General features: G+C 40.4%; 45 protein-coding genes (2 of these 45 running past the window's edge). 35 read left to right on the forward strand and 10 right to left on the reverse strand.

The features are described from left to right. The 5 genes from MKY77_RS09140 to MKY77_RS09160 form a co-directional block, all read left to right on the forward strand. Nucleotides 1–1,084 carry the 3' portion of an amidohydrolase gene (locus MKY77_RS09140; RefSeq protein WP_339145532.1) on the forward strand. Its footprint begins 257 nt before the window's first position, so the window shows 1,084 of its 1,341 coding nt (coding positions 258–1,341); the start codon falls outside the window, past its left edge; the stop codon is at nt 1,082–1,084. Further along, entirely contained in the window at nt 1,081–2,391 is a 1,311-nt protein-coding gene (locus MKY77_RS09145) for a hypothetical protein (RefSeq protein ID WP_339145533.1), read from the forward strand. The genes MKY77_RS09140 and MKY77_RS09145 overlap by 4 nt, the downstream gene beginning before the upstream one ends. Nucleotides 2,392–2,532: 141 nt before the next feature. Next, nucleotides 2,533–4,026: an AbgT family transporter gene (locus MKY77_RS09150; RefSeq protein WP_339149773.1), complete on the forward strand. Its 1,494-nt coding sequence runs from the start codon at nt 2,533–2,535 to the stop codon at nt 4,024–4,026. A gap of 93 nt (nt 4,027–4,119) precedes the next feature. Then, nucleotides 4,120–4,383: an HPr family phosphocarrier protein gene (locus MKY77_RS09155; protein ID WP_339145534.1), complete on the forward strand. Its 264-nt coding sequence runs from the start codon at nt 4,120–4,122 to the stop codon at nt 4,381–4,383. A 231-nt stretch (nt 4,384–4,614) separates the two neighbouring features. Then, complete coding sequence (locus MKY77_RS09160) at nt 4,615–5,604, forward strand: acyltransferase family protein (protein ID WP_339145535.1); 990 nt, start codon at nt 4,615–4,617, stop codon at nt 5,602–5,604. Between the two features lie 145 nt (nt 5,605–5,749). Here the strand turns inward: MKY77_RS09160 and MKY77_RS09165 are convergent, their stop codons facing one another. Both MKY77_RS09165 and MKY77_RS09170 read right to left on the reverse strand, forming a co-directional pair. Next, complete coding sequence (locus MKY77_RS09165) at nt 5,750–6,205, reverse strand: VOC family protein (RefSeq protein ID WP_339145536.1); 456 nt, start codon at nt 6,203–6,205, stop codon at nt 5,750–5,752. Between the two features lie 149 nt (nt 6,206–6,354). Further along, entirely contained in the window at nt 6,355–6,657 is a 303-nt protein-coding gene (locus MKY77_RS09170) for a hypothetical protein (RefSeq protein WP_342515702.1), read from the reverse strand. 75 nt (nt 6,658–6,732) lie between these two features. On the opposite strand from MKY77_RS09170, the gene MKY77_RS09175 reads away from it, so the two are divergent. Beyond that, nucleotides 6,733–7,179 (forward strand): NUDIX hydrolase, encoded by a 447-nt coding sequence (locus MKY77_RS09175; protein ID WP_339145538.1) that lies wholly within the window; start codon nt 6,733–6,735, stop codon nt 7,177–7,179. A 375-nt stretch (nt 7,180–7,554) separates the two neighbouring features. Beyond that, nucleotides 7,555–9,279: an ABC-F type ribosomal protection protein gene (abc-f, locus tag MKY77_RS09180; protein ID WP_339145539.1), complete on the forward strand. Its 1,725-nt coding sequence runs from the start codon at nt 7,555–7,557 to the stop codon at nt 9,277–9,279. 62 nt (nt 9,280–9,341) lie between these two features. Here the strand turns inward: abc-f and MKY77_RS09185 are convergent, their stop codons facing one another. The 4 genes from MKY77_RS09185 to MKY77_RS09200 all read right to left on the reverse strand — a co-directional run bounded on the left by MKY77_RS09185 (nt 9,342) and on the right by MKY77_RS09200 (nt 13,110). Continuing rightward, entirely contained in the window at nt 9,342–9,857 is a 516-nt protein-coding gene (locus tag MKY77_RS09185) for a hypothetical protein (protein ID WP_339145540.1), read from the reverse strand. A 65-nt stretch (nt 9,858–9,922) separates the two neighbouring features. Then, nucleotides 9,923–10,597 carry a LysM peptidoglycan-binding domain-containing protein gene (locus MKY77_RS09190; protein WP_339145541.1) on the reverse strand — a complete coding sequence of 225 codons (675 nt, stop codon included), beginning with the start codon at nt 10,595–10,597 and terminating at the stop codon, nt 9,923–9,925. A gap of 339 nt (nt 10,598–10,936) precedes the next feature. Further along, a complete protein-coding gene (locus MKY77_RS09195) occupies nt 10,937–11,968 on the reverse strand; it encodes an SDR family oxidoreductase (protein WP_339145542.1) in 1,032 nt (343 codons plus the stop codon). Between the two features lie 77 nt (nt 11,969–12,045). Beyond that, on the reverse strand, nt 12,046–13,110 hold the full coding sequence (locus MKY77_RS09200) for an AbrB family transcriptional regulator (protein ID WP_339145543.1): 1,065 nt from the start codon (nt 13,108–13,110) through the stop codon (nt 12,046–12,048). Nucleotides 13,111–13,369: 259 nt separating this feature from the next. Here MKY77_RS09200 and MKY77_RS09205 point away from each other — a divergent pair, with 259 nt between their 5' ends. The 4 genes from MKY77_RS09205 to rsgA all read left to right on the forward strand — a co-directional run bounded on the left by MKY77_RS09205 (nt 13,370) and on the right by rsgA (nt 25,757). Beyond that, nucleotides 13,370–16,885: a S8 family serine peptidase gene (locus MKY77_RS09205; RefSeq protein ID WP_342515703.1), complete on the forward strand. Its 3,516-nt coding sequence runs from the start codon at nt 13,370–13,372 to the stop codon at nt 16,883–16,885. Next, a complete protein-coding gene (locus tag MKY77_RS09210; RefSeq protein WP_342515704.1) occupies nt 16,825–22,581 on the forward strand; it encodes a carboxypeptidase regulatory-like domain-containing protein in 5,757 nt (1,918 codons plus the stop codon). The genes MKY77_RS09205 and MKY77_RS09210 overlap by 61 nt, the downstream gene beginning before the upstream one ends. Before the next feature lie 378 nt (nt 22,582–22,959). Next, nucleotides 22,960–24,156 (forward strand): MFS transporter, encoded by a 1,197-nt coding sequence (locus MKY77_RS09215; protein WP_339145545.1) that lies wholly within the window; start codon nt 22,960–22,962, stop codon nt 24,154–24,156. Nucleotides 24,157–24,695: 539 nt separating this feature from the next. Continuing rightward, entirely contained in the window at nt 24,696–25,757 is a 1,062-nt protein-coding gene (rsgA, locus tag MKY77_RS09220) for a ribosome small subunit-dependent GTPase A (RefSeq protein WP_339145546.1), read from the forward strand. Between the two features lie 135 nt (nt 25,758–25,892). Here rsgA and MKY77_RS09225 read toward each other — a convergent pair whose 3' ends face one another. After that, complete coding sequence (locus MKY77_RS09225) at nt 25,893–26,681, reverse strand: alpha/beta hydrolase (RefSeq protein ID WP_339145547.1); 789 nt, start codon at nt 26,679–26,681, stop codon at nt 25,893–25,895. Between the two features lie 299 nt (nt 26,682–26,980). Here MKY77_RS09225 and MKY77_RS09230 point away from each other — a divergent pair, with 299 nt between their 5' ends. The 5 genes from MKY77_RS09230 to MKY77_RS09250 all read left to right on the forward strand — a co-directional run bounded on the left by MKY77_RS09230 (nt 26,981) and on the right by MKY77_RS09250 (nt 30,748). Further along, nucleotides 26,981–27,955, forward strand: a complete 975-nt coding sequence (locus MKY77_RS09230) for a S66 peptidase family protein (RefSeq protein ID WP_339149774.1) — start codon at nt 26,981–26,983, stop codon at nt 27,953–27,955. Between the two features lie 47 nt (nt 27,956–28,002). Continuing rightward, a complete protein-coding gene (locus tag MKY77_RS09235) occupies nt 28,003–28,716 on the forward strand; it encodes a TIGR02206 family membrane protein (RefSeq protein ID WP_339145548.1) in 714 nt (237 codons plus the stop codon). A 361-nt stretch (nt 28,717–29,077) separates the two neighbouring features. Continuing rightward, nucleotides 29,078–29,329 (forward strand): hypothetical protein, encoded by a 252-nt coding sequence (locus MKY77_RS09240; RefSeq protein WP_342515705.1) that lies wholly within the window; start codon nt 29,078–29,080, stop codon nt 29,327–29,329. Between the two features lie 307 nt (nt 29,330–29,636). Further along, a complete protein-coding gene (locus tag MKY77_RS09245; protein ID WP_339145550.1) occupies nt 29,637–29,963 on the forward strand; it encodes a cyclic-phosphate processing receiver domain-containing protein in 327 nt (108 codons plus the stop codon). 257 nt (nt 29,964–30,220) lie between these two features. Beyond that, the gene (locus MKY77_RS09250) at nt 30,221–30,748 is read left to right on the forward strand and encodes a mismatch-specific DNA-glycosylase (protein WP_339145551.1); all 528 of its coding nucleotides are present in this window, start codon (nt 30,221–30,223) and stop codon (nt 30,746–30,748) included. A gap of 49 nt (nt 30,749–30,797) precedes the next feature. Here the strand turns inward: MKY77_RS09250 and MKY77_RS09255 are convergent, their stop codons facing one another. From MKY77_RS09255 to MKY77_RS09265, 3 genes are all read right to left on the reverse strand, one after another. Continuing rightward, complete coding sequence (locus MKY77_RS09255) at nt 30,798–31,058, reverse strand: hypothetical protein (RefSeq protein WP_339145552.1); 261 nt, start codon at nt 31,056–31,058, stop codon at nt 30,798–30,800. A 185-nt stretch (nt 31,059–31,243) separates the two neighbouring features. Continuing rightward, on the reverse strand, nt 31,244–32,077 hold the full coding sequence (locus MKY77_RS09260; protein ID WP_339145553.1) for an STAS domain-containing protein: 834 nt from the start codon (nt 32,075–32,077) through the stop codon (nt 31,244–31,246). Between the two features lie 59 nt (nt 32,078–32,136). Beyond that, a complete protein-coding gene (locus MKY77_RS09265; RefSeq protein ID WP_342515706.1) occupies nt 32,137–33,099 on the reverse strand; it encodes a D-2-hydroxyacid dehydrogenase in 963 nt (320 codons plus the stop codon). A gap of 121 nt (nt 33,100–33,220) precedes the next feature. Here MKY77_RS09265 and MKY77_RS09270 point away from each other — a divergent pair, with 121 nt between their 5' ends. The 19 genes from MKY77_RS09270 to MKY77_RS09360 form a co-directional block, all read left to right on the forward strand. Beyond that, nucleotides 33,221–34,003, forward strand: coding sequence for a hypothetical protein (locus MKY77_RS09270; protein ID WP_342515707.1), 783 nt, complete (start codon nt 33,221–33,223; stop codon nt 34,001–34,003). 43 nt (nt 34,004–34,046) lie between these two features. Further along, nucleotides 34,047–34,361 (forward strand): hypothetical protein, encoded by a 315-nt coding sequence (locus MKY77_RS09275; protein ID WP_339145556.1) that lies wholly within the window; start codon nt 34,047–34,049, stop codon nt 34,359–34,361. A 119-nt stretch (nt 34,362–34,480) separates the two neighbouring features. Then, nucleotides 34,481–34,627: a hypothetical protein gene (locus tag MKY77_RS09280; RefSeq protein WP_339145557.1), complete on the forward strand. Its 147-nt coding sequence runs from the start codon at nt 34,481–34,483 to the stop codon at nt 34,625–34,627. 272 nt (nt 34,628–34,899) lie between these two features. Next, the gene (locus tag MKY77_RS09285; RefSeq protein WP_339145558.1) at nt 34,900–35,667 is read left to right on the forward strand and encodes a 3-hydroxyacyl-CoA dehydrogenase; all 768 of its coding nucleotides are present in this window, start codon (nt 34,900–34,902) and stop codon (nt 35,665–35,667) included. A 505-nt stretch (nt 35,668–36,172) separates the two neighbouring features. Continuing rightward, entirely contained in the window at nt 36,173–36,832 is a 660-nt protein-coding gene (locus MKY77_RS09290; protein ID WP_339145559.1) for a hypothetical protein, read from the forward strand. A gap of 5 nt (nt 36,833–36,837) precedes the next feature. Then, nucleotides 36,838–38,871 carry a DUF6792 domain-containing protein gene (locus MKY77_RS09295; RefSeq protein WP_339145560.1) on the forward strand — a complete coding sequence of 678 codons (2,034 nt, stop codon included), beginning with the start codon at nt 36,838–36,840 and terminating at the stop codon, nt 38,869–38,871. Between the two features lie 5 nt (nt 38,872–38,876). Next, a complete protein-coding gene (locus tag MKY77_RS09300) occupies nt 38,877–39,215 on the forward strand; it encodes a hypothetical protein (RefSeq protein WP_339145561.1) in 339 nt (112 codons plus the stop codon). Nucleotides 39,216–39,406: 191 nt separating this feature from the next. Beyond that, on the forward strand, nt 39,407–39,700 hold the full coding sequence (locus tag MKY77_RS09305) for a WXG100 family type VII secretion target (protein WP_010192515.1): 294 nt from the start codon (nt 39,407–39,409) through the stop codon (nt 39,698–39,700). 122 nt (nt 39,701–39,822) lie between these two features. Then, a complete protein-coding gene (locus tag MKY77_RS09310) occupies nt 39,823–40,062 on the forward strand; it encodes an EsaB/YukD family protein (protein WP_339145562.1) in 240 nt (79 codons plus the stop codon). 14 nt (nt 40,063–40,076) lie between these two features. Further along, the gene (essB, locus tag MKY77_RS09315) at nt 40,077–41,273 is read left to right on the forward strand and encodes a type VII secretion protein EssB (protein ID WP_339145563.1); all 1,197 of its coding nucleotides are present in this window, start codon (nt 40,077–40,079) and stop codon (nt 41,271–41,273) included. A 39-nt stretch (nt 41,274–41,312) separates the two neighbouring features. Beyond that, a complete protein-coding gene (gene essC / locus MKY77_RS09320; RefSeq protein ID WP_339145564.1) occupies nt 41,313–45,734 on the forward strand; it encodes a type VII secretion protein EssC in 4,422 nt (1,473 codons plus the stop codon). Beyond that, on the forward strand, nt 45,731–48,589 hold the full coding sequence (gene esaA / locus MKY77_RS09325) for a type VII secretion protein EsaA (RefSeq protein ID WP_339145565.1): 2,859 nt from the start codon (nt 45,731–45,733) through the stop codon (nt 48,587–48,589). Before essC ends, esaA begins: the two co-directional genes overlap by 4 nt. Next, a complete protein-coding gene (gene essA / locus MKY77_RS09330) occupies nt 48,579–49,061 on the forward strand; it encodes a type VII secretion protein EssA (protein WP_339145566.1) in 483 nt (160 codons plus the stop codon). Before esaA ends, essA begins: the two co-directional genes overlap by 11 nt. A 320-nt stretch (nt 49,062–49,381) precedes the next feature. Further along, a complete protein-coding gene (locus MKY77_RS09335; RefSeq protein WP_339145567.1) occupies nt 49,382–51,454 on the forward strand; it encodes a sigma 54-interacting transcriptional regulator in 2,073 nt (690 codons plus the stop codon). A 368-nt stretch (nt 51,455–51,822) separates the two neighbouring features. After that, nucleotides 51,823–53,346, forward strand: coding sequence for a long-chain-fatty-acid--CoA ligase (locus MKY77_RS09340; protein ID WP_339145568.1), 1,524 nt, complete (start codon nt 51,823–51,825; stop codon nt 53,344–53,346). A gap of 12 nt (nt 53,347–53,358) precedes the next feature. Beyond that, complete coding sequence (locus MKY77_RS09345; RefSeq protein WP_339145569.1) at nt 53,359–54,534, forward strand: acyl-CoA dehydrogenase family protein; 1,176 nt, start codon at nt 53,359–53,361, stop codon at nt 54,532–54,534. An 18-nt stretch (nt 54,535–54,552) separates the two neighbouring features. Then, the gene (locus MKY77_RS09350; RefSeq protein ID WP_339145570.1) at nt 54,553–55,704 is read left to right on the forward strand and encodes a thiolase family protein; all 1,152 of its coding nucleotides are present in this window, start codon (nt 54,553–54,555) and stop codon (nt 55,702–55,704) included. Between the two features lie 28 nt (nt 55,705–55,732). Then, nucleotides 55,733–57,304 (forward strand): fatty acid--CoA ligase, encoded by a 1,572-nt coding sequence (locus MKY77_RS09355; protein ID WP_339145571.1) that lies wholly within the window; start codon nt 55,733–55,735, stop codon nt 57,302–57,304. Further along, nucleotides 57,304–57,671 carry the start of a CoA transferase gene (locus tag MKY77_RS09360; RefSeq protein ID WP_339145572.1) on the forward strand. 730 nt of this gene lie beyond the right edge of the window, so the window shows 368 of its 1,098 coding nt (coding positions 1–368); it begins with the start codon at nt 57,304–57,306; the stop codon falls past the right edge of the window. The genes MKY77_RS09355 and MKY77_RS09360 overlap by 1 nt, the downstream gene beginning before the upstream one ends.

Genomic DNA, 57,671 nt, shown 5'->3' on the forward strand with positions numbered 1-57,671 from the left:
GCTTTCCAAAATGAAAGATGGTCATACAGGTCTTGTGGCGAAACTAGATACGGGAAAACCCGGAAAGCAGATTACATTAAGATTTGATATTGACGCTCTTCCCATAGCAGAAAATAAAGAGGGGATCGCTGATCATTTTCCAGCGCTCCATGGATTTCAATCCCATTATCCAAATATAATGCATGCATGCGGACATGACGGACATGCAGCGATAGGTCTGGGAGTGGCAACCTTTCTATCTGCACATCAAGAAGAACTTACAGGTTCGTTTACTCTGCTTTTTCAACCTGCCGAGGAAGGTAGCAGGGGAGCAAGATCGATGGTGGAAAAAGGGTGGCTTGATGACACTGATGTTTTCCTGAGCGGCCACATCGGAATATCACCGATGCAAGTGGGAGAGGTGGTGGCATCAGCTGGAGGTTTTCTTGCCACATCAAAGCTTGATGTGATGTTTACCGGCAAATCGGCACATGCGGGGGTCGAACCGCAAGAGGGAAGGAATGCCTTGCTTGCAGCTGCTACTGCTTCCTTGCACCTCCATGCCATACCTAGACACTCTGGAGGAGAAACAAGAATAAATGTGGGTACCCTTCATGCTGGTAGTGGCAGAAATGTGATACCTGATCATGCAACAATGTCACTTGAAACGCGTGGAGAGACGTCCAATCTAAATCAGTACATGGAGGATGAAGCCATTCGTATCATTCAGCATGCAGCAACCCTTCATGGAGTTGAAGCAGATATTCAAGTAGTGGGAAAAGGTGTGGAAGCAGCTAGTGAAACTGGTTGGAAAGAGTTCCTCGAAGCAGCAATTTCCCGTAGTGACAGAGTGATAAAAGTGAGGGAAACCCTCCCACTGAAAGCCTCAGAGGATGTTACTTATATGCTGAATCATGTAAGGGAACGTGGAGGGAAAGCAACCTACTTTATATTTGGAACCCCTCTTGCAGCCGGACATCATCATCCATTATTTGATTATGAGGAAAAAGTGTTGGAAGTTGCGGTAGACGTTTATGTCTCCTCCATTCTATCTTTGCTTTTAGAGGAAGATGAATCCAATATACTTTATGAGGTGAAAAAGTGAAAGTTAAAATAGGAATTGTCGGACCAACGGATTCGATAGAACGAATCATGCATGTAGGGAAAGAGTTTGAAGGTGTGGACATGCTATCCTTTTCCTATACTGCTTTGGAAGAGATCGATCAGATCATCCTCTCGAACAAAGGGGCAGTCGATCAATGGATGTTCTCTGGACAAGTGCCATTTTCCTATGCAATGTCCAAAGAGCTTATCGAGAAAAATGAAGGAGGGTATGCTGAGCTGTATGGCTCCAGTTTTCTTGGCACTCTCCTTGAAGCCCAAATAAAAGAAAAGAAGATATTTGAAACCATTAGCCTTGATACCATCAAACAAAGCAGGATTGAAATGAACAGGGAATTTTTCTCTCTTCAATCCATTACCTTCCATTCCTATGCTTATGAGGGCTTTGTACCGCCAGGGGACCTGGTTAAATTTCACCAAGACTTGTATGAAGAAGGAAAAATAGAGATCGCTTTTACTTGTATTCAATCGGTCTCTGTCAAGTTGAAGGAAATGGGCATACCGTGTTACCGTGTCATTCCTTCGGATCTTGCCATATTATCAACATTGGAAGTGCTTATAGAACGGGCGCATTCCCTGCGTTACAGAAAATCACAAATTGCCATACTGGGGGTGGAAGTCATCCATACTCAAGCTTCCTTGGAGGAGATGCATTATTCCCATAAAATGAAGATCAAGGAGCTAGAATTGAAACGATTGATGCTTCGATTTGCAGAAGTAGTAAACGGTTCTTTTGTACAATTCGGGGATGGTCTATTCCTTCTTTTTACAACAAGGGGGGAGCTTGAATTGCATATTGAAGGGGATTCGCTATTACAGTTGATGGAAGATATCAAGATGCAAAGTGATCTGAAGGTAAGGCTTGGGCTCGGCTTTGGTGAAACCGTACTTGCAGCGGAAGAAAATGTAAGACAGGCCTTTCATCATGCAAGGGAGCAAAAGTCTTCTACGCTCGTTTGTGTGAACGAGGACAGGGATGTAACCGAGTTCTATAATGCAACAGATAAACTTTCCTTTCAGTCACGTTCCTTAGGCCAGGAGTGGGAAGAGAAATTGAAGGATATCAATATCAGTCCGACTATCGTTTCTAAGATAAAATCCCTTGCGCAATACTATCAAAAAGAAGTGATCACCTCACAGGACTTGGCAGGCTGGTTAAAAAGTACAGAAAGAAATGCCCGTCGCATACTTTCCGAGCTTGAACGATCTGGACTTGTTAAGGTATCCGGCGAGGAACAGTCTGGACACCGAGGAAGACCAAGAAAAATCTATACACTATCGTTTTTGTGAACTTGTGGGAAATTCTAGTGAGATTTCCCAATTCTCATAAACGATTAAATAACTGAAAATATTGAACAAAAAAGGAACTAAGCCTAAAAGGAGTGAGTAAAATTGAGCCAACTACAAACACAACAGCAAAAGTCAACCTCCATGCTTGATAGATTCTTGGGAGGCGTCGAAAGAATAGGTAATAAACTGCCTGACCCATTCATGCTATTTGTCTATTTATCTCTTTTTATTATCGGAGTATCATGGGCAGTCCATCAATTTGGAGTGACGGTAGAGCATCCGGGTACAGGAGAAGAACTGGCGATTAAAAGTTTACTGTCTGGTGAAGGAATAGAATTTATCCTGACTTCCATGCTAACTAATTTTACAGGTTTTGCTCCTTTGGGTCTCGTACTTGCAATGATGCTAGGTATCGGTTTGGCGGATAAGGTGGGGCTGATTGAAGCGGGAATCAAAAAGACAATTCTTAATGCCCCAAAAGCATTGATTACCTATGCAGTAGTAGTAACAGGTATTCTAGGTAACTTGGCTTCTGATGCGGCCTTTGTTATTGTGCCTCCCCTTGCTGCCATGATTTTCTACACGATCGGCAGACATCCGCTTGCCGGACTTGCAGCAGGATTTGCCGGAGTAGGGGCAGGTTTTACGGCAAATGTCATCGTCGCTGGAACAGACGCGCTTTTATCGGGTATCGCGACAGAGGCAATTAAACCTTTTGATGAAACGCTTATTGTAACACCGGTTGATAATTACTATTTCATGATCGTTTCCGTATTTATCCTTTCAGTTGTTGGTGCGTTGATTACAGATAAGATTGTCGAGCCTAGGCTTGGCCCATATAGAGGCAAGGTGGATAAGGAATTGGAAGAGCCTGATCCTTTAGAGAGTAAGGGGTTGAGGAATGCGGTTATTGCAGGAATTGTGTATCTGGTTTTACTGGTTGTCGCGGTGTTTTGGCCTGATTCCATCCTTAGAAATGAAGAAGGTGGACTCGTTCCGTCGTTATTCTTGACAGCCATTGTACCGATAACGCTTTTCTTTTTCATTGTTGTTGGAGTAGCATATGGGGTAACAGTCGGTAAAATCAAAAACACTGCAGATGTACCGAAGTTTATGGCAGAATCCATGAGGGATATGTCGGGCTACATTGTTCTGATTTTTGCAGCTGCCCAGTTTATCGCATACTTTAACTGGTCCAACCTTGGCATATGGATAGCCGTGAATGGTGCAGGTTTATTGGAAAGCATGAACTTGACAGGTATACCGGGTATCATCGGGTTTGTCCTCCTTGCAGCCATGTTGAATTTGATTATCTTCAGCGGATCTGCACAATGGGCATTGATGGCTCCGATTTTCATCCCGATGTTCTGGATGCTTGATTACCATCCTGCTTTCATTCAAGCGGCATTCCGTATTGCAGATTCATCCACCAATATCATTACACCATTGAACCCTTATATTATAGTCGTGCTGGCTTTTATGAAAGACTATGATAAAAAAGCGGGGCTTGGGACACTGATAGCGTTGATGCTGCCTTATAGTCTCCTCTTCCTTGGGGTATGGATCATTCTCTTGGTGATTTTCGCTTTAGCAGGAATTCCGTTCGGGCCAGGCGTAGAAATGATGATCAAATAGGTAGGCAAAAGAACTATTTTAAGAAAATTATTCATTAAGCATAATTCCCTCACATACCATATATAAATTTGTGGTAATGTGGGGGGATTTTTAATGGTATCCAAACAAATAACTGTTGCACTCGAATATGGGCTCCACTCCAAAGCAGCTCAATATTTTGTTGGTAAAGCAAATAGCTATACAGCGGATATTCAAGTGGTCAGGCATAACAGGATCATTGATGCCAAAAGCATTCTGGGACTCCTGTCGCTTGGGATTGGTAAAGGAAACGTTGTAACAGTAAAAGCGGAAGGGACAGATGAAAAAGAAGCCGTGGAAGGACTCACCCGTTTTCTAAAAGGCGAAGAAAGGTATTAAAGAAAGCAGGTGGATGTGTGAGTCCATCTGTTTTTTAGTTGTTGATAGGACATTTGAGATTATAGAGAATGAACAAGGCGTTCTGCATCCGATATTATTCGAAAGGAAATTTTTACATTCCTTGAACGGACAGGTTCGTGTTATACTCTTCGAATGAATATATGTCCATGTTTATGAAGCTAATAAACTTGGGTAAATACCTTCGTATAAGTAGAAATGGAGGAGAACATCATGAAAACTCGCGATTCCTTCTTTGATAATGCGAAGTTTATCTTAATTTTTTTAGTTGTATTCGGGCACATCATTTCCCCTTATCGGGCAAATGATGAGTGGCTTGTATCCATTTATCATTTTATCTTTATTTTTCATATGCCAGCCTTTATTCTATTGGCAGGGCATTTCAGTACCAACTTTCATAAAAAAGGCTATTATGTAAAAATTATAACGAGATTGCTAGTACCGTATCTCATTTTACAGACGATTTATACGCTGTATTACAGTCAGCTTTATGCAGATCCATCTATGACATTAGAATACTTCACCCCAAGATGGGCGATGTGGTTCTTATTGAGTATGATTGCCTGGAAGCTTATGTTGCCCCTGTTTGGGAAATTCCAGGCGAGATATAGTATACCGCTGGCAATACTATTGGGTATCGTAATTGGTTTTGTTGATATACCTGAAAGATTCTTAAGCTTGGACAGAACGTTTTATTTCTTTCCATTCTTTTTGATAGGATACTATTTAACTATGACAGACTTATTTGAAAAGCTGAAAAATGGTGCATATCGTATTTATGCTTCGGCATTCCTAGTTGTGTTATTTGCTGGAATTTACATTTGGCTAGGTGGAATTGATGGAGCGAGTATCCTTTATGGAACTTACACCTTCTCTTCTGTAACGGATATGTTGATCCGCATTGGAATTTATGCTGGTAGTATGCTTGTAACCATTGCATTTTTTGCATTGGTACCTAAAGAGAAATATATCTTCACAGGCATTGGAAGAAGATCATTTTATGTGTATATCTTGCATGGCTTTATCATCAAATGGTTCTTTGAGACGAGCTTTGGCCAAGCAGTCAACTCTCCTGCGGGATACATGTTGCTACTGTTATTGAGTATCCTTGTGACGGTGTTAACAGGGAATAAATACGTGGTGAAAGCCATTCAGACGCCATTTGGCTATCTGAAGGAAAGTTTGTCGTTAAAGAATGGCTAAATATAAAAGCCGCTCCGTAACTTTAGGTTACAGGAGCGGCTTTTTAAAGTCTAATTACGGAGTGTGATGGATGAAAAAATACTGCTTTTTAAAGGGATATGCTTGTTTGTTCACCAACATCTCCTAGCAGGACAAAATCTGAAAGTTAGATTCTTGTTTTTTCCCACTCGCTCAAGTGTAGGACTCCGAGTTCAGGTTTAGGCTCCTCGTCGAGAACGGCAAGATACTCCAAGTTATTTCCATCAGGGTCTGAGAAGTAATAGCAGGCAGCAGGCATCCATGCGTGGACAACGGGTTCGCTTGCGTCCAATCCAAAGCTCGGAGAAAGCGCAATACCTTTTTCATCTAGAAACTGAGGCACGTTTCGTAATTGTTCGAGTGTCACCTTAAAAGCAAAATGTGAACGGACAAATTCATGCTCCTTGACCTCCCACACTCCCAGCATCTGCTGTTTTTTTTCTGAATCACCTAAAAAGAAAAATGCCACTCTTCGCTCCTCTAAAAAGTAAGCAAGCTCTAACCCCAGATTTTTATAAAATGCTACCGCCGACTCCAAATTTACCGTTTTCACATGCGTTTCATATAATTCCGCGTTTTTCATGGAAAGTTACCTCCTGATATTTATTAACTACTTTTATTGTAATAGGAATTTTTACACTTAACCTCCTGAATAAGTGGGAAGATTAGATACAACTTTAGACGGAAAAAAACACATAACCTGTTAGGGTTATGTGCTATTGTTACAATATATTATGGGGTTTGTTTATCCAGTTTTTTTGAATCCATTTTGACAGAACGATAGTTGTTAACAACCCATATTCCTAACAGGGAGAGTACGGTGGACATAGTAATAACGGTGGGCAATAGGTCGGTGATTTTTGCAATTAAACTATATAAGATACCAAAACTGACCATTGTCAGAATTACACTGACAAAATGAACTTTTTTGTTCAGGTATGCCATTAAACCGCCACCTGAAAAAACAAGCATACCAAGCAAGAATAGCGCAATCACTGGAAAAAGATATTCCATGTCTTGCATAACCTCCGTCATGATGGTTTCTGTTTCTATATGTATAGTATATCATAAAACGGAGAAAAGATTCAGAAATCGGACAGGGGGTCGCTTATGAAAGTCAGGAAAGCCGTTGGTGCAATCGTAACGATTGATGAGGATTATGTGTTAATACTGAAAACAAAAATACATACTACAGAAGGTAAAAAAGAAATTGATGGTGAATGGGATTTTATAAAAGGGGGGGTGGAGGAAGAGGATCCTTCACTTGAGAAAGCTATCATAAGGGAACTTGAGGAAGAGACGGGAATGAAGTCGTTTTTTGTGAAAAAGGAATTGGAAGAAAGAATAAGCTTTAAATTTCCACAACATGTTGCAGAAAGGGTGGGATTTCATTCCCAAGAGACAACCATGTTTCTTGTTGAATATATAGGTGAGAACAAAGACTGGAGACCGCAGGATGACGAGATTAGTGAGATCGGTTATTTCAAAAAAGAAGAGGTTCTAAGAAAGCTTGCTCACGAGGAAACAAGGAAATACTTCCAAAAGCATTGTTTATAATTAGGATTGACAATATGTAAAAGGGAAAATATACTAATAGTGCAAGACTATACGAGAAAAGGAAGGTACAAGGTGCGATGTGGAATTAATCTATTTTTTAGGAGTGAACTCATGTGATTGATAAAATGAGGAACCTGGAGAATTGGATTAGTCTGCCCATTTTTACCTGCCATAAGTATCGGAAGAAAGTCGCTTCGCTATCCTTTTTGGAATAGTTTTATTTTGTGATACTTACTTGTAGAATAGGCCTTGTTTGCATATGCAATCGACTTTTCGTTCAAACCTCTCCAGGATTCTGGGGAGGTTTTTTGTGATGATTGATACTATGGCTGCTCATATATAAACAATAAAACATTAATGATGAGGTGCATATGTATGACAATGATATTACAAGTGAAACAAGTGAATAAGAGTTTCGGAGAACGGGATATTTTGAAGGAGATATCTTTTGATATAAGAAATGGGGAAAAGATAGGGTTGGTCGGTTGGAACGGTGCAGGGAAAACGACCTTGATGAAGTTATTGATGGGGGCGATCGAACCAGATTCTGGAAGTATTAAGAAACTCCCTACTACATTAAGAATTGGCTATCTCCCACAGAGTACTGATTACACGATAAGGACAGAAGAAGAAATGATCGAGGAAGGTAAAAGCCTACTGCGAACGGCCAGTGAGTTGGGGGTGAACCGTTTCATCACAGGAGGTGAAGACTTCTTTGACACCTTAAGCGGAGGCGAGAGGCTTAAGGTGGCTTTGGCGAAAATTTGGACACAATCTCCGCAACTTCTTTGTCTGGATGAGCCGACCAATCATATGGATATGAAAGGTGTTAACTGGTTGGTGTCAGAATTACAGAAGTTTAACGGTGCAGCCATCATCATTTCCCATGACAGATATTTCTTAGATAAAACGGTTTCTAAGATTTATGAAATAGAGGACTGCAAGCTAATGGAGTATGAAGGTAATTATACAGCGTATCGCCAAGAGAAACAGCGCCGTCTCGATCAACAAACGCGTGATTATGGGAAGCAACAAAGAAAGATAAAAATGATTGAAGATCAAGTTGCCAACTTGAAGCAGTGGTCAGAAAAAGCGCATAGGGAAGCAGGAAAGAGGGATAACCCAGGTGAGCGTAAACAGATGGGCTTAAAGGAATTCGAGCGGGTAAAAGCGAAGAAAAAGGATAATCAAATTAAATCAAAGACAAAAAGGCTGGAGCTTGAACTCTCCAAACATAAAGTGGAAAAGCCGAAGGAAGAAGTCCAGGTCAAATTTGAGTTTGAAACGGATGGAAAAAGAGGAAAAAGAATACTGGAAGCGAAAGGGCTAACAAAGCAATTTGCGGAACGACTGCTGTTTGAAAAAAGCCATTTTTACGTGAAGCATGGAGAGAGAATTGGGTTAATTGGTGAAAATGGAGCAGGGAAAACCACTTTTATTAAAATGCTATTGGAACAGGAATCAATTACAAAAGGCTCCCTGTGGAAAAGTGCTTCCCTGAAAATTGCCTATTTGAGTCAGGAAGTCAGTGACATGCCTTTGGATCAAAATGCAATGGAATATATAGATCTTATTGGGTGGGAACGTGTTTCCAAAGCCCGCACGATTTTTGCGAATATGGGGATGCATGAGGAAAAGCTCACAAAGCCACTTAATACCTTAAGCCTTGGTGAAAAAACTAGAGTCAAATTGGTTCACATGATCATGCAGGAATATGATGTCTTAATACTGGACGAACCGACGAATCATCTGGACTTACCGAGCAGAGAACAGATGGAGGCTACCTTGTCTACGTTCACTGGAACGGTCATGGTCATCTCCCATGACCGGTATTTCATTGAAAAACTTTGCGACAAGTTGCTGGTGATTGAAAATAAAAGAATCAAACGAGTGGAAACAGGTCTACAGGAGTACGAAGAGAGTAAAAAGAAGCAGGTGTCATCTTCTGAAAAAGAAACAAGGGAACAGATTGCGATATTGGAGGCAAAGATTACCGAATTATTGGGGAAAATCACTATGGTAAATAAGGACAGTAAGGAATATTCTGACATGGATGATGAGTTACTCAAGTTAATGCAATTAAAAAGAGAATTAGCCTGAATAAATGAAGAGGCTGCCATTAGGTTCGAAATTTCCTAATGACAGCCTCTTTTCTTATTTCATCATGTTGCTGCAGAACCAGAACTGTTTTGTGAGCGTCTTCTTTTCTGAATGGCGTTCATTCCCATCACAACTGCTACCAACTCTTCCGTCTCTAAATCCGCGGTGTAATCGGATAATTCAAAGGCCGCTGCCTCAAAGAAGCTCTCGGTTCTTTTGAATTCTGCAGCCAGTTCATCGTTCTCATCAAATAGTGTATATTCCCTTGAAAAGGCAGGGCTTTCCAAGCGATAAATTCCTCGGCCGTGTGCTTTGTATTCATAGATGGATTTGAGGAAGGCGAACCGTTCGCGCAGCTCTCCTATCTCTTTTTCCTCATGATCTTTTACGTACCATTTGTTCGAGAAAAAACCGAAACTTCCACTTATAATGATTTTTCCGTCCGGAGTTTTGATATCCACAGCAGCAGAAAAAGCACTCCTTAAATCTAATTTTCCAATAATCTTTTGATCCTCATTAAATATCTCCGTTTCTCCAGACGAGAAGAAATTATCTGAAAAATAGACAGTCTTGTTCATTTGCTGTCCCTCCTTTATCTTTATCTATTCATACGATTAATAATGAGGATGGTTTCAAAAATAAATTAGTTGAGCCTCAATTTCTGTCCTGAATAAATAGTGTCCGAGCTAAGTTTATTAAGTTCTTTTAATGCACCAACTGTTGTGCCGTATTTTTTAGATAAGGAATACAAGGTATCCCCTTTTTTTACTGTGATGGAGAAGCTTTCCGGTGAAGGGGAGAGGTAGAGTTGTTGACCGATTTTTATGGTGTCTGTTGTAAGGTTGTTCCAGTCCTTCAGTTGCTCTACGGAAGTGTCAGCTTTTCTGGCTAAAGAGTAAAGAGTATCTCCTTTCTTGACCTCGATAATCACAGGTGCCTTTACTAAAAGTTTTTGCCCAGTATAAATATTGTCATATGTTAACAGATTCCATTCTTTTAACTCCTTTACAGTGGTTCCGTGAGTTTTTGCAAGGGAATAAAGGGTATCCCCTTTTTTCACAAAGATATCTGTTATTTCTCTTATAATGAGTTTTTCTCCTGCAATGATTTTGGAGCTTGTCAGATTATTCATCTTCTTCAGCTCGCTAATAGATACATCATGTTTCTTTGAAAGACTGTATAGCGTATCCCCTTTCTTGATGGTGATAACCTCATTTGTACTTGCAGCAAAAGCAGGTTCATAGGAGGAGAAACCAAGTGCACCCGAAAGTCCAAGTGTAATAGCCAATGCAAGTACGGCTCTTTGATGTTTTTTCATGTTGAACACTCCAATGTAGAAAATTTGATTACACTTACTTTGACGTAGTTGGAGGGAATTTGTCGCTTGTACATGAAAAATAAGTAAGCCCATTTTTTTAGCAAGGCTCTGTTAAACCCCGCTGTTGATTTCCGCACTAGGCTTCGCTTATCCAGGGGGCGACCTTGAGCCTCCTCGCGCTACGCCCTGCGGGGTCTCAAGAATGTCTCTATCCCCCCGCAGGAGTCTTCGCCTAATGCTCCAATCAACAGCTAGGTTACTGCAAAAATCAACAGCATTAACAGAGCTTTTAGAAAAAAAGAATCTGTGATTTTTTCTCACAGATTCTTACCAAATAATCTATTTTCTCGTTTTCCAAGCATCCAATACCTGTTGTTCTTTTTCTCGGTGAATGCCGGCCTTCCGTTCTTCCTCTTTCCTTGAGGTCTCCCAATGGAGTACATCTTTCACCGTCTCTTCTACGGAACGTACTTCCAGGCGGTGCTGAACAGCCTTTTCAATACTTATGGAACCTGCACCTCGCCATGGTTCATTGCCTTCCACGAGTGGATGTTCTTCTGGAATCCATAGGGGCATTTCTGTCCAAGGTGCAACATGTTGTTCCAATAAAAAGCCTTCCTCCGCCCATACAAAATCCACTTCCGAACCAGTCACCTTTTTGCAGGTAGTCAGAAAATCCTCCATCGTGAGCGGTGTTGTCGGTCCGGTCACATTAAAGGTGCCGGTCACCTTCTCATCCGCCATTTTAAGAATCCAAAGAGCCATGTCCCTTGCATCTATAAATTGTATTGTTCTTTCTTTCCGGCCAGGTGCGAGTATCTCACCGCCATCAGCAATACGATTAACCCAGTAGGAAAAACGATCTGAATAATCGTATGGACCAACTAGAAGGCCAGAACGGACATGCAAAACCTTGTCAGGCATGTTTTCCTCCGCGGCACATTCACTCTCTGCCTTCAATGCACCATAATGGGCATTGATTTGTTCCTGCGTACCATAACCGATTTCATCTATTTCCTTGGCTGTCAGGGACTGTACGGGATAGTCCTCTGTGAGGTTAGATGGAATCCAGTCTTTGTAAACAGAAATGCTTGAAATGAAGGTATAATGGTCGACTTTATCCGCCAACACTCTTGTTGATTCCCTTAAGGCTTTTGGGGTAAAACCGCAAGTATCAATTGCTACATCCCATTTACCTGTTTCGAGAAGAGAAAGATCTTTGTTGCGGTCTCCTACAATACATTCCACTTGTGGGAACAAATCTGGATGATTGCCACGATTGAACAAGGTCACTTCATGTCCTTGAACTAACGCCTCTTCTACAATGAACCTGCCTAAAAACCGTGTACCACCAATCACTAATATTTTCATATGTAGGCCTCCAAGATTTAATAAACTATAATAGATATTCTATCTCACCAACCAATAATCCTTTTTCTGAAATCGGCTCAAGCATTTCTGGATTCTAGATTTCTCCCAAAATACCATTTCAGTAAGGGTGGAACAACAATAATGATAAATAAAAGCCTCACTAATTGGAGTGAGCTCACGACTGCTGGATCCCCTCCAACCGAAGTTGCTGTAAGCACCATTTCAATCAGTCCCCCTGGTGCGACACTCAAGATGGCAGTCGGCAAATTTAAGCTGGTCATAGCTGCCAAAATCATCCCAAGTCCAAAGGAAACCAGGATTAACGTGATGGTCAAGCCAAAATAAACAAAGCAATATTTGCCTCCAAGTTTCAAATCCCCAAATGATATCCCTTTTCCCATCCCTATGCCAACTGTTATTTGTGCTGCTATCAATAATAAGGGAGGAAGAGTCGCCATCTCTACTAGACTAATATTAAAGAATGCAGTTAGCGCCAGTGGTACGATGACAATGCCTGCTGGGATTTTATTTCTTAGGAAGATTCCTGCAACTGCTGCAGGAATGAACCATACATACTGCCAGCCACCAAATTCGTAGGCACTGCCGATGGAAGTAGCAGAAGCAGGGCCAGATCCACTCACTGAAAAAATATGAAGTACTACAAATGGAACCATGAACAGAACGGTCAACAAACGAACAGTCTGGAAAATTACCACTAAGGAACTCTTCGCGTTTAACGATTCACTTGCAATCACCATCTCCGACAATCCACCTGGTATGGAACCGAACACACTTGTAATCTTGTCAACAGATATCCATTTTGTAACAAGCACGCTATTAATGATGCTTACAGCAATCAATGCGATGGTTGATAGCACATAAGGAAATATGTATGGTGCCACCGTCAATAATGTATCTTTTGTGAAATAAAGTCCAAAAAATAAGCCAAGAATTAAAAATCCACTCTGTTTCAAGGGGTCTGGACAATAAACCTGACGCTTGAAAATACCTTGATACAGCAGGATGGAAGTTAATGCCCCTAGAACCCATGGCAGAGGTAGGTTACCGAGGTAAAATACATATCCACCTAGACCGCCGATGACATAAGCTTCCATTAATCCGAATATAGGTTTATTTCGCATATCTAAAGACTCCTTTATTTGAATAAAGCAATTGTAACATATTTCAAGGAGAAGGGTAGGAGGTTTCTAATTAACTACTAACTACCTAGCGGGGGGATTTCGACATTTTACTTTGAGTAGATTGATAGATTGATTCGACAGCAACTTTGGGGCTAATTAATCAAATTAGTCGAAAATGTAAAAAAAGTAAAATGATTAACAGGTATAAGTCGATTTTTCGTGTATTTAGTATAACGAATCATACGATGGGGGTGTAGGGATGAAAAGGGGGAAAAAAGGGAAGATAGGGGATTGGAAACGCTTTGTTCCGATTCTGTTTATTTTAATTTTATTGTCTAATAGTGTGTTGCCATATGTTGCTTCAGCAAATGATGAAAATGTAAATGATAGTCAAAGTCAAGATATTGAACTGGAAAAAGAGAGGGAAATGGAATACCAGGAACAAATGAATAAAGTGGAGGATATAGAACTGGAAAGAGGGGAGCTATTGAATGTCCTTTTGGGTCTTGAATGGGACCCACCAAGTTTACTCCAAGAAAATGAGGTAGGAGATATTACAGATATAGAAAAAGTTGAAACGGCAATCGTGGAAGAATTGAAAGAAAAGAAAACAGTGGATATTATTGTACGTCTGAAGGACAAGGCAGAGCCTAAAAAGGCTATGATGAATGCAACTGGTAAAATGTCGCATGAAGACCGTGTGAAGTTGGTGACAGATAATCTTCAAAAGCATGCAAGTGAAAATCAAAAAGGTATTATATCGTCCATTTCAACCCTTGAGAAAAAGGGGATGGCATCAAATGTTGAGTCACTTTGGATTATTAACGGGCTAACCTTGACTGTGGACAAGGATGGCTTGGAAGAACTAAAAAGTCAACAAGATGTTGATAGAATTACATTAGACCGGGTTATTGAAGCTCCAGAAATCACGACGGAAGGCACGAAGCCAAGACTTCCTGAATGGGGACTTGAAAAAATAAAAGCTACAAATGTTTGGGGGGAGTATGGCCTAAAAGGGGAAGGAATTGTCATTGGAATCATGGACTCAGGTGTGGATGGTACACACGAAGCACTCGCTCATAACTATCGTGGGAGGGATGGAAACCACCAATATTCTTGGATCGATGTTTCCGGACAGAATTACAGCACACCTCAAGATGGTTATGGACATGGTACGCATGTTGCCGGTACGGCAGTCGGCGGAGGGGATGGTGAACCGATCGGGGTGGCACCTGAGGCAGAATGGATCGCTGCAAAAATATTTACTGATGGTGGGTCTGCTACCATTTCCGGTATACATCGTGCATTCGAATGGTTTATGGCTCCTGGGGGGGACCCATCCAAAGCCCCTCATATCGTAAACAACTCTTGGGGGAATCCCAATACTTTTAATAAGGAGTTCTATGAAGATGTTCAGGCATGGGTGGCAGCGGGGATTTTCCCTCTTTTCGCTGCTGGAAATGAGGGGCCAGGGGCACAAACAGTTGGTTCACCGGGAAGTTTTCCAGAGTCATTTACAATCGGAGCTACGGATAGCAACGATCAAGTTGCATCATTCTCAAGTCGGGGCCCAGTATATTGGATAGATGAGGAGGGGAATCAACAACGGCTTTTAAAGCCGAACGTGACTGCTCCCGGACATCAAGTTTATTCAGCTTGGCCAGGAGTAAGAGGCCAAGGGAAGTACAATACGATAAGCGGAACTTCCATGGCAACACCTCATGTTGCCGGAGCGATAGCTCTTTTGTTACAAGCAAATCCGAATCTATCCATCCAGGATATGAAAGACCTCCTTGCTGACACCGCAAGACAGGAACAGCATATGGGCACTTTGCCTAATGACCTTTATGGGGAAGGTATCATTAACATCTACCAGGCTGTTACAGAAACTGCTTATGCAGGCCAGCTAAAAGGTACTGTCCAGACTGAGGATGGAAACGATGTGCCAATCAAAATTGAGATTCCTACACAAGAAATCAGTGTGGAAGTTGCGGAAGGCCCATTTGAATTATCTGTAAGAGAAGGAAAACATAAAGTCATTGTTAAGGCATTTGGTTATAAGCCGTTTGAAGTGGAAGTCGTCATCAAAAAAGGAGAATCGACCTCCGTTTCCTGGAGCTTAGAGTCATCTGATCGATATGAATTAAAAGGAAAAGTGGTAGATAAAGAGACACAGGCCGAAGCAGCACATCCCTATATCTCACTAAAAGGGACCCCCATCAACACCAGGGGGGATGCATCTGGGAACTTCAAGCTTAGCAATATACCAGAAGGAGAGTATGAACTTGTTGTCACTGGTGAAGGCTTTAAAGGAGTCAGCAAACAAATAGAAGTTACAGGCAAATTGGAACTGACAATCGAAGTGGAGTCGTATTCGTCGACCTACTCTCGTGAGTGGACCACCGCCAACAGCCGTCATGATAGAAATGCAGTGTCAGCAAATGCCATTGATAGTAATGAATTGAGCCAGCAATGGGAATATTTGAATGGTACAAAAGGGCAGATTCTTTTTGCAAGTCCATCCGCCTCAAAGAAATATGTAGTATTCACCACAGACAGGGGATGGGTGACGGCATTGGATGCAAGAAGCGGAGATGAGATCTGGAGTATACGGCTTGGTAGCAGCAATCGATCAACTCCAACAATTGTGGATGAGACTGTCTATCTTTCAGGAGGACAGGATGGAACAATTTATGCTTTAAATATATTAAATGGAAATATTAAATGGAGTAAATCCATTGGTCAGCCGGCAATCTATGAATCTCCTCTCTATAAAGATGGGACACTTATTGTCAGTTCAGGGCTGACAGATAACGCAAGTGTGTATGCGTTGGATGCAAGAGATGGTAAGGAATTATGGTCTTCATCGCTCGGAGGTTCTTCCTTCTTTGGCGGTGCGATAGGGGATCAGCTTGTATATATAGGTTCTTATGAAAACCGTACAATAAGAGCGTTGCAGATTACAGATGGAGCAGAAGTTTGGAGTAAGCAGATCTCACAGGAAGGCTTCGCGTCAAGACCCGTCTATCATGAGGGGACTGTTTATGTACAAACCTCCAACTTTGGCAATGGTGCAGGATCTCTCCTTGCGATAAATGGGAATACAGGTGAAATAGTGTGGCAAGTGGCAGGAGTTGGGGATTCCCAGGCTGGTTCTCCTATCATTTATGAAAATCTGGTAATGGTGGGGTCGTCCTCTATGTCGATCTTGCGTGCATTTAATAAAACCACCGGCGAAGAAGTCTGGAGCAATCGTAGTGTCGGAACTGCGCTTCATAATGGAGCTGTAAGTGCAAACGGTGTACTTTTATTCTCTGGGACAAGCGGGATGTTGCAGGCACTTGATGTGTATTCAGGTTCAGTATTGAAAGACTTCTCCTTACCCGACTATAGTACATCCGGAAGCCTCATACTTCCTGGAAATGTCGTGGTACCGCATCGCAATGGGATTGTTAGCTTTCAGTCCCCGGGGACATTAGAAGGGGACATTTTGGGTGAGAACGGAGAAGGGCTTTCAGCGAAAATCTCTGTATTGGAAACCGAGGAAGAAGGAGATATTTTCAATGATGGCAGTTACAGTTTTAAGCATCAACCTGGAGAATTCACATTAAAGGTAAGTTATTATGGAAAAAACAAATCACAGAAAAAGTTACATTCGTTTCAGGCTACAAACAGGTCAAGAATTTTACTCTATCTGAAGCCGAATCAGGCGGTTTGGAGCTATCCGTTAAAGATGAACGAACAGGTGAAAATCTCAGCGGGGTGGAAGTGGTAGTAAAAGATACTCCTTTGACAAGTACTACCGACGATAACGGTTATTTGCAATTTGATGGGATATATGAAGGCAGTTATGAGGTTGAACTTAAGTTGAACGGTTTTAAAGAATGGACGGATACGATAACAATTGAGCCGGACTCAGTAAATTCGATTGAAGTAAATATGCAGCCATTTGATATAGCGGTATTAAATGATTGGGAAGGGGAAGTCACCTCCCTATTAAACTCAAACGGATTTTTTGCGGAAGAAAGAGACTGGGATATTGTCGATGATATTGATCGTTATAAAACCATCTATCTGAATGGGGCATATGGTACCGGCGGATGGAGACCGGATGCTATATTGTTCAATGAATTGGTGGATAAAGCGGAACAACATGAAGTGAACCTGGTGTTTGCCGATTCTTGGGGGTCAGGCTACGGGTCCATCCGTCAGCTTACAGAGTATAATCTGGATCCAAAGGAGATTGCCCACTATAACGGTATGGGGCAAGTTCGTTTACAGGTGGATGAAGAGCATCCAATACTGAACGGGTTTAGCAAAGGCGATAGAATTACCTTATTTACAAGAACAGGAGATTTCGCTTGGTTCAACCAGCACTCAGGGCGCCATCTTGCAAGCATCGGAAGTACCACGCAAGGAACGAAAGGAACGGGGATATCTTATAAGGCTGTTTCGGAAAATGCCGCCCATCTGTTACTGGCTAATCACGGGGCATCACCATGGATTTCTCCGCTGCAAGGTTGGCTTCCAGATATGCAGGCTATACTTTTCAATGGTTTGCGTTATTTGCATGATGCGGAATTTGGCAAAGTGACGGGCACGGTTGTCGACCTTGATGGAAACCCTGTAAAAGCAGAAGTGGGAATTGTGGAAACCAATATCTCCACGAAGACGGAGGGGGAACAAGAAGCTTTCGAATTGTTCCACGATGAAGGGGAATTCACGATTGAGGTCAGGGCAAGTGGATTTGCCACCCAAACAGAACAAGTCGTCATTGAACATGGAAACCCTCTAGAAATCCAAGTTGTTCTGACATCTTCTAATGGTGATAAAGTGTCGGGTGTCATAACAGACGGAATGAGCAAACAACCGATAGCGGAAGCGGTTGTGAAAATGGTTAAAGACGACGAAGTGGTAGTAGAAAGGGAGACTTCCGCTAATGGAAGATTTGAATTTACAGGATTGGAATATGGAACATATACCCTTCAGGTTGAAAAAGAAGGTTATATAAAATCAACCCAAAGAATGGAAGTCGGCAGAGTTCAAGGTGATGTAAATGTGGAACTTTTTGCGACACCCAGGGTTGCGGTTCTAAAAGATTACAGTTTTAGCTCACGCAATTTTCAATCGTTAATGGGAGATGCCGGAATACCTGTCACTCCGCTTACTTTTACGAATGTAATGGAAGAAATCAAAAATTATGATGTTTTATTTATTAATGAAGCATCTAACTCTGACTTACCGTTAACTCTATTCAATTCTTTAATGAAACAAGCGGATCAGGCAGGAACAAGTGTTATTTTTGGTGACAACAACGGGAGTACTGCTGCCATTGCGCGGCTCGTAGCTTTGCGTGAGGATCCAACTTCTAGAAGGACCATAACAGATACAACCAAGTCGGCAGGATATGTGGTAATGGAAAATCACCCCCTATTCAAAGGTGCGGAAAATGGCGATTTTCTCGAAATGACGATACCCTCTGGTGGAAGGATTGCAACGTTTGATGGGTATACCGGCTACACCCTCGCTTCCATTAAACACGAAGGAAATGATAGCGTACACGGACCCGCGGTTGCCTTTAAACCAAGAACATCAGGAAATATTGAGCTACTGGTAAGTGGTCATGGATTTGGTACATTCAGACATAAGGATCACTATACACCGCAAGGAAAGGATTTCTTGGTGAATGCCGTACTTTGGGCAGCCTATGCAGAATTTCAAACCATATTCGGAACATTGATGGATGAAGAGGGAGAACCAATAAAAGGGACAGTTTCGGTAGAAGGAGAAGCTTTCTCAGCTGAAACAGATCCAGAAACTGGAGCATTCAGTATTGCCATGGTTGATGGAGATTATGACATCACAATAGAAGCATTCGGCTATGAATCCTTGAGTAAATCAGTAAGAGTAGATTCAAGCAGTGAACCACTTGCACTTTCCCTCCAAGTGGACGATAGAGTAGGGACAATTAGCGGAGTGGTGGAGAATGAGTCGAATGGGAATGCGCTGGAAGGCGTTCAAGTGGATGCCCTTAATGTTCCTCGAGAGGCAATAACCAACACCCAAGGTTCCTTCCGTATAAATAAGATAATGCCAGGCACCTATCAACTTCTTTTGACGAAAGAAGGCTTTGTTAATAAAGAAGTGAGTGTGGTGGTAGAGGAAAATGGAGAGATGAATGTAAACATTTCCTTAAAACCTTCTCCTACAATTGGTATTATTGTCGACTCGACTTCTTCAGGAGCGGTAACGATGAAACAGTATCTAGAGGAAAAGGGATATAACGTTGTTGATATGGATTATTCAGATTTAGATATGATAGAAGATGTGGATTTGGTCATTGCAAACTCTGACTATGATAATAATAAAATTCCGACAGCTGCTGAATTTAAAGCATTTCAAGAGGTCTTGGATAGCACAGAAACGTCTGTTATATGGACGGGGCAACATGCAGGAAGAGGTGGCATCCGATTCATGAACACCTATGACAGTAATCCTGGTGTTGCAATTGGAGGAAGTCAAGCAGGGATTCAAGGATTGGTTTACGAGGAGCATCCAATAGTGGCAGGGGTACCTATGAATGAATTATTCCCTGTATCCAACGGCTCCAACTATTTTTACGCCTTTGATGAGTACGATGGAGAAACCATCGCTAAACTGACTACAGCATCGGGGGATAGAATTGGAGAAATGATTGGGTACAAAGGGAGAACCAACCATTCAGTGGAAGTATTATTGGCAAATTTCACATTTGGTCACCCATATCACCCAGGTCTGCCGCAATATTTTGATGAACATCGAGAACGTATTTTTAACAACACCTTAACATGGATCTTGGATAATCGTGAATCATTAGTAGGTGAATTGAATGGCAAGATAGTCAATGAAAAAGAAATGGAGGTTCAAGCAACTGTAACTGTCTTAGAAACAGGTAAGACTATATCCACCAATCAGCAGGGAGAGTTTTACCTTGGGCTACCTGCAGGATCTTACACCATGAAGGTGGAGGCTTTTGGTCATCTTGCACAAGAGTTTCCGATTGTAATTGAAAATGGTGGAAAGTTGGAAGAAACCTTTGAAATAATGACGGACCAATCCGGAGTAATCAAAACTATCGTGAAGGATGGACAGTCAGGAGCTGTTGTGGAGGGAGCGACAATAACTATTTTGGAAACACCTGTATCGGGGATAACAGATTCGGAGGGTGTTTTTGAAGCGGTTGTACCAGTTGGATCTTACAGTGTAAGGGTGACTGCTCCAGGCTTTGCACCTGCCCTACAAAACAATGTTGTTGTGGAAGAGGATGGAGTCAACGAGCTTACCTTCCATTTAGATGAATCTGAAAAAATCGGGGTCGTTGGGACGGCAGTAAATGGCGGAAGAATAGTGAGCTTATTGGAACAAAGAGGCTATGATACAGAATTGCATTTAAACTCTTCGATGAACAATTTAATTGATAATATTTCGGATTATGCGTTAATAATCTTCAATGACAAGCATTCAAGTATGAACAATGAACAATTCAGATCCTTTATTGAATTGGCGGACGCTAATCAGGTCAGCATGATTTTTCCTTCACAGATGAGCAATGGGACCGTTCGGGAACTATCGTCGGTTTTCAGAAATCCAGAGTCTGTGGGACAAAACTATGTGCCTGGGGAAGTACAGGTAGCGGTAGATCAAAATCACCCAATCTTTGATGGCTTTACGTCTGATAGGATTAGCATTTTGCAAAATGGAACCAACAGCGTTCAGTATGCTGTGTATGAGGGATACAGCGGTACAACCATCGGGACACTGCATCACCCTGAAAGAGGGCTGCTAGGTAGCGGGATCGGCTACGAATACCGAACCGCAAACTCTGTACATGTATTGTTGTCCGGACTTCATGCAGGAACGTATGGTCATCCTGATTTAAAATGGACAGAGGATGCTAAAGAATTGTACTTCAATGCAGTAGATTGGGCAATCTCAGCAAGTCTTGGAGAGGTGACAGGAACAGTACGCTCTGCTGATGGTGAAGCTATCCCGAATGCAAAAGTTGTCATTGATTCGTTGGGAATGGAAACCACAACCAATAGTTCCGGGCAATATAAACTCGGAGTTGGTACTGGCACCTATGAGATAAAGGCAAGTGCCAGGGGTTATCTGGAGCAAATACAAGAGATCCAGTTATCTGAGCTGGGAGAAGAAATTGTTGCAGACTTTGAGCTTGAAAAAATAGAAGGTTCCTCTATTTCTGTGGAAGTAACTAATCAAGAAGGAGAGGCAATCAAAGGAGCGAAAGTAAAGTTAACATCCTCAGATTTTTCAGACTTAGAAGACGAATTGATGACAAATGAAGAGGGAGCCGCAGTCTTTACTGACCTATTGGATGGGGAATATGTAGTGACGGTAACCTTGGCAGGCTATATGAATTCAACAGAAAAGGTACTTCTTGAAGGAGACGATACAGCTATTACTTTAGTGCTATCTGCTATCGAGGTAGCAGTGTTAGGAGATTGGAACGAATCGCTAACCAACTTCTTGAATGGAGAAGGATTGTATGCAGAAGCAAGAGATTGGACAATAGTGGACGAAATAGAACATTACAAGTTAGTGGTAGTTAATACATCTAAGGGGACAGAAGCACAAATGAATGCTTTGCTAGAGAAATCGGAAGAATTTGAAGTTAGTCTTGTGTTTGCAGGCACTTGGGGAGATGGATCCATACCTCTGTATTCGAAAATTTCCGGTTATCCGGTATTAGATCAACAGGGGTACAAGGAGAGTGCAGTAAGTCTGAAGGTTCAAGAGGGCCATCCAATTTATAATGGTATTGAACCGGATGAGGCCGGCTTGATCGACATTCATGTTGAACAAAGTCCTTATGCCACGTTTAAGGAATATCCGGGTGAGAAGCTTAGTAATATGTATGTGAATGGTGAAGACAATGGTACCGCCATTGCCTATGAATTTAAAGGTAAAAAACACATGCATCTATTGTTATCTAGTTTCGCTGCAACGAATATGATAGGACCTGATAAAGGGTGGACAGAAGATGGGAAACAAGTTTATGTCCAGGCACTGCGCTTTGCAATGGAAGCGGAAAGAGAAGAAGAGTCTGTGGAGCCGCCGGGGGCGCCGGAATGGGAAGAGAAGAGAATCCAAACCGGTGATAAACCTGTACTGGTCAAGGGGATTGCTGAACCGTTATCAACTGTCCATATTTATCAAGAGAAAGATGGGGAGAAAACTATAATTGCTTCTGTGGATGCATCAAAGGAAGGCACATTTAGTGCAGAGTTACCATTGAAAAATGGTAGCACTTTCCTGGTCGCACAAGCAGAAAATGAAGGTGGATTGTCTGAGTGGAGTGACACGCTTCAAGTGATAGTTATTGGTAAGCCTATTGGGAATCCGAGAGAGCACAGGGTGCCAGAGCAGCCAGTGAAACCAATGGATGAAACCAAAAAGGAAGAAGTGGAGTAATCTTAATTGTTGTTTTTAAGCCGGGAGCATCTTTTATTAGATGTTCCCGGTTTAAACTTTGCTGTTTCCTCAAAGTTTGATGTTGGAAATAATTATACAATTATGGATTTAAGTGGAAACTCGCTCCCCTTGAGCGGGAGGTATCTATAGACTTGAGATAGAAACCGAGTGTTGCGTTGTGACGGGTTCAAGCAACGCTCTTAGGATAAGCGGGTGACTGCAAAAAAAAACAAACTTATATTAGCCAGTCCCAACAATCTAAAAGATACAGCCAAACTTTATAAAGCTTCTTCCATTGACACCGGACTCTAAAAGTCATAAAATACTAAAGTTGATTTAGTAAGCGGCACGAAATAAATAACAGGAAGAAGTGATATAATGGCACCTGAACAACGTAAGAAAATGATTATCCTAATGATAAATATGTTTATTGCAGTAGGTAGTTTCGGCATAATCATACCTATTCTCCCAGCATATCTGGATTCCATCGGGGAAGGCGGGTTGGCTGCTGGGTTAATGATTGCCATATTTGCCGGTGCACAGTTTGTCATGTCACCATTGGCTGGAAAATGGGCCGATCAATATGGACGACGTATTATGATTATTCTCGGATTAGCTGGTTTGACCTTGTCCATGTTTGTATTTTATGGATTTGATTCTGTATGGATGCTTTACTTTTCCCGTGTTATTGGTGGTATAGGAGCAGCGCTTTTAATCCCTGCCCTTTTTGCTTATGTGGCGGATATCACCACGATGGAACAGCGTGCAAAGGGAAACAGTTACATTTCCGCTGCCATGTCATTGGGTATTGTAATTGGGCCTGGAATTGGCGGTTTTTTAGCTGACTTCGGATTAAAAACTCCGTTATTGGTATCCGCTTTGATTTCGCTTGTGGCAACTATTTTCTCCATCCTTGTGTTAAAAGAAAGCAGGGAGAAGGAGACAGTGTTGGCACAGGAAGAAAATCCGGAGCCGATGCTCAAAAAGCTGGCACTATCGGTTAACAAACCTTATTTTATACCTCTTATAATCACGCTTGTGATGAGTTTTGGATTGATGGCTTATGAGTCTGTCCTGGGATTATTCATTGATAATCAGTTTGGAGCAACCCCTCAAGAGATTGCCGTAATGATTACAGCTACTGGTATAATCAGTGTAATCGTGCAGCTCTTTGTAGTAGATCGAATTGTGCGCGCCATTGGGGAAGGCAATGTATTGAATATCTTCCTATGCGTGGCTGCGATCGGATTTTTGGTTTCGTTATTTGCTTCAAGCTATGGTGTTTTCTTTGGAATCACCTTAATTATCTTCTTGGCAACCTCTATCTTAAGGCCTGTCATCAATACACTGATTTCTAAACTGGCAGGTAATGAGCAAGGATTTGCTATGGGAATGAACAATGCATATATGAGTATTGGAAATGTATTAGGTCCGACGCTTGCAGGGATACTTTATGACGTTAATATCATTTATCCTTTTGTTCTAGGACTATTAGTTTTAAGTGTAACAATCCTTGTATCTTTTACATGGCAATCGAAACAAAAGAAAAGATTGGCCCAAGTGGAAGCGAATTAACTCCTTTTAAGAACGCTCTTTTCTCAAAGATTGTTGCTCTTTGCTAGTAAAAAGTCGGCAATTGGACTTTTTACAGAAAAAGTCGGCAATTGGACTTTTCATTGCTTACTTACTCTCTAAATAGGCACGTAGCATATTTAGTATTGGAGGGAAAAGAGCTCGACAGTAAGGCATATAACGGTGGATTAAAAGTACGTAAAAGCAACAAAGTTTTCGAAAATAGCATTAAGAAAATTCAGATAGCCTATTTACTTTTAGATAAAAATACCATATTATTATCAATGTAATAAAAAACGAATGGAAGCGAGGGATGTTTTATGAAAAAGTTAATTGTCGCAAATGCCAATCAATTAAATAATGAAGCACAGCCCTTGCATAGAAATCGTTAAACGAATCTGTTATCTTTCTGATGAGAATTTAGATTTCCATGGGGCTGTGTCGTAACGTCTCATGGTTTATAAATGTTAATGCAAAAGACCGTGCGAACGGTCTTTTTGTTTTGTCAAAAAATATCTACTTTCCATTAGGAGGAAAACACATTGAAAAGAAATCAATTAGGTTGGAATGAATTTTTAAATAATGCATTTGTTGAATATGAAGAGCAAGGATATACAGTGGGTAGGGTGATGCTGGAGCATAAAAGGTTGTATAGAGTAGAAACGGACTTAGGTGAGTGCCTAGCGGAAGTATCAGGGAAATACCGGTTTGAAGCAACATCACGAGAGGATTACCCGGCTGTTGGGGATTGGGTTGTTTTAAGTGAACGTAAGGAAGAAGGCAAAGCAACCATTCATGCTTTGTTACCTAGATTTAGTAAATTCTCAAGAAAAGCGGCTGGTCTAGTGACTGAAGAACAGATCGTGGCAGCAAATGTGGATACCATTTTTCTTGTGCAATCCTTAAACTATGATTTTAACCCAAGACGTTTGGAGAGATATCTAGTGATGGCATGGGAAAGTGGTTCGAATCCGGTGGTTGTACTGACGAAATCGGATTTGTGTGAAGACGTTCCTGTAAAAATCGCCGAGATGGAAGCAGTTGCTTTTGGTGTTCCAATTCATGCGGTAAGTGTGAAGGAAGAGACGGGATTAGAGGAACTGGCCTCATACTTTGCTGAAGGAAAAACAGTGGCATTACTTGGTTCATCAGGAGCGGGGAAATCCACGTTGACGAATTATCTGCTTGGTGAAGAGAAGCAACTTATTCAAGAAGTTCGTAGTGATGATGATAAAGGGAAACATACTACGACATATCGGGAGTTGTATATGTTGCCTACTGGTGGTCTTGTGCTGGATACTCCTGGTATGAGGGAGCTTCAATTATGGGAAGCGGATGGCGCGATCAGTCATAGTTTCCAGGATATCGAAGAGCTTGCAGAGAAATGTTATTTCAGAGATTGTAAGCATGCCAATGAACCTAAGTGTGCAGTTCAAGGGGCGATTGAGGAAGGTACGTTGGAAGCTTCTAGATACCAAAGTTATGTAAAATTGCAGCGAGAACTTGCATTCTTGGAAAGAAAAAATGATAAACGTGCTCAACTTGCAGAAAAAGAGAAGTGGAAGAAAATCACCTCTGGAGTACGCGGTGGGAAGAAGAAATAAGGAAGGAAGCCACAAGGTGTGAGTGTGATGCCTTGTGGTTTTTTCTTGTTTACTAGTGTTTATATTTTTATATTCAATAATGGATATAACCAACGAATAACTTAAAAAGCCAAAGGGGAGTTACCCTCTAGCTTTTTAAGCGGTAATTCTAATTTTATCGACTCGTTTCATGAAAGAGACTGCAAGATCATTGAAAATGTCACTTTCTTCGATGTTGCAAACATGCCCACATTTTTCAATTACTTCTAATGTAGAATTCTCTTCCTGTTTGACATATTCGCTCGTATTGCTTAGAAACATATGGTCTTCAGAACCGGAAATGTATAGCTTTGGAATTTTATTCTTTATTGATTTTAATCGATCGTAAGTGGTATAACCGTTCAAACCAGAGAGCACCCAGCTTAAGTAGGTTTCTTTGGAAAGTTTATAAGCCTCTTTAATGAAAGCTTTTCTAGAATCTGAGTGATTTTTCTTAGGTAGTAGTACGCGTGCAAAGATGCGATAAGGTACCATATGTGGCAGTATTTTTCTCAGTGGATAGAAAACGGACAGTCGGCAAAGAAACTCCCCCCATTTTTTCAGCTTGGGAGTTGCGCCGCCAAGTACCATGGACTTAATGACAGAAGGCTTACGGAGCGCAATTTCCTGCATGATTATGGTTCCAAGTGAAATGCCAACAAAGTGAGCGGATTCAATTTTCAGTTTGTTCATAATACCAATCGTCTGCTCAGAGGAATATTCAAAAAGATCAACACCTTTAGGGTAAGGGGACTTTCCGTGACCAGGCAGATCTAATAATAGAATATTATATTCAGCGCGGAATGCTTTAAGCTGTTTATAAAAAATGGAAGAGTTTCCCCCAAATCCATGAAACAGCACAATCCACTCTTTCGATGTAGAATGAGTAAGCGTTTTATAATACATAATAGTCCTCACTTATCTTGCATATTTCAAATCAACAATCAATACCCGAATAACACAATAAAAAAACTTGCAATATCAAGTATACACAAACCATACCAGGTTTCTCAACCTGCAAATTCTTACTATTTTGTGAAGAGTGAAAAAAGGGGTCTGACCCCTTTTATTCATTTTCTGCATAAATATTCATATCCTAGTAAAACTTCCTTATTTTCTTCTTGTTTTTGGAAAGTTATAGCAGTTTTGTGGGGGTGTTTGGTAGAATGGTAGAAAATAGTTTTTGTAGGAGGGTGAAGTGAGTGATAGTACCAGCTAAGCTTAGGCAGGGGGATGAGGTGAGGGTGATTGCACCGTCCACTTCTCATTCTATCCTTTCCCAGGAAAATATAGATCTATCCACACAGAGGTTAGAACAAATGGGTCTTAACGTAACATTTGGAAAGCATATCAATGAAACAAATAGTTTACTGACCTCATCCATCGAATCCCGTATCGAAGATATGCATGAGGCATTCAAGGATGAAAAGGTAAAGGCGATACTGACTTCAATCGGGGGATACCAGGCAAATCAACTATTATCCTATATTGACTATGACCTTATTAGGAACAACCCAAAGATTTTCTGTGGTTATTCCGATATTACCGCATTGAGTAATGCTATATATGCCAAAAGCGGGCTAGTCACGTATTCAGGTATCCATTTCTCCTCATTTGGTATGGAAAAGGGGTTTGAATATTCGCTGGATTATTTTAAGAAGTTATTCATGGATGAAGGTACCACGATAGAAATTCACCCATCCCATGAATGGAGCAATGATGCTTGGTACATGGATCAGGAAAGTAGAAAGTTTTATCCTAATGAGGGCTATCTTGTTATAAATGAAGGAGCATGTGAAGGTACAGCAATCGGTGGAAATCTTTGTACTTTGAACCTTCTGCAAGGAACCGAATTTATGCCTAGCTTGGAAGATTCCATTCTATTTTTAGAGGATGATAAATTAACAAGCCCGAAAACTTTTGATCGTGACCTTCAATCACTTATTCACCAACCAGGCTTCACTGATGTGAAGGGAATTGTAATAGGCCGTTTTGAGAAAGTATCCAATGTATCAAATGAGCTTATTCAAACCATCATTCAAACAAAGAGGGAGCTTTCCCATATTCCAGTTGTGGCGAATGCAGATTTCGGTCATACAAGTCCAATGTTCACCTTTCCGATAGGAGGGAAAGTGAAACTACATGTAGAACAAAATGGAGTCAAGATTACATTGAATTAGCAAATCCATGTCCTGGTATATAGATTTTTAAAGGAGGTGCTGTGCAAATGTTTAGTCCTTTTACCGATCCGGAAGCGTTTATGGAAGGATCGCTCCTTTTTTCAGCTTCCCATTTAGTAAGTTTATGCGTAACTTTAGCACTCTCTCTTATCCTCTTTCTACTCAGGAATAAAGCATGGATGAAGTTGGGGGGCAGGTGGTTAATCTTCTTGGGCCTGGCTGGCTCGGAGATTTGGTTGAATTATTGGTACTTTTCCACAAACATGTGGGATATCCGTTACACATTACCGTTTCAATTATGTTCTATAAGTCTATATCTTTGTGTGTGGATGCTTGCGACAATGCAAAAATGGGTGTTTGAAGTGGTGTACTTTCTTGGTGTTGGAGGTGCGTTACAGGCATTGCTAACTCCGGAATTATTTTATGACTTTCCCCATTTCCGTTTCCTTCACTTTTTCATTGCTCACATATCCATTATTCTGGCTGTATTTTATATGCTGTGGGTTGAAAAGTTCCATAATAAGTTCAAGTCCGTTTGGAAAGCATTTGCTGCTTTGAATATCTTAGCTTTCTTGGTGTTTTTTGTTAATAGATTTACGGGAGGAAACTACATGTTCCTCGCTCAAAAGCCTACCAATGCAAGCCTGATTGACTTTTTAGGTCCATATCCTTGGTATATTTTATCTCTTGAATTAGTAGTTCTGTTCATCTTTTTCCTATTGTATCTTCCTTTTTTTATTCGCGAAAAAATACAATCTTAAAAGGAAGGGAAAAGCCGAAATTTAAAATTGAAATTTTACATATCCAAAAAACCGCCCGGAATTTAAACCCCGAGCGGTTTTTCAATACTTTCTTATTGTCTTCATCACGTATTTATATACCCCGAAAAAGATCAGAGAAAAAACAACAACAATTAAAATATCAATAAAAATTCCCATCTAAGCAATAACCCTCCAACACAGTCATTTACAATCATTCTATCCACATCCTAATAAAGTTGCAAACCATATTATTACAGAAAGGTTATTTTGTAATAGTCCTGTCACATTCCCGCTTTTCGTCATACTATGTAGAAAAGCGAAGGGGAGAGTCAGTGTGGGGAGCTTCAGAAAATTTTTGTTAATGTATGGAATCATTTTGGCGATGTTCTATGGCGTGTTCTCGGTATTGAGCTACAACAGTATTCAAATTAAAATAGAAAAGCTGGAGATTCTGGAGGAGGAATACCTAAAAAAAGAGGCCCAAGGGGAAGTGCCTTATTCGTTCAGACAACAATATAATAAAGAATACCACGAATATGACAGGCTTCAAAATAGACTGCAGTCCTTTTGGATGAAATGGGTATTCGATTTTCCTGAATTTAAAAAACCGTAAAGACGATAGCGATACATCGCACGATGAAAAAGTCTGCGCGTCTTCTACTACGATTAACAAGGTTATAGCATACCTTGAAGAATATATAACTTTGTCTATAAACCGAGTAGAAGAATCTCTTCTACTTACATACAAACCTTGCCTTTATGATAAAAGAAATGCTAAAAAATTGGTACATTATTCCTATACTTATGACTGTATGGCCTGGCATGAAAGAGTTTAGTGATAAAGTATAAAGCATCTAGGAAAAAATTAGTAACAGATATATGTTACAATATAGCCAAGTCTAATATTTGGAGGTGTCATCTTGAAAATCAATGTATTTCTTGATGATAGTCGAACATGTCCTAAAGGTTATATACTCGTAGAGGACATAGACCAATGCCTCACCTTGTTAGAGAGCCATGCAATTGAGCATCTCTCTTTGGACCACGATCTGTTGAACAAACATCGAAATGGTCTGCTGCTCGTTCATAAAATGGTGGAGAACGAGCTGTATGCGGATAGAATTACGATTCATTCCGCAAACTCGGTTGGTAGTAAAGCAATGTATCGTTATTTAAAGCAAGCGCAAGAAGATCTGAAAATGCCACCCAACATTAAAGTATTACTAAGACCACTTCCGCTTTTCTAAGCGTTACCTCTGCAACTTCGCTCATTTCCATCCTATTACCGCAAAAGGATTCGTACTTCTTGAAACAAATCGGATCTTTCACCTAGAGTTAAAAATCAAACACTTGTAAAAGATTTAAATAGTCGTGTAGTTCCATGCAGATGTAAAATTATCCGTCTTATATAGAAAGAAATGAAAAGGCTGGACGGAACAAATCCGTTTGGTCTTTTTCATTAATGTTGATAAAATGGTAGAAGGGAAAAGTGAGGTGAGCCAAAATGGAAACCATACATGATCATATTGGACATAACCTGGATATTCTTTTTGTAGGTTTCAATCCGAGTATCCGTTCTGGTGAAACCGGTCATCATTATGCAAATCCAACTAACAGGTTTTGGAGCATCCTTTTTGAAGCGGGAATAACTCCTAGGAAATATGCACCGACAGAGGATTTTAAGTTACCTGAGCTTAAATACGGTTTGACTAATATCGTTTCTCGGCCGACGGTTGGGGCAGTGGATATTACAAAAGAGGAATATCAAAAAGGAAGAGTAGAGTTGAAAAATAAAATCAAATTCTTTCAGCCTAAAATCGTTTGTTTTGTCGGGAAAGGGGTGTATCAGGAATATAGCGGGCTCAGGGAATTGGAATGGGGAAGACAAGAGAAATCAATGGTGGAAGGGACCATCGATTTTGTGGCACCATCATCCAGCGGACTTGTTAGGATGAAAAAAGAAGAAATCCTGCGCATATACAGGGAATTAAATGCCTTGAAAAATAGGCTTTCCTCCCATGGGGTGTATTAGAAAAACACTTCCTCCCATACAGGGTGAAGTGTTTCCTACTGAATATTCTTTATTTAGGAGTCACAGAATGATCATGTTCTTTTTCCAATGATCTTAACGAGTTTCTTATTTCTAACATATTTTCAATTTGAAGAGTAAGCGTATGTTTAATTAATGTATTTTTCTCCTGTTGTCCATCCTTTAAGTGGGTAACATCCTTCTTAAGGTCTTCACAATCATGTTTGAAAACTTCCTGCTGCTTGTGAAATGCCAGTTGGGCTTCTTTTATTTCTTTTAACTCTAAAAGTATTTCATTCAGTACCTTCTCCATGTTTTCCACTCCTTTTAGTAAGAAGGAAACTCCTCTTAGTTTTACATATATCATTTAAAATCTGAAAACTAGATATATATACTGTTTAAATTCTCGTTATAAGGAGAATTTAAACACAATATTATAAATTACGAGATAATATATTTATAGAAAGGAAAACAAAAACCCGCCTTTTCAAGGCTGGGTCAATGTGAAGGTGGCAGAGTTAATGCTCCTGCCAGTGTAGGTTTGATGGAAATATCATTAAAAGAAATACCCAATTGAACTGTGGTCTGGGCAATTTCAGGTCTGATACCAGAAAGGGTCGTTTTGACACCGATCAGGTTCAAGGCTTTTATTAGATTGAAGATCTGATCAGCAACTAGTGTATCAATGATGACAACACCCGACAGATCAATATACAAATGATTGATTCCTTTTTCGCCACACTGTTCCAATGTATTCTCCAGAATGAATCTGGCCCTACCTGTATCAATGTCTCCCACTAATGGTAAAAGTGCCCGATTATTATCAAGTGCAATGACAGGTGAACTTAATTCCTTGATCATATCTTGCTGGGCCTGCAAGCGCTCTTCTGAATATCTTTGATTCTCTTCGACAAACTTGAGCACAACTTTATCAAACGCAAGTGTAATCATGTGGTTCCATTTCAATTCATTTTCTTTTTCTTCTTGGTGTAATTCTACAAATTCAGAAATAAAGGTAAGGTATTGACCACGGACCCGGAAGAATTCGCGCAGAGTATGATGAATAGGTGTATTTAAATGTTGTTCATCTTTTGCAATAGAGTGGATCCATTCTTCAAAATCCCTAAAAAACTTTTCCTCGTCCTCAATAAATAATTTACATAATTGAAGATGGAATTCGTAATTTTGTTTTTTCAGTGTATTAATTACTTCAGGGTTTGTGGAAGCGTACACCCCTTTAGTATTAGCCTTATCTATTGATTGGTACCATTCTTCGGTAAGAATCTTCGCTTTATCCAATAAAAAGCTGTGTAGTTTACTTTTTCGATGCATATTAATTCCCCCCAATTCAATCCCTCTATACCCTATGCCCAATGAATGCTAAACTACTTCTAGTAACCTTTCTCGTAATCAACTAAATTTGTTAGTTGATAATCTTCTTTCATATATTTTTTCAGGTTCGGAATGAAAATATCCTCTATTACACGTTTTGTATAATGTTCTGTAGATCCTGAAGTATGAGGGGTAACGATGACATTTTCCATCCCCCATAACGGGTTGGTCCCATCTAAAGGCTCTTGGATAAATACATCAAGTCCAGCACCAGCAATTTCTTGCTCCTGTAGAGCGAGAATAAGGTCTTTTTCCTTGATCACTTCTCCACGGCCAATATTTATAAGGAAAGCGGACTTCTTCATTAGATAAAATTCCTCTGATCCAAACATTCCTTGGGTGTCTTCCGTCAAAGGAAGCGTGATTACCACATAATCGCATAATGGCAGGATTTCATGCAGTTTATCCGGAGTATACATTTCATCGACGTTCTCAGTCGGTATACCGGAGTGCCGAACACCAATGACGTTCATACGGAAAGCTTTCGCGATTCTTGCAGTCTCTTTTCCAATCTCCCCCACACCATTTATGCCAATAGTCTTTTCATGTAATTCAAGATTCATATGGGCGTGATGCCAGTGCTTTTTCTGTTGTTGTTTTACATATGTATGAATTTTTCTTGTCAAACCAAGCATTAATGCGAAAATGGTTTCAGAAATAGGGTAAGCGTGAACACCATTCGCGCTCGTTAAAATGATGTCGCTTTCGGAAAATTTGTTCAGCGGCATATTGTTGACCCCTGCGCTCCATGATTGCAGCCACTGAAGTTTAGATTCCCCATCCAATGAAAGCTTCTCCAACTCATTTTTCCATCCAACAATCACCTCTGCCTCCTTCGCATATGGCTCCCATTTCTCTTTATCTCTTCCTGCAATAACTTTAAAGTCAGGTGCAAGTTCGTTTATTTGTTGGAGGTACGAGTCGTCTATATTTTGGGTGATAAGCATTAATCTTTCGGCCATAAGTAAAAACTCCTTTTACAAATTATCTAATATCTATTTTAACAGATTTTAGATAATTATTAGAAATTTAAAGTGTAGTTTCAAGGATTTATTGATGAAAAGTCGAATAATAGATAACTAGATGGAAATCCAAAAACAGTTTTTAAAAGATGAGAAATGGAGAATAACCATGAATAATTTAGGACTTATAACGATCACTCACGACCCAAATGGAAGATATATCAATCTATTTATCAAGCATATAACTTACATAACAGAGTTATATGAGGAAATCTATCTAACAATAAGCAATCAATCGAGCAAGGAATGGGAAGAGGCTTTGAAAGTAGAACCCTCACTCAACTTTAAAACAATCCCTAAAAAAGGGACGGCCCATGCAAGAAGGGAGGCTGTTAAATTCGGCCTATCCGGAAAATGTGATTATTTCCACTATATTGATCTTGACCGTCTGTTAACTTGGTGTGACAGATACCCAGAAGAGTTAAGAGGAATCATTGGAAAGATACCAGGACATCCATACACCATACTTGGCAGAACGGAAAGAGCTTTCCTTACACATCCGGAAGAATGGGTGGAAACAGAAAGAATTACAAACAAGATATGTTCCTTAGAGTTAAGGAAAGAAGTTGATATTACAGCCGGCTCCAGCTCCTTTTCAAGAGAGTGTGCTAGTAGAATAACAAGCAATTCTAAAAGTGATATGACGGATGCGGAATGGCCAATGATTGTGTATAGGATAATGAAGCAACCCATCCATTACATAGAAGTGGAAGGTCTGGAATATTGGGAAGCAACTAATAGTGTTACTAGAGAAGTGTCAGAAGGCGAAGAATGGGTGGGACGGCTGAAGCTTGCATTAATAATCAGTGAGTCTGCAATTACTACCGGAAAGGCTGAAGCCTAGTTTATCTCCTTGCGTCCAATACAAAAAAGTAAAGGGGAAGAATATGAAAAAATTAATAAATGCATTAGGGATACTGGGGTTAGGGTTACTTTTATCAATATATCCTTATAAAATCTATCAAGAAAAAAAGAATCTGGACAATTTAAATCAATGGCTAGCAAATCCTGAAAATAAAGAATTTCTATTTAATGAAAATCTCCAACTTATTGAGGTAGAGAATCTAGGAAATGACATATACAATGTGGAAGCTGAAGGAGATAAGAGGTTCCTGATTAAATACAAGAAGAATCGTTATGATTTTTATATTCAACTGTATTTGGAAGGACAAGGAATGCAGATGTTTCTTGAGTATAAATAAAGACAATTCACCTGTTACTCAAAAAGGCAGGTGTTTTTTTAATTTGTTAAAACTTTTTGCCTTATCTGTAGGTCTAATGAATATAAAACAACAAAAGAGCTTTCAGGAGTGTGGGGTCGTTGGAGAAGAAGTTGTTGGTGGAGAATGCGAAAAAAGGGGATGAAGAGGCATTTTTCATCCTCATAGCTGGACATAAGGAGCAGCTGTACAGAATAGCGTTTCCCATATGTTACCTCCTGAATTGCTTGAGGCCATTCAAGAGGTAACATATAGAGCATTTAAAGGGATCAGAAAAGTGAAGCGACCGGACTATTTTTCCATAGCTGGATTACCCTTCAAGAATGAGAGAACAAGTCAGATTGAATGTAAAATGATTAGAAAGGGACACAGATATGTGAATGTGTCTCTATTCTGTTTTTTCTGTATTTCAAACAAGTGTCCAAAATCTGTACATATTCCGCCTCAAAAACCTCTTACAACGATGGCACACTTTTTGCATCACTACAAAGTAATACATAAATTGGAGGTAGAGTGAGTAATGAACATTCAACATTCTGTAGCATTTGTAACAGGTGGAGCATCAGGTTTAGGAGAGGCAACTGTTAGGAATATCGTTGCTAAAGGTGGGAAAGCGGTCATAGCTGATTTGTCTGAAGGAAGAGGGGCCATCCTCAAGAAAGAACTGCAAGATGCCGTTCTATTTGTAAGAACGGATGTCACGAAAGAAGAGGAAGTTCGTCAGGCGTTGGAAGAGGGCGTCCGAGCTTTCGGTTATATAAATACTGTGGTGAATTGTGCAGGGATTGGTGTTGCGCAGAAGGTGTTGAGCCGGAAAGGGCCACACTCACTAGATGACTTCTCCAAAGTCATCTCCATCAATCTGATAGGTTCATTTAATGTGATCCGTTTGGCTGCAGAGCGCATGATGGAAAATGAACCAAACATAGAAGGTGAACGCGGAGTCATAGTAAACACGGCTTCTGTTGCAGCCTTTGATGGACAAATCGGTCAGGCTGCTTATTCTGCATCCAAGGGTGGAATTGTAGGGATGACCTTGCCGATAGCAAGGGAATTCGCGTCATTTGGAGTGCGGGTCATGACCATAGCCCCGGGGCTCTTTCACACCCCGATGTTCGATTCATTACCAGTTGAAGCCAGGGATTCACTCGGAAAGATGGTGCCGTTCCCATCTCGCCTTGGTTATCCAGAAGAGTATGCGCAACTTGTTCAGAGTATCATAGGAAATCCAATGCTTAATGGGGACACCATAAGGTTAGATGGTGCGATAAGAATGCAACCGAAATAATTCATTTGCCATAAGAGTTGATTAAGGAAATACAGATTAATTTAATATGAAGACCTCCTAGCTATGATAATTGGTGAAGGGAGGTCTTCATTTGTGTGAAGAGGACCTCCCGGCAACAAAACTGCTAGACAAAGATCTTCATTTGCGTGATAAAAAGTAAGTGAAAACGATACAAAAGACCTAATTTGCAATATTGCATTAGTAATTGGATGCATTTTTTAATTAAATTCCTCGAGAAAAAAGACTACCACCTTCTATAAGACTACGAAAATCCCTCAAATGAAAATACAAGATAGGACCTAACTAACAGACACGATTCGACAATCACTTCCATCAAATTGACTACTTTTACATCCCGTGGTAATTATTATATAGCTATAAAAATGTTGGATGCTTTCTTTATAAATTTTTTAAAAAAGGGATTATTTGTATAACGCATAGGGAATAGGCCTTTTAGAAAATACATATTATGCCATGTTGTTGGCAAAGCCTAGGGGGAAGGGCTATGAAGAAAACAATGCTTCTAGGATTAATAAGTTCTGCACTTTTATTAGGAGGATGTGGAATGAAATTGGATAGTAGTAGGAGTCAAAGTACAGGAGAAAAGAACGCTCCAAATTCAACCGCCTTTAATGATGAATTTTCAAAAGATTTTTTTAAGTCTTCAGAACAAGTGGTAGAAGGACACTATCTCTTTGAATCTCAAACCGGCGGGTATACCATTCATATTCCTATAAATGCTTCTTTGGACAAAGCAGCCTATGAGAGAGCAGGGGATGAATTTGAAGCGGTAGGTTTTGTGGAAAATGATGAAAAAGAAAACCTCTCTTTTTATTACAACATTAACTACGATGATCAACCTAGAGCAAACGATATCGAATTTAAATTGGATATGTTTGACACATATTTGAATTATACAGGGAATTTTGAGGAGTATACAAAAGAGAATACTACTTATTACTACGCTGAGAACGTTTTTGAATACGAAGGAAAAAAGAGTTACAGATATTTTGCCTATATAAAACCTGATATAAAAGATAAGGGTGTAAATTTTATTGGAAGAGTGACATGTATTGACTATGAGAAGCCTTGTACACAAGAAAGTAATCATGCCAAAGAGATGGTATTAAATATCATGCATTCAATTGATTTTAAATCTAGGTGATTGATATGGATAAGACTGAAGTTCTCCATTCAGAAATATTAATAGCAAGAATTGTGGAATTGGAATATAAGGATTTAACAATTGAAAATATTAGACGGACTTACATTGAAGAGACAGGAAAAGAGCCGCCTGGAGAAATAACATTGTACCATTCAGATGACCTCCCTAAGTCTGTAAGAGATTATGATTCTGGCTTTGATGGCACAGTAATTCATTTTATGGATTTAAAGTCAGGACTCAATGAATCTTACACAATTACTAGAGGAAGCGAAATGGGTGAAAACAATGGGGATGGGCCAATGAGTGATTGGTTATATAATCTCTTTGGAATTTTTGGTGGGAAGGTGCAAAACCAATTTCAAGATGCTCGGTATTTTGAAAAATATGTAAGTGACGAGATGAATAAAATTGTAGAAAAAGAACACGATCATTTAAAAAAGCAAGGAAAAGATATAAATATTGAACTTACTAAATACGGAATAGGGCACTCTCTTGGAGGGAATCTTATACAAACATTGCAAATTTTGGACGTGCCCTTTGATAGAGTATTAGCTATAAATGACGCGCCTCCGAATGCATACCAACTTGCCGGGCTGGACATTGACTTTCAAGAATCTATTTTTCTAAAATTTAATATCCACAGTAGAAAATTCGATGACATCTACAAACTAGATCCTATTAAACTCAAAGAATTTGCTGAGGAATATTATCATGTCCCTGGCCAGAGCATCCATCATATAACGATAAAAGAAGAAATATTATATTCAGTCATAGGCTTTAGAGGTTTTTTAGACCTTGGTTCTCGTGAAGTTTTGAACACATACCCCCACACAGATGGCATCGAAAAAAACATGAGTAATGTTTCTGATGAGAACTTATTGGGAATTCAACAATTCGTCATCAAACACGCCCCAGCATACGAAAAAGCAGGCATCGACGGCCTCATGGGAAGCATGTTCGGTATTGATCAACAGCTTTTCACCACAATCAATAAAATCAAACAGGATTGGAAAAAAATCTTCGAACCCCCGAAGTGGAAACGAGGAGCGGTTCCAATGACATTTGGTGTTATTGGATTTGGAAGCTTTACAGTGGATATGCCTTTTGCGTATCCAGTTAAAGAATTTCCAAGTGAATTCTTTTCTAATCAGAAAGAATTTATCTCAAGGGCTTTGGAGATTAAAGCTAAACTTCAAGAATTGACAGAAGTCCTTCCTTCTTTATTTGCTCTGGTTGGGGAAATCAGCTCTGATCTTATGAAGATGATTCAGGTTCATGTAGAGGAAATGCTCGGTAGCATTAAGCGAATGATAGAAGCTATAGGTAGTGCTGCTATAGATATAGGAAAGAATCTTGTAAAAGACACTTTTACTCATAATTTGTCACAGCATGAGAATATCCTGACAGTAATTGAACTGGCCGCAACCATGGAGCAGGAGGGCAGGAATATTCAAAACAGCTATCAAGCGATCATTGATGATACAAAAGGATTTGTCGGCGAATTTGGAGATGCTGCCCATGCGCATGGGATGGAGCATGTTGTGAACTCTTTGAATCAAGTAGAAGGGCGTAGATACGAAGGGACAGATATGGTCCGGTATAAAAATGCCACGGACGGAAGGACCATTGAGGTGAATCTTTCATCTGCGGTAAGGATTTATCAACTAGGTCTAGATAAATGTATGGAAAAGGAAGAAGCACTCACTTCGTGGAGAAGACTGTATTATACAGAATATGTTGATGACCTGGAATTCAGGAAACAGCGGGTGATGAATGCCATACACCAGATGGAAGCGAATCCGAATAATTATAGGTATCTTCTCCCGGTTTCAAATAGTTATGTGAAAGTTACCAAGATAAATGTCCATGAGTTTATTAGGCCGCTAGATCCTATGTTTCAGGATTCTTTTGAGGGAATGTATCATTATCTTCGGGAGGAAATTGAAAAATCTAAAGCTATGATCGGTAGGGTCCGAAAGTCAATTGAAGAATTATTTGAAGAAGATCAGAGCATTTCGAAGATGTTTGAATTACGGTAAAGGGGGTGGTAGGAATAGGACTATATAAAACTTCGTATGCTTTTGCACCATATGAAGATTTGCGAAATAAGCACCTTATTTTTAATGCGGAACTAGGAAAAGTTCGTTCTATTAGTGATGAGTTGGCAAGTATTATTAATGCAGAACTCGAAGCAAATAAAGGGAAAGTAATGGAAGAATCTTTATTGGAATTTAATAAGAATCACCGCCTGTTTACCATTATCACCAATGATCAGTCACGGCTGATGACCACCCTTTCCAATAAATACCACGAACATGTGGATGAGATGAACAGGCAAGACCTGACAATCTACTATGAAGAATTAAGCAAGACCATCCGTTAAAAGGTCGAAATACCTAGAAAAATATCAATCTGTGAAAAAAATACTATATTTAGAGGTTTCGTATTTTGGGGATACGGGTAATAATGGGTATATATTACTCATTTTCCTATAATTCCTACTTTAGAATTGACCTCTTAGTTGTGTATTTTTTACAATAAAAGTAACTTATTAAAGAAATGGAGAGATGTAGAATGTCAGGAATTATTCGCGTTACCCCTGCAGAGTTAGTTGGAATGTCCACTCGTTACAGAAGTGAAAGCAGCCAGGTTGGGGATCAAATCAACCGCTTGGACAACATGATCCGTGAGCTTGAAAGTGTTTGGGAAGGTGAATCCAGCCGTGCATTCAGCGACCAATACCAATCTTTAAAGCCTTCTATCATTCAAATGCAACAACTGCTTGAGGATATTTCTGTTCAGCTTAGCAACACAGCTAGAGCACTTGAAGATGCTGATACTCAAATCGCAAGCCAAATTCGCGGTTAATTTTTCAGAAATAACTAGTAAATCTTAACTGAGATTATAAATTCCTTAAGGCTAGCAAAAAGAAAGAAGGAGCGCCATTCTTATTGATTTGAATGCGTTCCTTCTTTTATGAGGTGAAAACGGTGTACATAGAAATAACGATCGATTTGAAAAATTATCAAGGAAAATCCTTTGATCTTCGGTTATCCAATTACCATACGGTGAAGAAAGTGGTGGATATTGTGTGGCAGGCTTCCTCTATCGCTGAACCTCAAAGGGAGGGTCACTGGATTAGGGTTACAAATAAACAGTTGATTTTATCAGGAACAGACAAACTGGTGGAACATGGAATTACATCTGGGGACCGTTTGGAAATCCTATAAAGGAGCAATGAATCATGTCTGATCAAAGTCGAACATATCTAGAAGAAGAATTACAAGCGGTGCTATCAAAGGAAGGAGAAACAGTAAAGCTTGTATTCCAAAAAGAACGAATTAAGTTGGAAGAGGCAGACGAAATAAGTATGCTTCAAAATGTTCATCCAACTATTATGAGAAAAATTCAGGAAACGGAAGATGAACTAACAATCATCTATCATATTTCCCCTGCTTTTGCTTCTTTTGCACAATTGAAAAGAAAAGAAGAAAAAAGTAGATGGATTTTTGCCTCGCAATTAATTAAGAGTGTAAAAGATCACTCTCTTTCCAGACTTCATCTCCTTGTTTGTCCTGAAAACTTGGTAGTGGATGAAAGCCTGACTCCTTATTTTCTTCACTATGGTGTAATGGAAAGCCTCCCGCCATATGAAAAAGATGATGAAAAACTATGGAAGGAGACAAAGGCTGTTATCGCTACTGCCATTGACAGCAAATATACCTTCAAAGAATATTTGAAACTTTCTCAAACATTGGAACTATCCTCTATAGCCAAGTCCATTATGAATGCAAAGAATGAAGACGAGCTATTGGACATTATCCGTAAGGGGATAAAAAAGTTAGAGGATAAAGAAAAACAGTTGATTCATCTTCCTAAAAGAAAATGGAAAATCACAAGATACGCAACCGTTGGTTTATCGGTCCTATTAATTCCAACACTAATTTTGGTGGTGTACTCCTTTTTATTTGCACAGCCAAAACAAGCTGCATTTGTTCAGAGTTCAGAGCACTTCCTTAAAAATGAATATAGTCAGGTTGTTACAACGTTAAATGCTTATGATGCCAAAGATATGCCGCGTGTGGTGCAATATAAACTAGCAACTTCATACATCATTAACGAATCATTGAACGAAGACCAAAAGGATACCTTGCAAAATAGAATAACTCTTCAATCAGACCGGAACTATTATCTTTATTGGATACATATAGGGCGTGGGGAAGCAGAACAAGCTTTGGATATTGCAAGATCTTTAGAGGATTCTGAAATCATTTTGTATGCTTTATTGAAATATAAAGAACAGGTCAGGGCTCAGCAAGATTTATCAGGAGAAGAAAAGCAGAATCAATTAAAGGAAATCCAAGATGAAATTGATGAATATGCAGAAGCGATAAAGGCTCTGGAAGAAGAGGAAGAAACAGAAGTGAGTGATGAAGAATAGGTCCTGCAATAAATTGAGGGTTTGAAATGAGGTGAGCCTGTGAAGAATTTTTGGGTATTTTATAAAGACCATTATCAAAAAATGAATGTAACAACAAATCAACGCATTACGATAGGGAGAGAGATGGACGATCATCTTACCGTGCTTTCCTTACCTTTTACAGCAGAATCCATTTCTGTAGAACTGGAGGATGAAGGTTTCTCTGTAAAACAAAATGATAGACAAATAGGATACGGTACAACTATCAAGCCATTTGAATGGAAAGTAAAAGGAGACACGGTGAAGATGGTAGCGACCGAGGGCGGCGGTTCCGTCAAAACCTATTATATAGGGGATAAAAAAGACGCAGCAATTTCTATTAATGAAGTCTCCCTGCAATTGACAAGAAGTTTTTCCCGAGAGTGGGTTGTTAAATCTGAAGGTTCAACATGTTATTTGAATGGCCGCCGACTTGAAGGGAAGGCCGTGTTGGAAAAAGGAGACCTTTTGCTTTTATCATACTCCGAGATACGTTTTATAGAAGAGGATTTGATTGAGATTGAATCTAGGGTAGACTATGTGACTAATTTAACAGAAATGAAAAGCCCTCAATCGGAAATGAAAAAGAAGTATCCAAATTATCGCAGAACTCCGAGAATGGTTTATGATCTTCCTGACGACAAAGTTTCTTTGCAATTCCCTTCCCAGGAATCCGATGACAACAATAAAGGTTTGTGGCTAATCATCATGCCTCCCCTTATAATGCTAATCGTAATGGGTGTGGTTGCACTTGTTGCACCAAGGGGAATATTTATCATCATCTCCATGGTTATGTTCATGACCACGTTAATTACATCGACTGTACAGTTCTTCAAAGAAAAAGCAAATCGTAAAAGACGTGAAGAGCGTCGCAGAAGGGTATACAGCCTCTATCTTGAAAATAAACGACGTGAGCTACAGGATTTGGCAGACAAACAAACGCATGTCTTAACCTTCCATTTCCCATCTTTTGAAAGGATGAAATATTTAACCCATCAGATTTCTGACCGCATTTGGGAACGCTCGATGGAAAGTCATGATTTTCTACAATTTAGGTTAGGACGTGGAAAGGTCCCTTCCAGTTATGAAATCAGCATTAATTCAGGAGATATGGCCAATAGGGAAATTGACGACTTATTGGAACAATCCCAGCTAATGGAAAAAGTGTATAGGGAAATTGATAATCTCCCAATCGTAGCTGACTTATCCAAAGGAGCCATTGGATTGGTTGGGAAAGAATCTGTCATGAAAAATGAGATACATCAGATTATCGGTCAGCTATCCTTTTTCCATAGCTACCATGACTTACGATTTGTCTTTATTTTCAATGAGAAAGAATATGACCAATGGGAATGGGTTAAATGGCTTCCACACTTCCAAGTTCCGCACTCCTTTGCCAAAGGGCTCATCTATAATGAACAGACAAGAGATCAGTTGCTTTCTTCCATTTATGAGATGCTAAGGGAAAGAGATTTGATGGAAGATAAGGAAAAGGTCGCTTTCTCTCCACATATAGTCTTTATCATTACAGAACAGCAACTTATTGCTGATCATGTCATTCTTGAATACTTAGAAGGCAATCATAAGGACCTTGGGATATCGGTTATTTTTGCTGCAGATTCCAAGGAAAGCTTGTCTGATAATATTGAAACGCTTGTGAGGTATATCAATACCCATGAAGGGGATATTCTAATCCAGGAAAAAAAAGCCGTTTCCATACCATTCCGTTTGGATGCCCATAGGATAGAGGGAAACGAGAATTTTTCAAGGATGCTTCGCACACTTGACCATCAGGTGGGGATGACCAATTCTATCCCAAACAGCGTTTCATTTTTAGAGATGATGAAAGTAAAGGAAGTAGGAAAACTGCCGATTAAAGAAAATTGGCTTTCAAGAGAGTCTTCCAAATCTCTTGCCGTACCAATCGGGCTTAAAGGAAAGGAAGATATATCGGTATTGAACCTTCATGAAAAAGCACATGGTCCGCATGGACTTTTAGCTGGAACAACAGGTTCCGGAAAAAGTGAATTCTTACAGACATATATCTTGTCGCTTGCCATTCACTACCACCCTCATGAGGTAGCCTTTTTACTTATTGACTACAAAGGTGGTGGAATGGCCCAGCCGTTTGAAAATATGCCACACTTGCTTGGTGTCATTACCAATATTGAAGGAAGTAAAAACTTTAGTGCAAGGGCGCTAGCTTCCATTAAAAGTGAGCTGAAAAGACGTCAACGACTCTTTGACCAATATAAAGTGAATCATATTAATGCATATACCGATCTATATAAACAAAATAAGACGGAAGAGCCTCTTCCTCACCTGTTCTTGATTTCCGATGAATTTGCGGAATTGAAGGCGGAAGAGCCTGAGTTTATCAGAGAGCTGGTAAGTGCGGCCCGTATCGGAAGGAGCTTGGGTGTACATCTCATCCTCGCAACCCAGAAACCAGGGGGCGTAATAGATGAGCAGATCTGGAGTAATGCCCGTTTTAGAGTTGCCCTGAAAGTGCAAGATGCAGATGATAGCCGAGAAATATTAAAAAATGGGGATGCCGCATCCATCACCGAAACAGGTAGAGGGTATCTTCAAGTAGGAAATAATGAAGTGTACGAATTATTCCAATCAGCCTGGAGCGGTGCACCGTATCTGGAGGACACTTCAGAATCAGAGGATGAGATTGCATTTGTAACAGACCTTGGACTTGTACCGTTATCAGATGTTTCTACAACAAAAAGAAAGAAGAAAAGCGGCAAAACAGAAATCGATGCCGTTGTGGAAGAGATTCACTCTGTGCAAGGAAATATGGGGATCATGAAGCTTAGCAGTCCTTGGCTGCCACCACTAGAAGGAAGGCTATCACGTAATCACTATAGCACCCAAGAAACAAATATCATTCCGCTTGCGCTGATGGATGAACCGGAAAAACAATCACAAACAGTCTATAACTATGAAATGCTTGAAGATGGCAACATCGGAATCTTTGGATCTTCCGGATACGGAAAGTCGCATACTGTCCTAATGTTGCTTCTAAGTATTGCTGAAAAATACACACCAGAAGAGGTACACTATTACATTTTTGATTTCGGGAACGGAACATTGTTACCAGTTAGGCAGCTTCCACATACTGCCGACTACTTCCTGATGGATGAAGAGCGCAAGATTGAAAAATTCATGAGGATCCTTAAAGATGAAATGGCACGCCGGAAGGGCTTGTTCCAGCAAAGGGAAGTCAGCTCGATTAAGATGTATAATGCTTTGAGTGAAGAAAAGTTACCGTTAATGTTCATGACCATTGATAATTTTGATCTAATCAAAGAGGAAATGCAGGATTTGGAAATGCAGATTAATCAATTCGTTAGAGATGGTCAATCCCTCGGAATATATATGATATTTACGGCTACAAGGGTCAACTCTATCAGGCAATCACTGATGAACAACTTGAAAACAAAAATTGTTCACTATCTAATGGATAATAGTGAAGCTTTCACGATACTTGGCAGAGTACCTTATAGTCCAGAACCTATCCCTGGACGTGCCATCATTAAGAAAGATGATGCCTGTTTCTCTCAAGTTTTCTTGCCCGGAGACGGAAAAGATGACTTTGAAATACTGGATTCGATTCGAAATGACGTCCAGACATTAAAAGGAAAATATAGCGAGTACAAGGAACCTCAGCCTGTACCTATGCTTCCATCTGATCTCAATGTCATTAATTTTGCTAAATATACAGAAGGGAAGATGAAGAACGGCCTTGTACCTATTGGACTTGATGAAGAATTCGTACAGCCGGTATTTATCAATTTCGATAAATACAAGCATTGCATGATTGTTGGACAGGCCCAAAAAGGAAAAACCAATGTGATAAAAGTGATCCTGAATTCCACCCTGGATCAAGGTGTCGACTCAATCGGACTATTTGATTCCTTTGATAGAAGCCTTTCCAATTACAATGAAGAAAACAAAGTAACATATCTGGAGACAAAAGATCAAATCGGAATCTGGGTGCAAGAAGTAGAGCAAAAGTTGCTTGAGAGGGAAACTGACTATCATGAGAAAGTCCAATTCGGTGACACCTCCATGGATTACCCACCTATATTCCTGGTTGTTGATGGCTATGCAAGGTTCGTCCAAAACTTGGACTCATTGCTGCAAGATAAGTTCGCAAGATTAATTAAGAACTACAGCCATTTAGGTTTCAATCTGGTTGTAGCAGGCAGCAATAATGACCTTTCCAAAGGCTATGATACATTAACGATGGAAGTGAAGCAGATTCGTCAGGCGATGGTACTGATGAAAAAATCTGAACAGAACATTTTCACGTTGCCATATGAACGAAAAGAAGAAGAAATACAGCCAGGGTATGGTTATTACGTAATTAATGGCAAGGAAATGAAAATACAGATTCCGCTTTGTGCCACTGAAAGGAAGGTATACACATGACGGGAAAAACCACCTATATCATTAAAATGGTGTTGGTTGTTCTCCTTATCCTCGTAACACCAGCTATTTTCTTTGGATCTGTCGGGGACAATCCGATGAAGGTTGAACGAACCGCTTCTAGAGTAATAGCTGTGGTAAATGAAGACACAGGGATGGAAAAGGAAGACAAAGCCCTAGAATTTGGTAAGGAAATATCTTCTATCTTTGATGAAAATTCAAGATATGAATGGACAGTCATCGGCCGTAGCGCAGCTGTAAATGGACTTAAAGATTCCAGATACGATGCAGTCGTTTATATTCCTTCCAACTTTTCGACCAACATCATGACCTATGAAAGCAAGCAACCGGTTAAGGCAAACTTTGAATACACCGTTCAAGACCAGCTGAATGCAGTTGATCGGGAAAGAGTATTAAGAGAATTAGAGAAAGCGACCGGCAGGGTAAATAGCAGAATATCCACCCTGTACTGGACGTATGTCTCTCAGGACCTCGAAAACGTACGAGCTCATTTTGATACAATCCTACAGAAGGAAATAGATTTCCAAAATGCGATGCTAGCATTCTATAAGCCTACTTCCCTAAACCTTGCAAATGAGATTGAAAGACAACGCTTTATGTTAGAAAACCTTCAATCAACAGTGGCAACGGTCAGTGAAGAGGCCCCTGGAAGGGAAAACAATGTTCAACAATTTGAACAGAACCTGACTTCCTTTGTGCGATTTGTAGAGGAATTCAAAGAATATCAAAATAACCAACAAGAAGTCCTGCAACAGTTGCAGGATGAGAGCATAAGCAGCATTCAACTTCTTGCAAGTGTCCAACCTTCCAGACATGGGGATATGCAGGATTATCTATCACAGGAAGGTAGAGAGATAAATGCTGGTCTGGAAGCCATCAATAATAGTATGGGGAAGAATAATGCAGCACTAGGTAAGCTTTCTAACGTGAGACAATCTGAAGTCGGTAGGCAGACAGATGAAATGAAAACGTTCCTTGAAAAACAGGAAGGAATTGCCCTTCTACAAAAAAATACACAACTGAATCAGTTAGAAGTGAGCCTTGAGGAATTGAAAAAAGAACTTGGAAAAGAAGGCGAAAAAGAGCCTGGAAAGCCAGAAGATCCTTCTCCTGCTTCCACTTCTTCTGTAGTGAAAGCAAGGGAGAATTCATCTAACGAAGAGGCTCCCGAGAAGAGAAGTTTGGAGCAAGAAATTGCAGAACTTAATCGCATTGCAACAGATATGGAAAGCTTAAAAGCAGATTTAAATGATAAACTTCCAGAAGAATTAATTGACATTATTATTCCATTAGGGGAATTATCTAAAAGAATTTCCAAGGTGGAAGAGAGCCTTAGGGAAATTGATAAAGAAGAAAACCCGTTAATGAAAATAATCAAGCAATTGGAAGAACAAATACAAGCTTTGGAAGAGGAGATTGTCCTTTATCTCGACCAAATTTCTGAGCTTGAGTTGGAAATAGAAAACCTGGAAGGGGATAAAAAGTCCTTAACAAATAATTTGAAAACAGTCATCAATGAGATAGAAAAGAAAGAAGAAGAAATACTGAAGCAAGTTAGAAAACTAGATAATTCTAGATTTGATCGAATAAATGAGGTTTTTGAAAGACCAATCAATAATAATAATACTAAAGAATTGTTAAACTACCATTCTTCCCTTATACAATTTGAACAGACACTTAACAGAGATGTAAGTGAGGATGTCGAACTGTTACTCAAGGATATTGAAGAAATCCTGGTGGTATCTAATTCGGAACAAGAGGAATGGGATGGATTATCAGCAGCTATTCCGTCCATGATGGATGAAATGCAGGCACTACAGGACAACTTCACAACTTTCATGAAGGAGTACAGCGCCAATATTGAAGAGCAGCAATCCTCCATCATGAATGACCTCACTTCCCTAGAAGTAAGTGCGAGTTCTGTAATGGAGCAGGTGCGTTTATTCGCGGCTAATGAACCTACACCTGCCGAAGGAAATGATGGGAATACTGTTGTGAACAGGCAGCAGACCATCAGTCAGGAATTATTAACACTAAATGACTTGGTATCATCAGTCGGAGAGAGCCAGTCTAACATTGTCTCTTATACGACAGAGCTACAGACTAATGTAGAAAGTGTTCAAAGCGATGCAGACACATTGAATGCTAAGTGGGCAGAGAATGTAGATGCAACGAGAATGTACAGAGATGACATTTTTAATGTATTAGGAAATGCCTATGTAGATGGACAGAAGAATGGTCCTGTTTATGATCACCTATCCAACCCATTGCAAATAAGCGGAGATGCTGCAACTGGCACCGAGGATAATAGAATTCCTCCTGTCGTGGTGCTGGCAATTATCCTTATTAGCAGCCTATTGATCGGATATTTCAGCCATTATTTCAATAATGCGCCTATGCTCGTTCAGGGGTCTATGTTTATACTATTAAATATCATAGTTGGATTGATCATCAGTTTATATGGATTAAACATTTATCCTTTAGCGGAGGATCGTGCCATTCAGTGGTCTATTTTTACCATTCTTTTGCTTACGACTGCGTCAGCGGTCGTTTTAACCGGATTTAGTATTGGTAAATTGGTTGGCTGGATTGCAAGTGTTGGATTGGTAATCTTCTTTATTAGCCCTTTCCTTTCACTAACAGCACCGAATATCAATTATGAAGATCCAATGTCACGCGTATACATGTCCATTCAATATGGGTCAAGCTCACTCTTCATGGGAGCGATAATTACATTGATTGTCCTTCTTCTATTACTTCTTGTCATACCTCAATTGGTGAAACTGATAAAGAGTAACCGCGAGAAAAAGAATGAAGATGAAGCTTATGAAGTATAGAATTGCTTTTCTTTTAGCGATGATAACTATTTTTGTATCTTTGCTTACTCTAAATGTAAATGTGAAGCATGCGGAATCAGATATTGAATCCCTTACTCCAAACAGTTATCAGAAAAAGGAGTTTAGGGAGAACACAAATTTCCTGCGAGAAAATAATCTAAATGAGCACAGGGAGTCTGTTCCTGAAGAGCAAAAACTGTTAACCTTCAAACAGAGGGAGAAGAAAGCGGAAGAGGACTTCATCGGATCGCTTTTTACAACTGATGAAGAGAAATCTACGACTATTCAAGTTACCTCGGCAGAGCTGAAACTTTTTACACAACAAGATACCTCCAGGTACCAAGCTGTTGTCGCTACTGAAAGCACTTCGAAAACGAATAGCATTGTCATTCTTTTGTATGGATTTCTGGCAATAGCAGTGATTCTATTATTAGTTCTAATCCTTCCAAGGATGGCAAATGTAAAAAAATGACTTTGAAACCCAATTTTTTTAGATTTGCATATAATTGTTGATCTACGTTTCAGACGCTTCGCTTTCCGCGGGCGGTCCGGGAGCCTCCTCGGGCTACGCCCTGCGGGGTCTCCCATGTCCCTTCCTCCCGCAGGAGTCTGCGCGTCTTCCACTACGATCAACATGGTTATTGCATACCTTGAAGATTAAATTTTGTCTACACACTAAAACCCTCTCTTACCCAGAGAGGGTTTGATTTTACCTAAAATAGATAAAAAATTCAAAAAAATATAAAAATAGGCTACAATATAGGTATAATGTGACAAGAAGGTGGAAAGTCCGTGATTTCATTAAAAGAAATGATAACGCCAATTCCATATCAAATAAAAGAAGAGACAACTCTCGCTGAAGCATTAACTATCATGAAAGAAGAGAAACATAGTCTCTTGCCTGTGGTAGATAAGCAAGAAAAGTTAATTGGAGTCTTTACAAGAAGCAGATTATATCAAATGATACAGGAAGAAAAACCACTCCGAACCCCCATTAAAAATCATATTAAAAATAAAGTGTATTCTTTACGTATAGATACCCATTTTGAAGATTTAGAGGAAATTGTCCGTCATAGTTCAGTGGGCACTGGTGTAGTGGTTGATACGGAAAACAGAGTGCTAGGATTGTTTACAAAAGCAGATATGGTGATGGGGCTCTTGAACACCACTAGTACCCTCAAGGATCAATTGAACACTGTGGTAGAGAATGCAACCATTGGAGTATTGATGACGGACGGAGAAAAAAATATTGTTTATGGAAATAATCGTTTCTGGCACATGACGGGGCTGAGTAGAGAAGAAAATATAGATAAGTCGGTGACAAAGGTAATCCCTGAGATATTGGAGCTCTTAAGGAAAGTACAATGGAATACCCCAATAACCATTAAGAGACTGAAATCCATCCTAACTATTAATACCTATCAAACAGTCCGGAATCAGGCAGGATTTATTGTTCTTTTACACGATATATCGGAGCTGGAAGGCATAGCATCAGAGCTTGAGTCCGTTAAAAATCTAAAGCAATCTCTTCAAACAGCAATGGAACATGCTTATGATGGAATATTGATGGCAGATGACCAACAGACAATCCAAATGGTCAGCCCCTCTATGTTGGAGTTGTTCAATTTAGAGTATAAGGATGTATTACATAAAAAAACGGAAGAAGTCTTTCCTCATTTTCAATTATCAAAAGTATATGAAACAGAAGAAGCCGATGTTAGTGATTTCCATGAGATAAATGGAATCAAGTATATCATTCACCGAATCCCCGTCATACAGGAAGGTCGGGTAGTCGGAGCAATCGTGAAAATAATGTATCGGCAGTTGAATGAAGTCAATGAACTTTTCAAAAGACTCCAAAAGGCAGAAAACAAAGCAAGCTTCTACCACACTGAACTGAAGAAATCCGAAAATGCGAGGTTTACTTGGGATCATATTATAAGTGAAAATGCAGTGATGGAAAAAATCAAAAAGAGTGCTGCAAAAGCGGCAAAAGGCCGATCAACCATTTTAATCAGAGGCGAGAGCGGGACTGGCAAGGAGCTATTTGCACATGCGGCTCATAACAGTTCTGCTAGAAAAGACGGGAAGTTTGTTATAGTAAACTGTGCGGCAATACCGGAGGATTTATTAGAATCAGAATTCTTCGGGTATGAAGAAGGTGCTTTTACTGGGGCTAGGTCACGAGGAAAAATTGGAAAGTTCGACTTAGCGAATGGTGGGACCTTATTCTTAGATGAAATTGGGGACATGTCATTGACCCTCCAGGCTAAGCTGTTAAGGGTGTTGCAAGAAAGGGAATTTTATCGTGTGGGTGGTACAAAAAGAATTCATGTGGATGTAAGGATAATCGCAGCTACCAATCGCAACTTGGAAGAAATGGTGATAGATGGTACGTTCCGTGAAGATCTTTACTACCGATTGAATGTCATTTCTTTATTCATTCCACCTCTCCGGGAAAGAATGCAGGACATAGAAATCCTTTCCGATAAAGTAATGAGGGAGCTTAACCGTGTTATAGGTACAAGCATTACCGGCTTTGAGCCAGCGGCAAAACAAATACTAATGTCTTATCATTGGCCAGGAAATGTCCGTGAACTTAGAAATGTGATGGAGCGGGCGATGACATTTGCTGAACATGGGAAAATCAAAGTGGAGGATCTGCCAGATTATATGCTCGGAAGTACCAATGTCTTTTTGGAAGAAATTGCGGTTACACAAGAGGAGACTATGGTAGAGAGCGCAGAGCGTCAAGCAATTGAAACAGCTTTAACGAAAACAAAAGGCAATAAAGCAAAGGCTGCAAAGATGCTTGGAATCAGTCGGTCGAGTCTTTATGATAAATTGAGGAAATACCAATTATGAGATGTGAATGAATGTTTAAAAAGGCGAATCCTAGATGGAACTCGCCTTTTCTTTATTTAGAAAATCCGAAAATGTTAATGTCTAGTACTATTTTAAGGGTTTCTAGATTCATCTTTTACCATCACAGTATCCTGCCACTTTTGATAAAGATAAATGAGCAGTGCGACGAGGGTTGTAAGCACCAGTACTCCAAATTTGTACATTTCTTTTCACCATATACAGTGTAAACATAGAAGTGTCCAGATATTGGACGCTTTATTTATATTGAAGTATTAGGAGAGGTATGGAGCTCTTTACTTGCTCAATATCAGTGTTGGCACAATTCTTGCATATATAATGTTGATTGCAATGAAAAGGGAGGAAAGTGTATGAACATTGGAATGTATCTGTCGCAAAATGCCAGGAAGGTGCCGGAAAAGCTTGCTATCGATTGTGAGGGGAGACAGTACAATTACGACCAGTTCAACAGGGAAGTAAATAAACTTGCTCACGGTTTGTTAGACCTTGGTATCTCAAAAGGGGACAAAGTGGCTTTCATGATGAAAAACTCTGATACCTTTGTTTTTTCCTATTTTGCAGGTGCAAAGATTGGTGCTGTTATTGTACCAATGAACTTTCGTTTAACTGCCACAGAAATTCAATATATCCTAGAGCAGTCAGAAGCGAAAGTAGTCATCTGTGATGAAGAATTTGAAGGAACCATTGGAAAGGCGATTGCGGGCACTGATGTGGAAAAAGTAGTTGTGGTAGGGGCGCCGACTATTGCTCAAAACAGATCATACAAGGAAGTATTATCATCTAATGAAGAGGACCCAAAAGTGGATGTACTTGAAACAGATGATTTAGAAATTCTGTACACCTCCGGAACGACTGGTCGCCCAAAAGGTGCTTTGTTCGACCACAGAAGAATTTTCAATGTAGGCCTTTCCATGATGATCAGTATGGGAATCAATCAGCAAGAGCGGTTCCTACATATTGCACCACTGTTCCATTCTGCCCAATTAAATTTATTCCTTGTATCCGGAACAATACTTGGAGCAACTCATTTTATTCACCGTGATTTTCATCCAGTTCATACACTTCAAGCGATACAGGAACATAAGATCACTCATTTCTTCGGAGTGCCGGCCATGTTCAACTTCCTTTTACAAGTACCTAATGCTGACAGTTATAATCTTTCTTCCATCAAACGTTGTGGATATGGAGCGGCACCAATGGCACCAGAGCTTGTAAAAAAGAGTATGAACTTATTTAAAAATGACCAATTTTTCAATCTCTGCGGTTTAACGGAGGCAGGACCAAACGGAATTTTATTAGATCCTAATGGCCACAAAAAACACCTAGGGAAAAATGGAAAACCTTCGTTTTTAACGGAAGCAAGAGTAGTCGATGAAACAGGCCAGGAAATTGAAGTAGGCGGAGTGGGGGAATTTGTCCTAAAAGGTGAATCCATCATGAAAGAATATTATAAAAAGCCGGAAGAAACGAAAGCTTCCCTAAAAGATGGCTGGTTATATACAGGAGATTTGGCCACCGTTGACGAAGAAGGTAATATCACCTTGGTGGACCGCAAAAAAGACATGATTATCTCTGGAGGGGAAAATGTTTACTCCATCGAGGTGGAAGAAGTGCTATACGAACATCCTCAAGTTCTCGAGGCGGCCATTATCGGACTCCCGGATGAAGTATGGGGAGAAGCGGTATGTGCAGTTGTAGTTCCTCATAAAGATCAAGTGATCAATGAAGAGGAACTGAAACAATTCTGCCGACAGAAGCTCGCAGGCTACAAGGTTCCTCGGAGAATCTTTGTGGAAGAGATGCTTCCGAGAAATGCATCTGGAAAAATACTGAAATACCAGCTGAGACATCAATTAAATGAAGTAAATGCATAGGGGTGGATTGATTTGAAATCGCTTTCAACAAAAAGAGAAGCAAGAAAACATCCATACTTAACAGAAGACCATCAACAATTCAGGAAGTCTTTGCGTAAGTTTTTGGAAAGGGAAGCAGTTCCTTTTTATGATGAGTGGGAAAGTGATCGCATCATTCCCCGTTCGTTTTGGACGAAGATGGGGGAGCAGGGCTATCTTTGCCCAGATATCGATGAAAAGTATGGGGGAAGTGAAACAGACTGGGGGTATTCAGTCGTCATAAACGAAGAGCTTGAGCGTGTAGGTACAGGCTTAATCGGCGTTGCTCTTCACAATGATATCGTGGTCCCATATATCACAAGCTTCGGGACAGAGGAGCAGAAGCAGAGATGGCTACCTTCATGTGTGACAGGTAGAACAATAACAGCTATTGCCATGACAGAGCCTCGGACTGGGTCTGACCTTGCGAATATCAAAACCACGGCAAAACTAGAAGGTGACCACTATATTGTAAATGGAGCAAAAACATTCATTACGAATGGAATCCATGCCGATCTAGTTATCGTGGCTGTGAAGACAGACACAGAAATTCGCCCCCAGCATAAAGGAGTCAGCTTGCTCGTAATTGAACGGGGACATCCAGGCTTTTCTAGAGGCCGGAAGCTGGACAAAGTGGGGTTACACTCGCAAGATACTGCTGAGTTATTTTTCGAGGATTGTAAGGTTCCTAAGGAAAACCTACTTGGTGAGGAAGGTCGTGGGTTCTTATACTTAATGGATAAACTGCAGCAAGAAAGGCTGTTGGTGGGCATTGGAGCCCAGATTGCTTCAGAAGAAATGCTACAATCCACTATTAACTATGTGAAAAGCAGGGAAGCATTCGGCAGGCCAGTCAGTCAATTTCAGAATACGCAGTTTAAAATAGCCGAAATGGCAACAGAAGTAGAGATGGGAAGAGCTTTCCTAGACCAGCTCATCGCAGATCATATTGCCGGAGAAGATGTCGTGACAAAGGTGTCGATGGCAAAATGGAAGCTCACGGAGATTGCAAGAAACATTGCTACTCAGTGCATGCAGCTTCATGGCGGATACGGCTATATGGAAGAATATAAGATTGCAAGAAGATACCGTGACATTCCTGTTGCTAGTATTTATGCAGGAACCAACGACATTATGAAAACGATTATTGCCAAAAACTTAGGATTGTAGGAAGGGAGATTTTTCACCATGAGAGAAGTCGTCATTGTAGAAGGGGTACGAACACCTGTCGGGAGAAGAAAAGGGTTATTGAAGGATTACAGGCCAGATGATTTGGCTGGGGAAGTGCTGAAGGAGCTAGTAAAGCGTGCTGGAATTGAGGCAGGACTTGTGGAAGACGTCATCCTTGGTTGTGTGACACAGTCTGGAGAACAGGCCGGGGACATTGCGAGGGTCGCCGCCTTGATTGCCGGTTTTCCGATTGAAGTGCCAGGTACTACGCTTGACCGACAATGCGGGTCCAGTCAACAGGCTGTTCATTTTGCGGCACAGGCTATCCTTTCAGGTGACATGGACATTGTTATTGCAGGCGGAGTAGAGAATATGACGAGAGTTCCGATGGGATCCAACTATCAAAAGGCACCATTCAGTGACAGGTTGCAGGAAAAATATGAAATTATCAACCAGGGACTTTCAGCGGAAAGGATTGCCGAGAAGTACGGATTTACACGAGAGGAGTTAGATACCTTCTCTTATGAAAGCCATCAAAAAGCATTAAAAGCTCAAGCCGAGGGTTATTTTGCAAAAGAGATTATACCGATTGAAGTGACATTGGAGGATGGCTCCACATTTATGATGAAGGAAGATTCCGGTCCTCGAATGGAAACGTCAGTGGAGGCACTTGGTGGATTAAAGCCCGTCTTTAAAGAGGATGGCGTTATCCATGCAGGAAATGCAAGTCAGATCAGTGATGGAGCTGCGGCACTTCTTTTGATGACAAAGGAAAAGGCATTGGAACTTGGGTTGAAACCACGATTCAAAGTTCACACAAGAGTGGTGGTCGGGTCCGATCCAACCTTGATGCTAACAGGACCGATTCCGGCAACGGAAAAAGTGCTGCAAAAATCAGGCCTGTCCATTGATGACATGGATGTGTTTGAAGTCAATGAAGCCTTTGCTCCGGTACCGATGGCATGGTTGAAGGAAACAGGAGCAGATCCGGTTAGGCTCAATCCGAACGGAGGGGCAATTGCATTAGGACATCCTCTAGGGGCAAGTGGAGCCAGGTTGATGGTCAGCATGATGCATGAACTCGAACGGACTGGTGGAAGATACGGCCTTCAAACAATGTGTGAAGGTCATGGAATGGCAAATGCAACTATCATTGAAAGGCTCGATTGAAACTTAAACATTAGTAGGAGGATGAAAGATGTCGATAACGATTGGGAAAATCTTTGATCTTACAGTACAAAAGTTTCCGGATAAAGAAGCGCTTTACGATGTGAAGAAAAATGTACGTTATACCTACAAGGAATGGAATAGGGAAATCAACAGGTTAGCCAATGCCCTTTTGAAAGAAGGAGTGAAGAAAGGGGACAGAGTCTCCACGTTACTTTTTAATACGGAAGAACTTGCAACGACGATGCTTGCTTGTGCGAAAATCGGGGCAGTGTTCAATCCAATCAATTTCCGTTTGCAGCCGGAAGAAGTGGCATTTATTTTAAATGATACCCAGCCAAAAGTCGTGATGTTCGAAAAAGCGTTGGAACCTGTTGTGGCTTCCATTGCTTTACGCTTTGAAAAAATAGGCTTTTGGATAATTGATGGAAAAGGGGGCGAGTATTCCTCTTCCTATCAAGAAAAGTTGAAATTGACCTCCGCTGATGAAGTGGTATCAAATGTTCTCGAAAATGACACGTATGCCATCATGTATACAAGTGGAACGACGGGAAGGCCAAAAGGGGTGGTGCACAGTCATAGAGACATGGCAGAGCAAAGCTTGATCGTCATTTCAGCCACTAAGCTTGAAGCGGAAGATATTGGACTGGTGACAGCCCCTATGTTCCATTGCGCTGAACTGCACTGTGCCGTCATCCCAAGAATCCATGTAGGAGGCAAGAATGTCATCCTTCACCAATTTGAACCGAAAAAGGTGCTCCAGCTGATCCAAGAGGAAAAGGTGACAAAGTTTTTTGCCGCCCCAACCATGTGGAATATGTTGTTGCAGGAGAACTTTAATGATTATGATTTAAGCAGTCTGAACCTTGGATTATACGGAGCTGCCCCAATGGCACCGGCACTTGTCAGGGCGTGTCATGACTTGCTGGGAATTTCCCTTGTCCAAGCGTATGGCATGACCGAAATGGGACCGGCGATCACTTTCCTATCTGAAAAAGATCAGCTCAGGAAAGCAGGATCTGCTGGGCAGGCCTGCCTGAATCATGAGATTCGGATTGTGCGGCCGAAGGAAGATGGACCAAGTGACCCTGATGATATGTTGCCTGCAGGAGAAGCGGGAGAAATTCTTGTAAAAGGCCCATGCATCATGAGCGCTTATTTTAACAGGGAGGAAGCGACGGTGGCTGCAATGTATAAAGGCTGGTACCATTCAGGGGACATTGGTTATCTGGATGAAGAAGGCTTTTTATATGTAAAAGACCGGGTGGATGACATGATCATCAGCGGCGGGGAGAACATCTATCCACGGGAAGTCGAAGATGTTCTTTATGAACACCCTGCTGTGTTGGATGTAGCCATTGTCGGTCTGCCTGATGACCGTTGGGGAGAGACGGTAACAGCGTTTGTGGTGAAAAAGAATGAGGCAGTGACAGAGGAAGAATTGGATGCTTTCTGTTTGAATAACTCCGGACTTGCTCGCTATAAACGCCCGCGTAAATATATATTTGTTGATGCGCTTCCTCGAAATGCGAGCGGGAAAATTCAAAAGTTTGTCTTGAGGAAGCAGATGGAAGAACTTGTGACAGGGGAAACACCATCCTGATGATAGAGAAATTGCTAGAAGGCATTAGAATACTTGATTTCACAAACTATCTACCAGGGCCATATGCCACGCAAAGATTGGCAGATCTTGGAGCGGAAATCATCAAAGTGGAACCATTGGCAGGAGATCCCGCCCGTCATACCGGGGTAAAACGTGATGGGACGGGTGTGGTTTATCTCGCAAATAATTATGGGAAAATGAGTGTATCCATCGATCTGAAAGACGAGGGAGACAAGGATAAAATAATGGGTTTGCTTGAAGGTTGCGATGTTATCATAGAAAGCTTTCGACCTGGCGTCATGTCCCGGTTCAATCTAGACTATGAGTCTCTCAAACTGCGAAAACCCGACATCATCTATTGTTCCAT

This window comes from Sutcliffiella sp. FSL R7-0096 (assembly GCF_038595065.1).
GTDB lineage: Bacteria > Bacillota > Bacilli > Bacillales > Bacillaceae_I > Sutcliffiella_A.

Bases quoted from the DNA above. Each gene is read 5' to 3' on its own strand.
- MKY77_RS09290 (WP_339145559.1), top strand. From the start codon at position 36,173: ATGAAGAAAACAATGCTTCTAGGATTAATAAGTTCTGCACTTTTATTA.
- MKY77_RS09235 (WP_339145548.1), top strand. From the start codon at position 28,003: ATGTTTAGTCCTTTTACCGATCCGGAAGCGTTTATGGAAGGATCGCTC.
- MKY77_RS09295 (WP_339145560.1), top strand. From the start codon at position 36,838: ATGGATAAGACTGAAGTTCTCCATTCAGAAATATTAATAGCAAGAATT.
- MKY77_RS09170 (WP_342515702.1), bottom strand. From the start codon at position 6,657: ATGACGGAGGTTATGCAAGACATGGAATATCTTTTTCCAGTGATTGCG.
- MKY77_RS09225 (WP_339145547.1), bottom strand. From the start codon at position 26,681: ATGTATTATAAAACGCTTACTCATTCTACATCGAAAGAGTGGATTGTG.
- MKY77_RS09355 (WP_339145571.1), top strand. From the start codon at position 55,733: ATGTCGATAACGATTGGGAAAATCTTTGATCTTACAGTACAAAAGTTT.
- MKY77_RS09255 (WP_339145552.1), bottom strand. From the start codon at position 31,058: ATGGAGAAGGTACTGAATGAAATACTTTTAGAGTTAAAAGAAATAAAA.
- MKY77_RS09160 (WP_339145535.1), top strand. From the start codon at position 4,615: ATGAAAACTCGCGATTCCTTCTTTGATAATGCGAAGTTTATCTTAATT.
- MKY77_RS09270 (WP_342515707.1), top strand. From the start codon at position 33,221: ATGGAAATCCAAAAACAGTTTTTAAAAGATGAGAAATGGAGAATAACC.
- MKY77_RS09250 (WP_339145551.1), top strand. From the start codon at position 30,221: ATGGAAACCATACATGATCATATTGGACATAACCTGGATATTCTTTTT.
- MKY77_RS09195 (WP_339145542.1), bottom strand. From the start codon at position 11,968: ATGAAAATATTAGTGATTGGTGGTACACGGTTTTTAGGCAGGTTCATT.
- essB (WP_339145563.1), top strand. From the start codon at position 40,077: ATGTCTGATCAAAGTCGAACATATCTAGAAGAAGAATTACAAGCGGTG.
- MKY77_RS09165 (WP_339145536.1), bottom strand. From the start codon at position 6,205: ATGAAAAACGCGGAATTATATGAAACGCATGTGAAAACGGTAAATTTG.
- MKY77_RS09240 (WP_342515705.1), top strand. From the start codon at position 29,078: ATGTATGGAATCATTTTGGCGATGTTCTATGGCGTGTTCTCGGTATTG.
- MKY77_RS09175 (WP_339145538.1), top strand. From the start codon at position 6,733: ATGAAAGTCAGGAAAGCCGTTGGTGCAATCGTAACGATTGATGAGGAT.
- MKY77_RS09260 (WP_339145553.1), bottom strand. From the start codon at position 32,077: ATGCATCGAAAAAGTAAACTACACAGCTTTTTATTGGATAAAGCGAAG.
- MKY77_RS09350 (WP_339145570.1), top strand. From the start codon at position 54,553: ATGAGAGAAGTCGTCATTGTAGAAGGGGTACGAACACCTGTCGGGAGA.
- MKY77_RS09305 (WP_010192515.1), top strand. From the start codon at position 39,407: ATGTCAGGAATTATTCGCGTTACCCCTGCAGAGTTAGTTGGAATGTCC.
- abc-f (WP_339145539.1), top strand. From the start codon at position 7,555: ATGACAATGATATTACAAGTGAAACAAGTGAATAAGAGTTTCGGAGAA.
- essA (WP_339145566.1), top strand. From the start codon at position 48,579: ATGAAGTATAGAATTGCTTTTCTTTTAGCGATGATAACTATTTTTGTA.
- MKY77_RS09190 (WP_339145541.1), bottom strand. From the start codon at position 10,597: ATGAAAAAACATCAAAGAGCCGTACTTGCATTGGCTATTACACTTGGA.
- MKY77_RS09275 (WP_339145556.1), top strand. From the start codon at position 34,047: ATGAAAAAATTAATAAATGCATTAGGGATACTGGGGTTAGGGTTACTT.
- MKY77_RS09215 (WP_339145545.1), top strand. From the start codon at position 22,960: ATGGCACCTGAACAACGTAAGAAAATGATTATCCTAATGATAAATATG.
- MKY77_RS09265 (WP_342515706.1), bottom strand. From the start codon at position 33,099: ATGGCCGAAAGATTAATGCTTATCACCCAAAATATAGACGACTCGTAC.
- MKY77_RS09150 (WP_339149773.1), top strand. From the start codon at position 2,533: ATGCTTGATAGATTCTTGGGAGGCGTCGAAAGAATAGGTAATAAACTG.
- esaA (WP_339145565.1), top strand. From the start codon at position 45,731: ATGACGGGAAAAACCACCTATATCATTAAAATGGTGTTGGTTGTTCTC.
- MKY77_RS09340 (WP_339145568.1), top strand. From the start codon at position 51,823: ATGAACATTGGAATGTATCTGTCGCAAAATGCCAGGAAGGTGCCGGAA.
- MKY77_RS09200 (WP_339145543.1), bottom strand. From the start codon at position 13,110: ATGCGAAATAAACCTATATTCGGATTAATGGAAGCTTATGTCATCGGC.
- MKY77_RS09285 (WP_339145558.1), top strand. From the start codon at position 34,900: ATGAACATTCAACATTCTGTAGCATTTGTAACAGGTGGAGCATCAGGT.
- MKY77_RS09205 (WP_342515703.1), top strand. From the start codon at position 13,370: ATGAAAAGGGGGAAAAAAGGGAAGATAGGGGATTGGAAACGCTTTGTT.
- MKY77_RS09185 (WP_339145540.1), bottom strand. From the start codon at position 9,857: ATGAACAAGACTGTCTATTTTTCAGATAATTTCTTCTCGTCTGGAGAA.
- MKY77_RS09155 (WP_339145534.1), top strand. From the start codon at position 4,120: ATGGTATCCAAACAAATAACTGTTGCACTCGAATATGGGCTCCACTCC.